The 57,122-nt window shown below is 62.3% G+C and carries 53 protein-coding genes, 1 tRNA gene and 2 pseudogenes (2 of these 56 cut by a window edge); 24 read left to right on the top strand and 32 right to left on the bottom strand.

All coding sequences use genetic code 11. The features are described 5' to 3' along the window. Positions 1-788, bottom strand: the 5' portion of a protein-coding gene (locus LC343_RS04585) for a sugar ABC transporter substrate-binding protein (protein ID WP_223475900.1). 349 nt of this gene lie to the left of the window's left edge; only the first 788 of its 1,137 coding nucleotides appear in the window; the start codon lies at positions 786-788; its stop codon lies beyond the left edge, outside the window. A 90-nt stretch (positions 789-878) separates the two neighbouring features. After that, positions 879-1,613 carry a FadR/GntR family transcriptional regulator gene (locus LC343_RS04580; RefSeq protein WP_223475899.1) on the bottom strand — a complete coding sequence of 245 codons (735 nt, stop codon included), beginning with the start codon at positions 1,611-1,613 and terminating at the stop codon, positions 879-881. Between the two features lie 292 nt (positions 1,614-1,905). On the opposite strand from LC343_RS04580, the gene LC343_RS04575 reads away from it, so the two are divergent. Continuing rightward, complete coding sequence (locus LC343_RS04575) at positions 1,906-3,069, top strand: fumarylacetoacetate hydrolase family protein (protein WP_223475898.1); 1,164 nt, start codon at positions 1,906-1,908, stop codon at positions 3,067-3,069. 71 nt (positions 3,070-3,140) lie between these two features. Here the strand turns inward: LC343_RS04575 and LC343_RS04570 are convergent, their stop codons facing one another. The 8 genes and pseudogenes from LC343_RS04570 to LC343_RS04535 form a co-directional block, all read right to left on the bottom strand. Continuing rightward, positions 3,141-4,142 (bottom strand): ABC transporter permease, encoded by a 1,002-nt coding sequence (locus LC343_RS04570; protein ID WP_223475897.1) that lies wholly within the window; start codon positions 4,140-4,142, stop codon positions 3,141-3,143. An 18-nt stretch (positions 4,143-4,160) separates the two neighbouring features. Continuing rightward, positions 4,161-4,901 carry an ATP-binding cassette domain-containing protein gene (locus LC343_RS04565; protein ID WP_223475896.1) on the bottom strand — a complete coding sequence of 247 codons (741 nt, stop codon included), beginning with the start codon at positions 4,899-4,901 and terminating at the stop codon, positions 4,161-4,163. Between the two features lie 88 nt (positions 4,902-4,989). Further along, a complete protein-coding gene (locus LC343_RS04560; protein ID WP_223475895.1) occupies positions 4,990-5,985 on the bottom strand; it encodes an ABC transporter permease in 996 nt (331 codons plus the stop codon). A gap of 3 nt (positions 5,986-5,988) precedes the next feature. Next, positions 5,989-7,506, bottom strand: a complete 1,518-nt coding sequence (locus LC343_RS04555; protein ID WP_223475894.1) for a sugar ABC transporter ATP-binding protein — start codon at positions 7,504-7,506, stop codon at positions 5,989-5,991. Positions 7,507-7,583: 77 nt separating this feature from the next. After that, positions 7,584-8,531 (bottom strand): sugar-binding protein, encoded by a 948-nt coding sequence (locus LC343_RS04550; RefSeq protein ID WP_223475893.1) that lies wholly within the window; start codon positions 8,529-8,531, stop codon positions 7,584-7,586. Positions 8,532-8,661: 130 nt separating this feature from the next. Then, positions 8,662-9,666 carry a Gfo/Idh/MocA family protein gene (locus tag LC343_RS04545; RefSeq protein ID WP_223475892.1) on the bottom strand — a complete coding sequence of 335 codons (1,005 nt, stop codon included), beginning with the start codon at positions 9,664-9,666 and terminating at the stop codon, positions 8,662-8,664. A gap of 76 nt (positions 9,667-9,742) precedes the next feature. Beyond that, entirely contained in the window at positions 9,743-10,732 is a 990-nt protein-coding gene (locus LC343_RS04540) for a substrate-binding domain-containing protein (protein ID WP_223475891.1), read from the bottom strand. A gap of 35 nt (positions 10,733-10,767) precedes the next feature. Continuing rightward, a pseudogene (locus tag LC343_RS04535) lies at positions 10,768-11,749 on the bottom strand (NAD-dependent epimerase/dehydratase family protein). Positions 11,750-12,019: 270 nt separating this feature from the next. Between LC343_RS04535 and LC343_RS04530 the strand changes: the two are divergent. Further along, positions 12,020-13,063, top strand: coding sequence for a LacI family DNA-binding transcriptional regulator (locus tag LC343_RS04530; RefSeq protein ID WP_223475890.1), 1,044 nt, complete (start codon positions 12,020-12,022; stop codon positions 13,061-13,063). 159 nt (positions 13,064-13,222) lie between these two features. On the opposite strand, the gene LC343_RS04525 is transcribed toward LC343_RS04530, so the two are convergent. From LC343_RS04525 to LC343_RS04495, 7 genes are all read right to left on the bottom strand, one after another. Further along, a complete protein-coding gene (locus LC343_RS04525; protein ID WP_223475889.1) occupies positions 13,223-14,005 on the bottom strand; it encodes a creatininase family protein in 783 nt (260 codons plus the stop codon). 19 nt (positions 14,006-14,024) lie between these two features. Next, entirely contained in the window at positions 14,025-15,539 is a 1,515-nt protein-coding gene (locus tag LC343_RS04520; RefSeq protein ID WP_223475888.1) for a class I adenylate-forming enzyme family protein, read from the bottom strand. Positions 15,540-15,561: 22 nt separating this feature from the next. Then, positions 15,562-16,500 (bottom strand): ABC transporter permease, encoded by a 939-nt coding sequence (locus LC343_RS04515; RefSeq protein WP_223475887.1) that lies wholly within the window; start codon positions 16,498-16,500, stop codon positions 15,562-15,564. Continuing rightward, complete coding sequence (locus LC343_RS04510; protein WP_223475886.1) at positions 16,501-17,595, bottom strand: ABC transporter permease; 1,095 nt, start codon at positions 17,593-17,595, stop codon at positions 16,501-16,503. Further along, positions 17,592-19,139, bottom strand: a complete 1,548-nt coding sequence (locus LC343_RS04505) for an ABC transporter ATP-binding protein (protein ID WP_223475885.1) — start codon at positions 19,137-19,139, stop codon at positions 17,592-17,594. The genes LC343_RS04510 and LC343_RS04505 overlap by 4 nt, the downstream gene beginning before the upstream one ends. 56 nt (positions 19,140-19,195) lie before the next feature. Beyond that, complete coding sequence (locus LC343_RS04500; protein ID WP_223475884.1) at positions 19,196-20,185, bottom strand: BMP family protein; 990 nt, start codon at positions 20,183-20,185, stop codon at positions 19,196-19,198. A gap of 269 nt (positions 20,186-20,454) precedes the next feature. Next, positions 20,455-21,396 (bottom strand): LysR family transcriptional regulator, encoded by a 942-nt coding sequence (locus LC343_RS04495; RefSeq protein ID WP_223475883.1) that lies wholly within the window; start codon positions 21,394-21,396, stop codon positions 20,455-20,457. A 146-nt stretch (positions 21,397-21,542) separates the two neighbouring features. Here LC343_RS04495 and LC343_RS04490 point away from each other — a divergent pair. Then, positions 21,543-21,881: pseudogene (locus LC343_RS04490) on the top strand (integrase core domain-containing protein); the annotation flags it as partial. Between the two features lie 96 nt (positions 21,882-21,977). Here LC343_RS04490 and LC343_RS04485 read toward each other — a convergent pair. From LC343_RS04485 to LC343_RS04475, 3 genes are all read right to left on the bottom strand, one after another. Beyond that, positions 21,978-22,697, bottom strand: coding sequence for a hypothetical protein (locus tag LC343_RS04485; RefSeq protein WP_223475882.1), 720 nt, complete (start codon positions 22,695-22,697; stop codon positions 21,978-21,980). Positions 22,698-22,735: 38 nt separating this feature from the next. Next, complete coding sequence (locus tag LC343_RS04480; protein ID WP_223475881.1) at positions 22,736-22,939, bottom strand: hypothetical protein; 204 nt, start codon at positions 22,937-22,939, stop codon at positions 22,736-22,738. 140 nt (positions 22,940-23,079) lie between these two features. Continuing rightward, a tRNA-Met gene (locus tag LC343_RS04475) sits at positions 23,080-23,156 on the bottom strand. Between the two features lie 150 nt (positions 23,157-23,306). On the opposite strand from LC343_RS04475, the gene LC343_RS04470 reads away from it, so the two are divergent. Together LC343_RS04470 and LC343_RS04465 are read left to right on the top strand one after the other, a co-directional pair. Next, positions 23,307-24,263 (top strand): Gfo/Idh/MocA family protein, encoded by a 957-nt coding sequence (locus LC343_RS04470; protein WP_223475880.1) that lies wholly within the window; start codon positions 23,307-23,309, stop codon positions 24,261-24,263. A 164-nt stretch (positions 24,264-24,427) separates the two neighbouring features. Next, positions 24,428-25,573: a DegT/DnrJ/EryC1/StrS family aminotransferase gene (locus tag LC343_RS04465; protein WP_223475879.1), complete on the top strand. Its 1,146-nt coding sequence runs from the start codon at positions 24,428-24,430 to the stop codon at positions 25,571-25,573. Positions 25,574-25,576: 3 nt separating this feature from the next. On the opposite strand, the gene mnmA is transcribed toward LC343_RS04465, so the two are convergent. Further along, complete coding sequence (mnmA, locus tag LC343_RS04460) at positions 25,577-26,761, bottom strand: tRNA 2-thiouridine(34) synthase MnmA (protein ID WP_223476111.1); 1,185 nt, start codon at positions 26,759-26,761, stop codon at positions 25,577-25,579. Positions 26,762-26,958: 197 nt separating this feature from the next. On the opposite strand from mnmA, the gene sciP reads away from it, so the two are divergent. After that, on the top strand, positions 26,959-27,234 hold the full coding sequence (gene sciP / locus LC343_RS04455; RefSeq protein ID WP_223475878.1) for a CtrA inhibitor SciP: 276 nt from the start codon (positions 26,959-26,961) through the stop codon (positions 27,232-27,234). Positions 27,235-27,267: 33 nt separating this feature from the next. Here sciP and LC343_RS04450 read toward each other — a convergent pair whose 3' ends face one another. Further along, positions 27,268-27,711, bottom strand: a complete 444-nt coding sequence (locus LC343_RS04450; protein ID WP_223475877.1) for a paraquat-inducible protein A — start codon at positions 27,709-27,711, stop codon at positions 27,268-27,270. A gap of 68 nt (positions 27,712-27,779) precedes the next feature. Further along, complete coding sequence (locus LC343_RS04445; protein ID WP_223475876.1) at positions 27,780-28,166, bottom strand: flagellar export protein FliJ; 387 nt, start codon at positions 28,164-28,166, stop codon at positions 27,780-27,782. Between the two features lie 412 nt (positions 28,167-28,578). Here LC343_RS04445 and ctrA point away from each other — a divergent pair, with 412 nt between their 5' ends. Then, positions 28,579-29,280: a response regulator transcription factor CtrA gene (ctrA, locus tag LC343_RS04440; protein WP_223475875.1), complete on the top strand. Its 702-nt coding sequence runs from the start codon at positions 28,579-28,581 to the stop codon at positions 29,278-29,280. An 89-nt stretch (positions 29,281-29,369) separates the two neighbouring features. Here the strand turns inward: ctrA and LC343_RS04435 are convergent, their stop codons facing one another. Together LC343_RS04435 and chpT are read right to left on the bottom strand one after the other, a co-directional pair. Beyond that, complete coding sequence (locus tag LC343_RS04435; protein WP_223475874.1) at positions 29,370-29,738, bottom strand: response regulator; 369 nt, start codon at positions 29,736-29,738, stop codon at positions 29,370-29,372. A gap of 131 nt (positions 29,739-29,869) precedes the next feature. Beyond that, complete coding sequence (chpT, locus tag LC343_RS04430; RefSeq protein ID WP_223475873.1) at positions 29,870-30,511, bottom strand: histidine phosphotransferase ChpT; 642 nt, start codon at positions 30,509-30,511, stop codon at positions 29,870-29,872. 276 nt (positions 30,512-30,787) lie between these two features. Between chpT and LC343_RS04425 the strand changes: the two genes are divergently transcribed. Beyond that, positions 30,788-31,402: a DUF1134 domain-containing protein gene (locus tag LC343_RS04425; RefSeq protein WP_428982498.1), complete on the top strand. Its 615-nt coding sequence runs from the start codon at positions 30,788-30,790 to the stop codon at positions 31,400-31,402. 105 nt (positions 31,403-31,507) lie between these two features. Further along, positions 31,508-32,767 (top strand): coiled-coil domain-containing protein, encoded by a 1,260-nt coding sequence (locus LC343_RS04420; RefSeq protein ID WP_223475872.1) that lies wholly within the window; start codon positions 31,508-31,510, stop codon positions 32,765-32,767. 9 nt (positions 32,768-32,776) lie between these two features. Here the strand turns inward: LC343_RS04420 and LC343_RS04415 are convergent, their stop codons facing one another. Genes LC343_RS04415 through LC343_RS04405 form a run of 3 tightly spaced genes read right to left on the bottom strand, consistent with a single transcriptional unit; the run spans position 32,777 to position 35,182 of the window. Beyond that, the gene (locus LC343_RS04415) at positions 32,777-33,583 is read right to left on the bottom strand and encodes a TrmH family RNA methyltransferase (RefSeq protein ID WP_223475871.1); all 807 of its coding nucleotides are present in this window, start codon (positions 33,581-33,583) and stop codon (positions 32,777-32,779) included. Continuing rightward, positions 33,573-34,409 carry an isocitrate lyase/PEP mutase family protein gene (locus tag LC343_RS04410; protein ID WP_223475870.1) on the bottom strand — a complete coding sequence of 279 codons (837 nt, stop codon included), beginning with the start codon at positions 34,407-34,409 and terminating at the stop codon, positions 33,573-33,575. Before LC343_RS04410 ends, LC343_RS04415 begins: the two co-directional genes overlap by 11 nt. Further along, positions 34,406-35,182 carry a HugZ family pyridoxamine 5'-phosphate oxidase gene (locus LC343_RS04405; RefSeq protein ID WP_223475869.1) on the bottom strand — a complete coding sequence of 259 codons (777 nt, stop codon included), beginning with the start codon at positions 35,180-35,182 and terminating at the stop codon, positions 34,406-34,408. The genes LC343_RS04410 and LC343_RS04405 overlap by 4 nt, the downstream gene beginning before the upstream one ends. A 110-nt stretch (positions 35,183-35,292) precedes the next feature. Between LC343_RS04405 and LC343_RS04400 the strand changes: the two genes are divergently transcribed. The 12 genes from LC343_RS04400 to LC343_RS04345 all read left to right on the top strand — a co-directional run bounded on the left by LC343_RS04400 (position 35,293) and on the right by LC343_RS04345 (position 48,868). Then, positions 35,293-35,907, top strand: coding sequence for a thymidine kinase (locus LC343_RS04400; protein WP_223475868.1), 615 nt, complete (start codon positions 35,293-35,295; stop codon positions 35,905-35,907). Between the two features lie 140 nt (positions 35,908-36,047). Continuing rightward, positions 36,048-36,302: a PepSY domain-containing protein gene (locus tag LC343_RS25110; protein WP_223475867.1), complete on the top strand. Its 255-nt coding sequence runs from the start codon at positions 36,048-36,050 to the stop codon at positions 36,300-36,302. A gap of 7 nt (positions 36,303-36,309) precedes the next feature. Next, a complete protein-coding gene (locus LC343_RS04390; RefSeq protein WP_223475866.1) occupies positions 36,310-36,885 on the top strand; it encodes a cytochrome b/b6 domain-containing protein in 576 nt (191 codons plus the stop codon). Continuing rightward, positions 36,882-37,406, top strand: a complete 525-nt coding sequence (locus LC343_RS04385; RefSeq protein WP_223475865.1) for a helix-turn-helix transcriptional regulator — start codon at positions 36,882-36,884, stop codon at positions 37,404-37,406. The genes LC343_RS04390 and LC343_RS04385 overlap by 4 nt, the downstream gene beginning before the upstream one ends. Before the next feature lie 133 nt (positions 37,407-37,539). Next, complete coding sequence (locus LC343_RS04380) at positions 37,540-38,628, top strand: hypothetical protein (protein ID WP_223475864.1); 1,089 nt, start codon at positions 37,540-37,542, stop codon at positions 38,626-38,628. A gap of 43 nt (positions 38,629-38,671) precedes the next feature. Continuing rightward, on the top strand, positions 38,672-39,814 hold the full coding sequence (locus LC343_RS04375) for a hypothetical protein (RefSeq protein WP_223475863.1): 1,143 nt from the start codon (positions 38,672-38,674) through the stop codon (positions 39,812-39,814). Next, on the top strand, positions 39,807-39,998 hold the full coding sequence (locus LC343_RS04370; protein ID WP_223475862.1) for a hypothetical protein: 192 nt from the start codon (positions 39,807-39,809) through the stop codon (positions 39,996-39,998). Before LC343_RS04375 ends, LC343_RS04370 begins: the two co-directional genes overlap by 8 nt. A gap of 3 nt (positions 39,999-40,001) precedes the next feature. Further along, on the top strand, positions 40,002-41,915 hold the full coding sequence (locus LC343_RS04365; protein WP_223475861.1) for an AAA family ATPase: 1,914 nt from the start codon (positions 40,002-40,004) through the stop codon (positions 41,913-41,915). After that, entirely contained in the window at positions 41,912-43,192 is a 1,281-nt protein-coding gene (locus tag LC343_RS04360) for a DUF6638 family protein (RefSeq protein ID WP_223475860.1), read from the top strand. The genes LC343_RS04365 and LC343_RS04360 overlap by 4 nt, the downstream gene beginning before the upstream one ends. Positions 43,193-43,210: 18 nt before the next feature. After that, positions 43,211-44,323: a DUF2333 family protein gene (locus tag LC343_RS04355; RefSeq protein WP_223475859.1), complete on the top strand. Its 1,113-nt coding sequence runs from the start codon at positions 43,211-43,213 to the stop codon at positions 44,321-44,323. A 93-nt stretch (positions 44,324-44,416) separates the two neighbouring features. After that, positions 44,417-47,041, top strand: a complete 2,625-nt coding sequence (locus LC343_RS25220; protein ID WP_223475858.1) for a CHAT domain-containing tetratricopeptide repeat protein — start codon at positions 44,417-44,419, stop codon at positions 47,039-47,041. Between the two features lie 147 nt (positions 47,042-47,188). Then, on the top strand, positions 47,189-48,868 hold the full coding sequence (locus LC343_RS04345; protein ID WP_223475857.1) for a formate--tetrahydrofolate ligase: 1,680 nt from the start codon (positions 47,189-47,191) through the stop codon (positions 48,866-48,868). Positions 48,869-48,921: 53 nt separating this feature from the next. Here the strand turns inward: LC343_RS04345 and LC343_RS04340 are convergent, their stop codons facing one another. From LC343_RS04340 to LC343_RS04325, 4 genes are all read right to left on the bottom strand, one after another. Next, a complete protein-coding gene (locus tag LC343_RS04340; protein WP_223475856.1) occupies positions 48,922-50,457 on the bottom strand; it encodes a pyruvate kinase in 1,536 nt (511 codons plus the stop codon). A gap of 39 nt (positions 50,458-50,496) precedes the next feature. Next, positions 50,497-50,814 (bottom strand): DUF4342 domain-containing protein, encoded by a 318-nt coding sequence (locus LC343_RS04335; protein ID WP_223475855.1) that lies wholly within the window; start codon positions 50,812-50,814, stop codon positions 50,497-50,499. Positions 50,815-50,931: 117 nt separating this feature from the next. Further along, positions 50,932-51,699 carry an extensin-like domain-containing protein gene (locus LC343_RS04330; protein ID WP_223475854.1) on the bottom strand — a complete coding sequence of 256 codons (768 nt, stop codon included), beginning with the start codon at positions 51,697-51,699 and terminating at the stop codon, positions 50,932-50,934. Between the two features lie 6 nt (positions 51,700-51,705). Then, positions 51,706-52,650, bottom strand: coding sequence for a L,D-transpeptidase family protein (locus LC343_RS04325; protein ID WP_223475853.1), 945 nt, complete (start codon positions 52,648-52,650; stop codon positions 51,706-51,708). Positions 52,651-53,028: 378 nt separating this feature from the next. Between LC343_RS04325 and LC343_RS04320 the strand changes: the two genes are divergently transcribed. The 3 genes from LC343_RS04320 to LC343_RS04310 all read left to right on the top strand — a co-directional run. Continuing rightward, the gene (locus tag LC343_RS04320; protein WP_223475852.1) at positions 53,029-55,251 is read left to right on the top strand and encodes an anthranilate synthase; all 2,223 of its coding nucleotides are present in this window, start codon (positions 53,029-53,031) and stop codon (positions 55,249-55,251) included. Positions 55,252-55,273: 22 nt separating this feature from the next. Beyond that, positions 55,274-56,173 carry a cation diffusion facilitator family transporter gene (locus LC343_RS04315; RefSeq protein ID WP_223475851.1) on the top strand — a complete coding sequence of 300 codons (900 nt, stop codon included), beginning with the start codon at positions 55,274-55,276 and terminating at the stop codon, positions 56,171-56,173. A 225-nt stretch (positions 56,174-56,398) separates the two neighbouring features. Then, positions 56,399-57,122, top strand: partial view of a PAS domain-containing sensor histidine kinase gene (locus LC343_RS04310; protein WP_223475850.1) — the 5' portion only. The gene runs 332 nt beyond the window's last position; the window shows 724 of its 1,056 coding nt (coding positions 1-724); it begins with the start codon at positions 56,399-56,401; its stop codon lies beyond the right edge, outside the window.

Raw genomic sequence — 57,122 nt, 5'->3', positions numbered from 1 at the left:
AGCGCCTGAATGACGCCGTTCGAGCCGCCCTGGCCGACCACCGCGTCGAACTGGCCGTGAACAGCGATGGCGTCCGCGACGACCTTCTGGGTCGTGCCATCATCCCAATTGCCGACCACCGATACCATCTCCCAGTCGCCGCCATCGGCCTCGAAGACCTCGTTGATGCCGATGGAGCGGTCACGGTCGACCGAGTTGCCCGGGAGGCCACGAACTTCGAGGATTTTTCCCGACGTCACGCCCTTGGCCTTCAGCTCCTCGAGCGCGAATTCCGCCCACATGCGGCCCATTTTGAGCTGGTCTTCGTTGACCTGCATCACCTTGTCGGTGTCGAGCACATTGTCGAAGGGAACGAGCACCACGTCGCTGCGGTCCGCCAGGCGGATCACGCGATCGAAGCCGTCAGGCGAAACCGCGATGGTGACGATGGCGTCGAAGCCCTGGTTGATGAAATCCTCGATGGCGCCGAGCTGAGCCGGCGCATCGGTGCCGGTCGAGACGACCTTGAGTTCGGAAATCTTGTCCTTGATCGCCGGATCCTCGGCATAGGCCTTGGCGGTCTTGATCATCTGGATGCGCCACGTATTGCCCACGAAGCCGTTGACGATGGCGACGCGATACGGCCCTTCCTTGGCCTCCCACTGGAAGAATTTCGTATCCGCGTCCCACGGGGCGAAGCATTCCGGATTGACGCCAGGGCCCGAAACCGTCTCCGGTCCGGCCATCGCGAGCTGCGCCGACATGGCGAGCGCCGCAAGGGCGGTCGTGCATTTCAGTAAATGTCTCATGGTATTTCCTCCCATTGATCGCGCCGATTCTGGATCTTCGTGACGGGTTGGCGCGGCCCGTCTCCACAGTGTTACGGCCCAGCGAGGGCCTCAGGCCATCTCCTCCATGTCCTCGCTGAAGTTCTTGAAGCCCACCATCAGGTGGTTTCTCAGCCTGTATTCGAATGCGAGCCGGTCCCGGGCGGCCATCGCGTCGATGACGCCTTCATGCTCGTCATAAGTTTCCGTCATGAAGGTGCGGCGCGTTTTGCCCTTCTGCATGATGCGCAGAATGATCGGCTTCATCACCGAATAGACGTCGAGGATCGCGTTGTTTCCGAGAATGGAGATCAGCCGGACATGGAAGCCATAGTCCACTTCCGACGCTTCCTGGATGTCGCGGATATCGGCCAGGTTCGCATTTATCTCGCGCAGTTCCGTGAGATCCTTGTCCTGCAGTTCCTCGAAGATGCGGTCGGCGGAGCGCACCTCGATCAGATCGCGGAACGCCTGAACGTCGGTGAAGGACTTGCGCGACACTTCCATCGTGTTGAACGAAAACAGTTCGAAGGCGCGCGCCATCCTGTTGTCGGTAATCGTTGCGCCGATCTTGGGGCGCACCTCCACCAGGCCATAGGCCTTCAGGATGCGCATTGCCTCGCGAACCGTGTTGCGGCTGGCGTCAAAGCGCGCGCAAAGTTCGCGTTCGGTGGGAAGGCTATCGCCGACTTTCAGCCCTTCCTCCGAGATCAATGTACGCAATTGCCTGACGACAATATCGACGGCCGAACCGGTCTCCGGCGAGGCGCTCGGCGCCAGGTCGATATCGTTCCGGTTGTCAGCCATTCTCACCCGTCTCGTGAATTCAATCTGGAATTCGCTGTATTTGTTGGACCAAGACTCGTAAGTCGATCTTGGCCTTGAGTCAACAAAACTGGTGGCACGATAGCGGCAAAAAACGCTACATATTCGGGGATAATCGGCATTTCTTGGTGCTTTTCCGGTGTCGGAATGCCATCGGCCCGTACGCCGAACAGTTGACGGTAGGTGATAATGCCGCCTATTTGTCCAACCAGATTGCCGCCGGGCGGTTTTCAGGCCCGCGATTTGCGCGACGGACAGAGAGGGAGGAGTGATTATGAGTTTTTTTCCTGACGAGCGAGACAAGGACGGTCTCTTCCTGGGCAGGGTCTGGTCGCCGGAGGCGGGGGGACCCGTCCTCGTCACCATTCGCGACGGCGACGTTGTTGACATCACCTCCCGGGAGACGCTGCTGGTCTCGGATGTCCTCGACATGGACGACCCCGCCGGCGTGGTCGCCGGCGCGTCAGGCAACCGGATCGGTTCGCTTGACGAGATCGCGGCAAACAGGCCGGGCGACATGTCGCGCGCCCATTTTCTCGCGCCGTGCGACCTGCAGGCGGTCAAGGCCTGCGGCGTCACCTTCGCCTCCTCCATGGTCGAAAGAGTGATCGAGGAGAAGGCGGCAGGCGACCCCTCGAAGGCGCAGGAGATACGCTTGCGTGTCGGCGCCGCGATCGGCGGCAGCCTGCGTAACGTGAAAGCGGGCTCGCCGGAGGCTGACGCCGTCAAGGCGGCTTTGAAGGCGGAAGGGCTGTGGAGCCAGTATCTCGAGGTGGGCATCGGGCCTGACGCGGAAGTGTTCTCCAAGGCGCAAGTGCTGTCTTCTGTCGGGCCGGGGGCCGATGTCGGCCTGCATCCGGTGTCGAAATGGAATAACCCCGAACCGGAAATCGTTCTTGCCGTGTCATCGCAGGGGCGCATCGTGGGGGCGACGCTTGGCAACGACGTCAATTTGCGTGATGTCGAGGGGCGCTCGGCGCTGCTTCTTTCCAAGGCCAAGGACAACAATGCGAGTTGCGCCATCGGGCCGATGATCCGGCTGTTCGACGACGGGTTCACGCTTGACGACGTGCGGGCCGCGGAACTCGACATGACGGTCGTGGGCGAAGACGGTTTCGAGATGAAGGGCCATTCGTCGATGCGTGAGATCAGCCGCGATCCCGAAGATCTCGTCCGCCAGACCATCGGCCGCCACCACCAGTATCCGGACGGATTGGTGCTCTTCCTGGGCACGCTGTTCGCGCCGGTGCAGGATCGGGACGCTCCGGGCGAGGGCTTTACGCACAAGCTTGGCGACGTGGTCACGATCAGGTCGCCGGGGCTTGGACAACTGGTCAACACGGTCCGCTTGTCGACCGAATGCCCGGAATGGAATTTCGGAACCCGGGCTCTCATGCGCAACCTCGCCGATCGTGGCCTGCTGGGCGCGCCCGATTGAGCGACATCCCTTGGAGGCAGATTACCCCCGCGCCCAGATGCGCCCTTGGTTCGATCATTCCGGCCAGCTGACTACTCGGAGCTTCGCGCCTGGCGGATGCGATCGAAGGCAACCGCGATCACGATGAAGGAACCGACGAACGTGCCCTGCCAGAACGTGCTGATGCCGAGCAGGATCAGGCTGTTGCGGATCACCTCGATCAGCAGCGCACCGATCACCGCGCCGAAGGCCGTGCCGGTGCCGCCGGCAAGGTTGGCGCCGCCGATGACGGCCGCGGCGATCACCGTCAGTTCCATTGCCTGTCCGAGATTGGTGGTCACGCCGCCAAGCCAGCCCACTTCCAGTATCCCGGTGATGCCGGCCATCAGTGCCGAGAACATGTAGACGCTGACTTTGAGCCGGTTGACCGCGATACCGGTCAGCCGCGCGGCCTGTTCATTGCCTCCGAGCGCGAAGAGATGCTGTCCCCAGCGCAGCCACCGGAAGGCGAAAGCGGTGATCGCCGCGAGGATCAGGAGAATGATCAACGGATGCGGCAGACCGAGCGTTGAACCGCCGCCCAGCCACAGCAACAGATCATGGTCGGGCCCGAACTGGTAGATCATCTTGTTGTTCGACAGGACCATGGCGAGGCTGCGGGCGACCGAGAGCATTCCGAGAGTCACCACGAATGGCGGCATCTTCGCATAGGCGATGAGGATGCCGTTCACGGCGCCCACGAGCAGCGACACGCCGAGCGCCGCCAACGCCCCGATCCAGAATGGCCAGCCAGCGGACATCACCACGCCGATGGTCATGGCCGAGATGACCACGGTCGAACCGACGGAGAGGTCGATGCCTCCCGAAGCGATCACCGCCGTCATGCCGAGCGCGACGATGCCCACAAAGGCGAAGTTGCGGGTCACGTTGAACAGGTTGCGCTCGGTGGCGAATGTGTCGGTCATCAACGTCAATGCGAGACAGGCAAGCACGGCCGCGACGAACACCCAGAAGGTCTGCTGGCCGGTGATGCGCGAGAGCGCTCCACGGTGCTCGGAGCGGTTGATGACATCGGAAATGGTCACGTTGGTCATGTCATGGCTCCTTGCGCGTCACGCGGTTTCTATCGCGCCGGTAATCAGGCCGGTGACCTCTTCGGGCGAGGATTTGGATGCCGGTTTGCTGGCGACGAGTTCGCCGCGGCGCAGCACGGCAACCTTGTCGGCAACCTCGAAGACGTCTGGCATGCGGTGGCTGATCAGTACGACCGCAATGCCGTGCTCGCTGAGTTGGCGGATCAGGTTCAAAACTTCGGCCACCTGCCGCACCGAGATGGCGGCGGTCGGTTCGTCCATCAGGATGATGCGGGCGTCGGTGAGAAGCGAGCGGGCGATCGCAACGGCCTGGCGCTGCCCACCGGACATTCTGCGCACCACGTCGCGCGGCCGCGTCTCCGATTTCAGGCGGGCGAACAGTTCGCCCGCGCGGCTCCGCATCTTGCCGTAGTCGACGATCTGGATCGGCCCGAAGCGACGTACCGGCTCCCGACCGAGGAAGACGTTGGAGGCCGCCGACAGGTTGTTGCAGATCGCGAGGTCCTGATAGACGACTTCGATACCGGCCTTCTGGGCATCGAGCGGCTTGTGAAAATGGGCTTTCGATCCGTTGATCAGGATGTCTCCCGATGACGGGGCGAAGTTGCCCGCGATCACCTTGACCATCGTCGATTTGCCGGCGCCGTTGTCCCCCATGAGCCCAACGACCTCTCCCGGCTCGATCGTCAGGGAAACGTTGTTGAGCGCACGGATTGCGCCGAAATGTTTGGATATGTTCCTGAGTTCGAGCGCGCTCATCGGCTGTTCCTCCAAATGTCCGCGGCGTTCCACCCGCATTCCCCGCCCTTGGCGGCGCTGATTGTCTGTGCGGTTTCTGTTCGCGTCATCAGCTCTCCACCCTCTCTGACTGCAGCCTTTCGAAGGCCTGTGCCGCCCGCTTTTTCGCGCGGTAGGCGGCGAGTTGCTGGTCGGCGAGCACGCCAAGGAGAATGACGGTTCCCATCACTGCAAAGTTCAGCGACGAGGGGATGCCGAGCAGGTTGACGAGGTTCTGCAATTCCTGGAGCAGCACCGCACCAAGCACCACGCCGACGATCGAGCCTTCGCCGCCTCGCAGCGAGAAGCCGCCGAGCACCGCGGCCGCAATCGCGTAGAGCTCGTAGAAATTGCCGTGCGACGACGGTTGCACCGACTTGGTGAACATCGCGAAATAGATCGCCGCGACCGCCGCGAGGACGGAACAGATCACATAGGCGGAGGTGATCACGAAGCCTGAGCGGATACCGGAAAACCGCGCCGCCTCGTCATTCTTGCCGACGGCATAGAGGTGCCGGCCGAAGACCGACTGATGCAGCACGAACCACATGACGACCGCGATGATGATCATCGCGATGAAGGAATGCGGGATACCGTAGCTGCGCCCGATGGTAAGCCATTCCAGCTGCGGATAGGACGCGCCGAAGGGAAATCCCGCCGTGGCTTCGGCGGTGTAGCCGCGCGCGATGCCGCGATAAATGAGCAACCCGCACAGTGTCACGACAAAGGGTTGCATCTTGAACCGAGTGATCAGGATCCCGTGCGCCAGCCCGATCAGGGCTCCGAGCGCGATCGTGATCGCGACTGCTGCGGGCCATGGCACCGCGTATCCTCCGACCATCTCAACGAAGAGGACGCCCAGAAGCGCGATGACCGAACCGACCGACAGGTCGATCCCGCCCGTCATGATGACGAAGCCCTGTCCGATCGCGAATATGCCGAACAATCCGACGAGGTTCGCCGTGTTTCCGAGGTTGATCGGCGACAGGAAGAGCGGATTGCGAAGATAGACCACCGCGCCGACGACGATGATCAGGATTGCAAGGCCGAGATCCTTTTTCTGCATGATTCAGGCCTCCTCCAACGCCTTGCCCACGGCAAGCGTCAGGATATTGTGTTCGGAAAAGTCGGAACGCTTCAATTCGCCGCTGATACCGCCATCCCGCATCACCACGATCCGGTCGGACACGCCGATCACCTCCTCCATGTCGCTCGAAATCATAACGACGCCGACACCCCGGTCGGCGAGCGCCCGCATCAATTTGTAGATCTCCGACTTTGAACCGACATCGATCCCGCGAGTCGGTTCGTCGAAAATGATCACTTTCGGGTCCATCGAAAGCCATTTCGCGAGAACGACTTTCTGCTGGTTGCCGCCCGACATGGCCTGGGCAGCATTTCTCACGTCGGGCGTCTTGATCGACAAGCGGCTTCGCTGTTCCTCGGAGACTTCGATCTGCCGCGACCTGGACACCCGGCCATTGCGCAGGCAGGAGCGCAGATTGGCCATCGTGACGTTCTCACAGATCGGAAATTCCAGGATCAGTCCTGTACGCTTGCGGTCTTCAGGGACGAGATACAGTCCCGCGCTGATCGCATCAGCCGGGCTGCCGGCGTCGAGAGGCGCGCCATTCACGCGGACCTCGCCCGATAACTTCCCGCCGGCGCCGAAAATCGCTTCGGCAAGCTCCGTGCGGCCCGCGCCGATCAGTCCCGCGACGCCGAGGATCTCGCCACGGCGCAACTCGAAATTCGCGGCGTTTGCCGGTTTGGCCTGCGTTCTGACGTCGCGCACCGACAACAGCGCTTCGCCCGGCGGGGCCTGCGGCGGCGTGTAGAGCGACTTGAGATCGCGGCCGATCATCAGCCTTATCATCGCGTCATTGCTGATCTCGTCGCGTGCGAGACGACCGGCGATCCGTCCGTCGCGCAGCACGACGATCCGGTCCACGCATTCCTCCACCTCGCTGAGACGGTGCGAGATGAACACGACAGCAATGCCCTGCGCCTTGAGGTCGGCGATCACTTTCAGAAGATTGTTGGTCTCGGAGATGGTCAGGCTCGATGTCGGCTCGTCCATGATGACAAGCCGCGCATCCATGGAGAGCGCCTTGGCGATCTCGAGCAGTTGCTGCTCGGCGAGCGACAGCGCCGCGACCGGCATATCGGGCCCGAACTGGGCGCCGACGCGGTCAAGCAGCGGTTGCACGGCGTCGCGCATTGCCTTGCGGTCGATCAGGCGCCACCGGCCGCGCGTCTTCTCGCGGCCGAGAAACACGTTGGCGGCCACATCGAGGTTGTCCAGAGTGTTCAGTTCCTGGTGAACGAAAGCGATGCCCGCGGCCTGGGATTCGGCAACCGTCAGACCCCGGTAGAGCTTGCCATCGATGGAAATCGACCCGTCGGTGGGCGTGATAACGCCGCCGAGGATCTTCATCATGGTTGATTTACCGGCCCCGTTCTCGCCGATCAGGCCAACGACTTCCCCCGCCGAAATGTTCAGCGAAACATCTTTCAGCGCCACAACACCGGGATAGACCTTCGTTATGCCCTGAAGGCGAAGGCCGAGTTCCTGAGGCCCGCTCATGTTCAGAATATTCCCAGTACAGTCGGAAAATTGCGAGCGGGCAATCAGGGATCACCCACTCGCGAGCCCGGGAGGGCTTAGCCGTTGATGCGCTCTTTCAGCTCGGCTTCGAAGGCATCGACATTGCTCTGGTCGATGATCTTCGTCGGAACGATGATCAGGCCATCGGCCGGAACACCCGACTTGTCGCCCTCAAGGTAGTCGGCCATCAGGTGCATGCCCTGGTAGCCCCACTGGTAGGGATCCTGCACGACGGTGCCGGCAAAGCTGCCCTCGCGAACGGCGCCCAGCGTGATCGGGTCCTCGTCGAAAGCGATGACCGTGATCTCTCCCAGCTTGCCGTTTGCCTGAAGCGACTCGTAGATTTTGGGCGGGTTGTAGGAATAGAACCCGACCATGCAGTCAATGTCCGGATTCGCGGCCAGAACGTCGTCCACATTGGCGCGGGCACGGGCGAAATCGACGTCGTCGCCGCGGACGTCGACGAGTTCGATGCCCTTGCCTTCGACGGCCTGCCGGAAACCGGCGATGCGCTCGATGGCGTTATCCGCGCCAAGGAAACCGACGAAGCCCATGCATTTGCCGCCGTCCGGCATTGCCTTGATGGCAATTTCGCCCGCCTGGATACCGGCGGCCGTGTTCGACGAGCCGAGATAGGCGATACGGTCGCTCTGCGGAGCGTCGCTGTCCGTGGTGAACAGCGGAACCTGCGCGGCGATACGGTTGAACGCGTCGATCGAGTTCTTCGGATCGGCGGACGAGATCATGATCGCGTCGGTGCCTGCGGCCACAAGGTCGTCCATCAGCGCATTCTGCAATGCGGCTGTACCCTGGGCGGGATAGCGGAATTGCAGTTCGTAATCCGGCAGTTCCGCCTGCGCCGCGTTGACGCCGGCCTCGGCCAGTTTCCAGAAATCCGATGCGGCGTTGACGACGAATGCGAGCTGCTTCTTTTCCTGCGCGGCGGCGCCGCTCGCAAGCAGCGCGCCTACGCTCGCTGCGATCAGTGTTTTCGTGAAATTCATATCATCCTCCCTTTATTCGGAGCCGTTCGATTGGAGCGGCTGCACAATTTATAATTGATAATATAAATAATGATATTAATCAAGCGTCCCTGTCATTTGCCGCGGGCAAAACTGCTCCCGTGAGCCGGGGTCACAGGCTGACCCAGCCTCCGGTTCGCTCGCTTTCGAACATGGCGTCGAGTACCCGCATCGATGCGATCGCGTCGTCGACGCCGTAGGGGGCGGGGGTGCCGGTCAGTATCGACTGGGCAAACGCTTCCGCCTGCTCGGCATACTGGTCGCATGAGGGCAGGGTTTCGCGACGGGCCGCGCTGGCGTCGAGGCTGGCTCCGTCATCGATGACGATCGTCGTCTTCTCGCCTTGCGGCGCATTGAATGGAATAAGAATCTCCGCGCGGGCCTTCGTGCCGAAAACCTGGAATGTCTGGAAGGGAACCAGTTGCGTGGAGGCCTGGAAGGTTAGTAGCCGTCCGTCTCCGAAATCGCAGATCGCGCCGACAAGGCGATCCGTACGGAAGTTGGGATCGCGATCGATCAGCGAAACGACGCGACGCGGCTCCGCGTCGAAAACAAAGCGGGCGCCCGTGATCGGATAGCATCCGATATCCAGCATGGCGCCGCCGCCGTTTTCCGGCTTGTTGCGTATATCGCCGGGATCGTCGTTGAAATAGCTGAACGCGGCCTGCGTGGCGCGCACGTCTCCGAGTTCTCCGGACCGCGCCATCTCGCGCAGGCGGAGCCATTGCGGGTGATGGCGGATCATGAAACCCTCCGCGATCAGAACGCCGTCCGGCGCGTCGCGAAGCCTGAGCGCATCTTCGGCATTCAGACCGACCGGCTTCTCGCAAAGCACGTGCTTGCCTGCCCGCGCGGCCTTCAGCGTCCATTCGACATGCAGATCATTGGGAAGCGGGTTGTAGATCGCGTCGATGTCCGGATCCGCCAGCATGTCTTCATAGGAGCCATAGCTTTTCGGAATGCCGAGCCTTTCCGCTGCCTGGGCGGCGCGTTCCGGGCTGCGCGAAGCGATCCCCAGCACGTTGGACGACACCGATTTCCGCATGGCAGGAATGACTTTCTCGGTGCCGATGCTGGCCGTCGACAATATGCCCCAGTTGATCTTTCGCGCGGTCATCTTTGTGTGTGTCCCTCTGTATGCAGGAAAATGCCGGGCCTGTTTCCAGGCCCGGCAATGGTGTGGCGGTTATCGCCTAGTTGTCAGCGCAGAAGCCTGCGTCTTCCAGGTTGCAGACGTCGAGGCCCGTGTAGAGCGGATCGTCGACCTGCTCGCCATTGATCAGCTGGATCATGACGTCCGGTCCGCGGAGGCCCATTTCGAAGGGACGTTGACCGACCTGCGAATGGCTGCGTCCGTCGCGGAATGCCTGCGTCTGCGGCGGCAGCGTGTCGCCGGCGATGATGATCAGTTCTTTCGATTTCAGCTTGTCCATGACCTGGTCCGTCACCTGGGCGTAGGCCTGCGGCGCGAACTGCGCCCAGCCGCCGATCAGGATGAATGCATCGAGATCAGGGTTGGCGGTGAAGGTGTCGGCGATCTGCTGGTTGGCGAGGTCGGCCTGGTCATTGGTGAAGACCGGGCATCCTTCGATTTCGGTCCAGCCGTTCTGGCCGTCCAGCCGATCGATCCCTTTTTCGCCGCCCGCGGTGTCGCGGAAGCCCTGCGCGCGGGCATTGATGTTGTCGGCCGCGACGTTGCCGAGCTGCAGGCAGACGGAGCCGCCATCCGGCTTCAGCATGGCTGCCTGCTCGGCCATCTTGACGCCCATCAGGTAGTTGTCGGTGCCGAGATAGGTGGCGCGCAGGTCGCGGTCCTGCTCGAGGAAGTCCGCGTCGATGGTCATCACCGGCACATCCGGTGCGATCTGGCGAATGCGGTTGGCCATTGCCGGCGCATTGGACGGCGAGATGGCAATCGCCGCGACGCCACGGGTCAGAAGATCGTCGACGATCTGCACTTCGCCGGCTTCGTCGGTGCTGGATGCCGGACCGGTGTAAATGCACTCATACTCGGAATCCGGATTGTTCTTCATCCATTCCTGGCAGCCGAGATTGATCTGCTCGAAGAAGGGGTTATCGAGGCCCTTCACGACGATCGCGAGTGTCTTCTTGTCCTGGGCATGGGACGCACCCGTGACCAGAATCATGGCCGAAGCCAGTGCATAGAGAAGTTTGTGTTTCATGGTTTTCCTCCCACAATCTGCTGGTCCGGCGCACCTTACCCCGGGTACCAGATCTTCCGAGGCTCGTCGGGCGCGCGCTGATAGGCCCCACGCGCGCTCGATGAGGTCCTCGAAATCCACTTTCGGGCGCCATCCGAGCAGGTGGCGCGCCTTGGAATTGTCCAGCCAGTTGCTGTGAAACGGCGTCGGAACGCTTAACGCTTCCATGTTCCGCGTTTTCGCGAGGTAGGCGGCGACCGCGCCGTAATCGACGGGCTCGTCCATCGCGATGTTGAACAGCGACTGCCGGGCGGACGGATTGCCGATCGCGGCGGTGATCGCCGAAACGAGGTCGTTCACATGCACGAAATTGCGTTTCAGCGGCGCGCCCGATGCGGACAGCATCAACGGCACGGCCCCTTTGCGGAAGCCGTCCGCCGCGCGCGTTTCGCCGATCAGATCAGCCCATGGCGGGCCGCCGAACTGGTCTTCGCCAAGCGACAGCGCGAAGCGGAAATCATCCTTTTCCATGATCCATGGCGCGCGCAGCACGCAGCCATTGAGGTCATATTGCACCTGGTACTGCTCGACCATCACCTCTTCGAGGACCTTGGTCAGCGCGTAGCAGCCCTCATAGGCTCTTCGCGGCGAGGTCTCGGTAATCGGCGCATCGTATTCGTGGAAGATATGCCCGACAGCGCAGTCGCCGCTGATCAGGATGAATTGTTCCAGTGTCGAGGAGGCGCGGGCGCCTTCCAGCAGGAGGAACATGCCCTTGATCGCGACGTCGATGGCGAGATCGGGCGATTCCTTCACCGCGGCCATGTGGAGCACATGCGTCACGCCCTGCATGGACCTGCTGACCGTATCGGGGTCCGCAAAGGAGCCCTGAACGATCTCGATGCGGTCCGAAGGTTCGATCGAGCGGTTGTGGCAAATCACCCGGAGGCTCCAGCCGGCGAAGGTCTCGTCCGAAAGAACGCGATCCAGGAAATTACGCCCTACCTTGCCGGTGGCGCCGGTGATCAGCAGCCTCATTAATGATCCTCCCAAGGCGATCAATAATATTTACTAATAATAATTAGTCAAGTATGAATGGCTGGGCCGGGGCGGGCACAACCCGGCACGGCGCCATCCGCATCGGGACTGGCGTTGCCGGAGACGGAATCGCTCAAACGCGCGGGTTTGACGCGCCAAAAAAAGAAACAGATGGAGGTCCGGGAGTGCTTCGAGTTTGCTTTTTTTCGAGCCGGTTGCTAGCGACCAGCGCAATGAATTTCACTGTCGCCGCTGCAGAGGCACTTCAAATTGAAATCTGAAAAAGATCGTCACGGGGCGTCGGGCCGGCCCACGATGATGGATGTCGCCGCGATGGCCGGCGTTTCGCAGGCCACTGTATCGCTCGTCCTCAACGGGAGTCCTGGCGCGAAACTGACCGAAGCCACGCGGCGCCGCGTTCGCGACGCGGCACAGAAACTCGGCTACAAATTCGTCCGAAGGGGCACGGTTGCCGCACCCGGCGGTCATTCCACCATCCTTTTCATCGCGGACGAGGTTTCGACCGACCCCTGGATGACGCTGGCATTCGAGGGCGCACGCGACAAGGCGCTCGAATACGGGATCAACGTCTACCTGACCGTGAGCCATGGCGATGTCGATGCCGAAACGGCGATCGTCAATCAAATGAGCCAGATCCCCGCGATGGGCGTCATCTACGGCACGATTCTGACGCGTCTCGTGGAACTGCCGCCCGCTGTCGAAAAAAGCCGTGCCGTGCTGCTGAACTGCTACGATTCCAAACGGAGTCTTCCTTCGGTCCTGCCCGGAGACCTGCTCGGCGGCCGGGTCGCGACCGAAAGGCTTCTGGTTGCGGGCCGCAAGCGTATCGGCCTGATCAATGGCCAGCAGGGCATCGACGCGTCACGCGATCGTCTCAAGGGCTACAAACAGGCCCTGGCAAGCAACGACATTCCATTCGATGCTTCACTCGTTCGCTGGGGCAACTGGGAGCCGTCCACCGGCTATGACTGCACCCTTGAGCTCATGGAACTGGACAACCCGCCGGACGCGATCTTCTGCGCCAACGACATGATGGCGCTTGGTTGCATCGAAGCCCTCAACGAAAAGGGATACAAGGTTCCCGATGACATTGCCGTCATCGGATTCGACGACCGCCCGATCGCGCAATTCACGCATCCGCCGCTCACCACTCTCGTGCTGCCGCATTACGAGATGGGCGAGATCGCCGTCGAGATGCTCGTCGATCTCGCGGGCGGGCTCGATGCGGGCCCCAACCAGATCAAGGTCGAATGCGAACTGGTCGAACGCCAATCGGTGACAAAAGCCGACTGAGGCTGTTTGGTACGCGCACGGATGCTTGAGTGCGCTCACGCTCGGTATGGTCAAGCCGTATTGACTGCATTTGTTTCGGAAAGCCTGACGCCGAGCGACTCCGCGGCCTAACTGATCGACACCCGAAAACCGGACTTTCGCGGATCATCGACGAACCGGTCAGGAATTCGTCGCCCCAACTTCGAATGTCGAGATCTCCGTCAGGATGCTGGCAAGGCGCTCGATCAGCGGTTCGAGCCGTTGAGCGCCCCGTTCGGCAGTCGCACCGGTTGCGTCTCCCCATGTGCCCGTTTTCTGGAAATCGTCCGTTTTCCATCCAATCGTGGCCCCCGTCATCTCCAATGCCAGGGTTTCGGACTGGAAATCGGGAAATGCGCAATCGAGCTTTTCCGTCCGCACGCGGTCGGGTGAAACCGCCAGCATCAGGCTCGTTTCCCATTCGCCGGCATGGATGCCGTAAGCCGGCTCGCGAGGATCGAGTGCCGGTAAGGGATCGGGCATGGCGCCCGAGGCAAAGACCTGAAATGTCATCAGGCCTGTCTCGATACGAATGTCGCGCGCAAGAACCTCGAGCAGCGCCCGGTTGCCGCCATGGCAGTTCCACAGGACAAGCCGGCGGAAACCGTTGTTGCTGGCGCTGCGAGCGATGTCCGAGATGACAGCCATGAAGGTCTGGGCCGACAGATACCATGTGCCGGGAAATCCGACATGTTCGTTGGACTTCGAGATCGGCAGCATCGGCAGACGCCAGACCTTCGTCTCCGGAGCAAGTCGCGCCAGGGCCATTTCCAGGAAATTCTCGGAAAAGACGAGATCGCAGTCGGTGGAAAGATGCGGGCCATGCTGTTCGATCGAACCGATCGGCAGCACCAGGGCGCCGTCCTTGGCCAAGTCGAGCGCCTCGACCTCCGGCCATGTCAGTTGTGCGATATTGCGCTGCATTCTCTCGCTCCCGTCTGTTTTAGTTGCTGGCTGCGGCCTGATCGCGCAGCGTCGCCTTGGCGATCTTGCCGGTCGGGGTCATGGGGAACTCGTCGATCTGGCGAATTTCCAGTGTCGAAAGATCATAGGGCGTCTTGTCGGCGACACCCGCCAGGGTTTGTGCCGCATCGATCTTTCCCGGACCGGTCACGAATGCAATCGGGCGATGGCCTCCGTCGCCATCGTCCAGTCCGACGACCGCCGCGTCGCGAATGCCCTCGATCAGCATCATGGCTTCCTCGATATCGCGGGGAAACCAGGTTTCGCCGCCCACGTGCAACAGTTCGGACGCCCGTCCGCGCATGGTCAGGTAGCCATCCGCCGACATCTGGCCGACATCGCCGGAATGCAGCCAGCCGCCGCTCAGCGTTTCCGCCGTCTTGTCCGGCTTGCCCCAGTAGCCCGTCATGAACCCGCCGCGCAGACAGACCTGTCCCGGTTGCCCGATCGGCAGTTCCTCGTCATTGGCGCCAAGAATGCGCACTTCCTTGTCGGGCAGCGGACGTCCGACCGCGCCGAAATGCGCGTCGTCGGGAAGAACCGGATCGGCCAGGGCAAAGAAGCCGCCGATCTCGCTTTGCCCGTAGCTCTCGACGAGCGGCAATTTGAGCTCGTCACGCCAGGCGCGTTTGAGCGTCGGCGGCACCGGACCGCCGCCGGAGGTCGACATTCGCAGGGTGGCGGGAGCGCCGCCATGAACGCGGGACTGTTCGAGCAAATCCGCAAGGACCGGAGGATTGCCGACGAAAATCGTTGCCCCGGTTTTCCGGACCGCCGCATAGCCGGTCTCCGGCGTCCAGTCCTTCATGACGATGCAGGTGGCACTGTTGCGCAGCGGCGGGAGGACGTTTGCGACGAGTTGGTAGGAAGACGACAGCGCCGAGGGGCCGAACGAGATGTCATCGCGCGAATAGCGCAACCGTTCTCCGATCACGGCGCTGGCGGTCTGTGTCGGTTCGTGGGCAAGACACGCGCCCTTTGGCTGTCCAGTCGTGCCGGATGTGTATGACAGATGCGCTATCGCGGACTCGTCGCCGGGATCGGGCGGCGGCGGCAGTTTGGCATCCAGCAGTTCGGGAAAACTCAAGGCGCCGTCCTGCTTGCCGTCCATGCAGATCAAATGCCTGACAGCGCCCGATGTTTCGGCTGCGGCCTTTACCTCGGCAATCTTGTCATGGGTGTAGACGACAAGCGTCGGTGTGTGGTCGGCGAAGTAGTAATCCAGTTCGTCGGCGAACTTGACGTTCACGAGCGCAGAGATCGCGCCGATCCGCCATGCCGCGAACATCGAAATCAGATAATCCATGCCGTTGTGGGCAAAGATCGTAATGCGGTCGCCCTTGCGCGCGCCGAGGTCGTGAAACGCACCGGCCGCGGCCTCAACCTGCTCGACGGCTTGCGCGTAGGTCAGCGATTTTTCTCGCTCGACCCAGTGGAAAGCCGTGTGCTCGGGGCGGCGCATCGCGCCGTCGGTCAGCAACTGGTGAAGCAGCATCGTTTGTCTCCTTGGGGGTGCGTCAACGGTCGGCGTGATAGGGCACCATCAACGATGCCGGGTTCCGGGATCGGCCGAACACGCCGGAAACGGCGAGAACGGTCAGCAGGTATGGAAGCGCGACCAGAAGCTGGGACGGAATGCCCAGATCAAGCAGTTGCAGCGACAAGGGCAGCGCGTCCATTGCCGCGAAACCGAATGCCGCGAGGATGGCGAGATAAGGGTTCCACCGCGCGAGGATCACGATACCAAGCGCGATAAATCCGCGGCCCTGTACGATCGTGTCGCGAAAGAGGCCGATCTGGACAAGAACGAAATAGGCTCCTGCAAGACCGCCGCCTAGGCCGAAGGCAAGCACGCCGAGAACGCGCATCCGCACGACATTGACACCTGCCGCGGCAGCGGCCTTCGGGTTTTCCCCAACTGCGCGCAGGTTCAGCCCGAAGCGTGTGCGGTACAGCAAGATCCCCGAACCGACCGCAATCGCAAGCGTCAGATAGAACATGATGGACTGCTCAAAGAATGATGGGCCGATCAGCGGGATGCGGCTCAGTCCCGGAACCGAAATTTCCGGCAGCATCGGAGCGGTCTCGATCCGCGGGATGTCGCCCATGAGGGTGCGAAAGGCGTAGCTCGCCGCCCCCATGGCGAGAACGTTGAAAATGATGCCGACCACGACCTGGCTGGCTTTGATCACGACATACATCCAGGCCAGAAATGCATTGACGGCGACGCCGATGATGGCGGCCGCGGCCACGCCGGCCCACGGATTGCCGGTCCAGATGGCGATGAGATAACTCGCCAGCGCCCCGAACAGGATCGTGCCTTCGATGCCGACATTCAAAACGCCGGCGCGCTCGCTGTACAACTCGCCGATGGCGGCCAGAAGCAGCGGGCCGGTAAGGCGCAGCGAAGCGGCGAGCCAGGTCGTAATGAAGCTGATTTCAAGCAGCGATTCCATTCAGGTCTCCGTTGCCGCGGGATTTCCGAAGACAAGCCGGTGTGTCCGCAGCACTTCGCTCGCCAGCAGCAGAAGGACGATCGTGGCCTGCACAATCACGACGATCGAAGACGGCAGGCCCGACTGGCGTTGCATGGCGTCCCCGCCCACTGACAAGCCGCCGTAGAGCACCGACGCCACGACGGCGCCCGGCGCGGTCAACCGGCCAAGCAGCGCGGTGACGATGCCAAGGAAGCCGGTTCCGTCGGAAAGCCCGTCGAGGAGACGGTGATGCACGCCAAAAATGGTGATCGCGCCGGCCAGACCCGCCATTCCTCCGGCGATTAAGGCGGCCTGTCTTTGCCGCTGCGCCACATCGATGCCGCCGTAACGCGCCGACCTGGGATTGAGGCCGCTCGAGATCATCTCGTAGCCGGCGCGCGTCTTCGTCATCAGGATGTGGACGAATATGCCCGCCGCGAGCGCCACCAGGATGCCGGCATGCAGCCGTGTGCCGTCAACGATATAGGGAAGCCAGAGGTCGCGCGGCAGGCGGTCTGTCTGCGGCATGTCGCCGACGACGCGCCATGGCCCGACAACCAGATACTGCACCAGGTAGATCGCCAGGAAATTCATCATCAGGGCGATCAGCACCTCGTTGCCGCCGTAGCGCACTTTGAGTTCGCCGACGATAGCCGCCCAGAACGCGCCAAGAACGCCGCCCCACGCAAGCGCGAGCGATGTGACCAGGGCAGGCGGGAGCCCCGCCAGCGTCCCGCCGTCAAGCGCCTGCAGCCCGATCATCGTTCCGCCCATGGCACCGATCAGAAGGCAGCCCTCGAAGCCGAGGAAGATGAAGCCGCAGCGCCAGGCGACGATTGTCCCGAAGCTCACCAGCATCAGCGGCGTGGCCGCGACGAGCGTGAATCCGAAGCCGCGCAGATTGAAAAATGCCTTGCCGATCAACGCTGCGTAGCCATCGAGCGGGCTGGCGTCGAATGGCAGGAATAGCAGCCCGCCGACCGCCATGCCGACAAGCACCGCGGCCACGGAAAAGACGATGACTGTCCAGCCTCCAATGAGAGGCGTCTCGCGTTTTTCAAGGCGGATGGTCATGAGATCACCTGTGGGTCGCGCGCCTGTTCCAGGGCTCGGCCGGCCATCATCGCGCCGAGGAGCTGCGTGTCGGCCTCGGCTCGTGGCACGACGCCCATGATCCGTCCTTCGAACATGACCGCGATGCGATCGGACAGCGCCATGATTTCCTCCAGTTCCGTGGAAGCGAGAAGGATGGCCGCGCCGGCATTGCGAAGGGCCATGATTTCCGCCCAGATCAGTTCGATCGCGCCAACGTCGAGGCCGCGCGTCGGCTGTTCGATCAGCAGAAGCTGCGGATTGCGCGACACCTCACGACCCAGCACGAGCTTTTGCAGGTTGCCGCCGGACAGGTTCCCCGAGATGAAATCCGCGTCCGGCGCCTTGATGTCGAAGCGCTCGATGACCTTGTCCGCGTCGTTACGGACCGTATGGCGGTCGATGAAACCGGTCGGCGAATATGATTTGCCGGAGCCGAGGATCACATTGTCCTCGATCGAAAGCGTGACCTGCGCGCCGACCCCGCGGCGGTCTGGCGGGATATATCCGAGGCCGGCGTTACGGCGGTCCAGGCAAGACAGGTCCGTAATGTCCCGGTCGTCCAGAAGTATGTTGCCGTCGAATATCGTTCCAAGACCGAACAGGGCCTCGATCAATTCCGTCTGGCCGTTGCCGTCGACACCGGCAAAGCCGAGGATTTCGCCGCGCCGGATCGAGAAGCTGGCCGGTTCGGCCGGTTTGGAACCGTCCCTGCGGGCGACCACCAGTCCGGCGACCTCCAGCAGCGGGCCGTCACGATCCCTGGTTTCGCGATCGAGGTGCATGTCCAGATCGCGCCCGACCATAAGCCGCACCAGCGACTTCTCGTCGGTTTCCGCGGTGTTGACGGTGGCGATCATCCGGCCGCCCCGCATGACGGAGACGCGGTCCGAAATCGCCATGACCTCATGCATCTTGTGCGTGACGATGATGATGGCGTGGCCGGACTGCTTCAGTCTTTCCAGCACCTCGAAAAGCGCATCGGTTTCCTGAGGCGTCAGCACGGCCGTCGGTTCGTCGAGAATAAGCAGCTTTGCGTGGCGGAACAGGAGCTTCAGGATCTCCACGCGCTGGCGCTGGCCCACCGACATGTCTTCGATCCGGGCATCCGGATCCACATGCAGGCCGTAATCCGCCGAGATCTCGCGCACGAGCCGGCGCGCCGCGCTGGTCCGTTCCGCCCCCTCGGGCAGCGTTGTCGTGCCCATCACAATGTTTTCGACCACCGTGAAGGAATCGATCAGCATGAATTCCTGGTGAATCATGCCAATGCCGTATTCGATCGCATCGGCGGGATCGCGCAACGATATGGGCAGTCCGTCGAGCTCGATCTGTCCTTCCGTCGGCTCGTAGAGGCCGTAGAGGATGTTCATGAGCGTCGATTTGCCGGCGCCGTTTTCGCCGAGCAGCGCGTGCACCTCGCCCTGACGCAGGTCGAAATCGACGCGGTCATTGGCAAGCACCGATGCGCCGAAACGCTTGGTGATGGAAGCCATGCGCAGGAATGTGGACGGTTCGGATGTCATCTTGTCGTGGTCCGGCGGACCGGGAGCATGCCCCCGGTCGCCTTGGGAGCGCTTTTCTATTCGGCGGAAACCTCGATTTCGCCACTGTCGATCTTGGCCCAGGTATCCTGGAAGACTGCCCAGTCCTCGGCGGAGACGATGTCCGGATTGTAGGCGGCGTCGCCATAGACGGTCACCCAGGCGAAGCCGAGGTCCGGCTCCCACATCCTGCCGCCCTCGAAGCTGCCGTCAGCCACCATTTTCGCGACGGCCTCGACCAGTCCGGCATTGTTTGCCGCGAAGCTGGTGGCGATCGCCTCCGGTGCGAGTTCCTTCTGGTCGGAGAACATTCCGATAGCCTTAGCGCCGCCCGAGGCCGCACCCTCGATCGCGCCGATTCCGGTAATGTCGGCGGTGTGCCAGATCACGTCGGCGCCATTGCCGATCATGGTCGAGGCGGCCTCTCGGCCCTTTGCGGCGTCATTGTAGTCGCCGGTGATGATGGAATATCCCTTCAGGCCTTCCTTCGTGGCCTCGGCTGCCTTTACGAAATTGGTCGCCATGATCTGCGTCGTCGGGTTGTCGCCGCCGCCGACCATGCCGACAGCATTCCCGTCCGACATGAGGGCCGCAAGGACACCCGCGCCATAGGCGGCGTCCTGGTAGCGAAATTCGACATAAAGCGCGTTTTCCGGAATCTCCGTGTTGCCGGGTGCGCTGGTCGTCGCGAAAAACGCCTGGTCCGGATATTCGACCGAGATTTCCGCAAAGAGGCTGCCGAACTGGAAGCCGTGCCCGATTATCAGGTCCATGCCGTCATCGGCATAGCCCTGGACCACGGCGGGAATATCGGCCTGGTTGACATTTTCCGAGAATGCGATTGTGAAGTCTCCCGAGGCTTCCAGTGCCTTGAGCCCCTTGTAGGCGCCTTCGTTCCAGCCGCCGTCGGCAACGGAGCCGGGCAGGACAAGCGCTACGCTGGTTTCGGCGCTGGCGCCTGCCGCCGAGCCGAAACCGAGGATGGTTGCCGCGGCCAGTCCGCTGGCGAATTTCCGAATACGTGTCATGTTTGACGTTCCTTCTCGACTTGTTCGGGACCCTGACAGTCCCGTTGTCCTGATGGGTATCGCTGTTTGGCCGGATCGCACTTTCCCTAATCGGCATCCGCCTGTGCGGGCCGTTGAAAGCATTTTGCGATTGTCTGTCGAACTGCGATGGCCGGACTATAGAAAGGGACTTTGCCTTCCAAAATGCCGGGCGGCGAATTCAGTTCATATCAATGATGATATGATGCAACCTTTATCCATAACGCATAAATAATGTGCACAAAAACGCGTCAAACTTGAAGATTGCCTATTTTAGCGGCGCGAATGATCGTGTCACGCAGCCAGATTGCGCTGGGATTTTGATTGGTCACGTCATGCCACAGCAGCCGGAACTCCATGCGGGGAAAGAAGCCGGGCGCGTCTACGATCGAGAGAGGAAGGATGTTTGCGTAGACATCGGCGAAACGACGGCAAGTGGTGAAGACAAGGTCTGAATCGAGCAGCACGTTTGGGATCAGGCTGTATTCGGGAATGAACCAGCTAATCCGGCGGGGTGTTTTCAACGACTTCAGCGATCCGTCGATTGGCCCCTTTTCGAAATTGGAGACGGGAAAGGGCGCGATGTGTTCGAGCGCGAGATAGTCTTCCGCCGTCTGCGGTGGCCGGGCGACCACGGGATGATCCGAGCGCGCCAGCAACACGATCTCGTCCGTGCCGATCGGCGCGTAGCGAAGGTTTTCGTATGTGTCGCGGGTGAACTCCGTCACGCAATCCACGACGACATCGAGCTCCCTTTCCTCCAGTGCCGACAGGACGTCGACAGAATCGTCGATCGGCCTGACACGCGCCTTCAGGCCGGGGCCCGCATGTGAAATTGCCGCGACGACCGGCGGAACGAGGCTGACCATGTTGGAGTCGGCGAAACCCAGCGAGAATTCCGTCTCCGAGGTTTGCGGATCGAATTCCGGCTCCGGCTCGATGAGATCCGACAGGCGATCCAGAATGGCCTGGAGTTCGTCGCGAATGATCCGACCGCGATCGGTGATGACCATGCGCTCGCCGCTGCGCACCAGAAGCCCGTCACTGAAGCGTTCCCGCATTTCCGCGAGCAACCGGCTGACCGCTGGCTGAGAGGTTTCGAAATGGTGCGCCGTTTCCGTAACACTCTTGACCTTCAGCAGATGAAGAAAAACCCGGTACTGCCTTGTGGTGATGCTCTGAAGTCTGGACATCGCCGGATCATTTAGACCGCCGGAAACACCGTCAAGCCGGAAGGTATGTCGAACGGCATCATAAAACAGCGTTGAAGAAACAAACCTGTCCGATGAAGCTTATTCGTTCATGGCGGCCGAAGGACGATCGACACAGTTGAGCGCTCGGCCCGAAGTTCGTTGCTCATCGCGTGCGCGACTGGATCACGGCCGCCGGCGCCAGGACGGCTTACATCGAGCCAAGCTCACCCTGAGAGAACGGATACTGCGAAAGCTTCAACGCCCGGTTCCGTGACGAACTGCTTGACGGCGAGATCTTCTACAACCTGCGCGAGGCGCAAATCCTGATCGAGCAATGGCGGAAGCACTACAACACCGGGAGACCACACAATGCCTTACGCTACCGCCCGCCAGCCCCGGAAAGCATTACCCCGATGGGCCAAAGGCCGGCCACGCACGAACAATCACATTGGACCCATCAAAATGGGGTTTCTCAGCGAAATTGACGAGGTTAAATGCCTCCAGATGCTAGCTGATCCGGGGCAAGGTTGGGCCGGGACAGAAATCCAAAAATCGGACTGCGAGCATTGCTGGGACGGGCGTTAGCGCCCCTCCTTGTCCCCAATTTTCGTTTCGTCTGCGATGAAGATGGGGAAGCCCTTGTCGCCGTAATGCTTCTGGATGGCGGGGCCTATCCCAAACGTCACCTTCTCAGCGTTGGCTTGAAGTGGACCTAGCGCAGAGCGAACCTCTTTAATGATGCTCTCAAGCTCCAATTCATATGGCGCAAGAGCCGCGATCTCGCTTTCAGTCAATTCGGACATTACGACCCCATCCCGGACGCCGGAATGACGTTTGATCAGTTTCTTTATCTCTCCGCGCTTCTCAAAGTAGGTGTCAATCGCTGCAATAAGTGTGGCGTGCTGCATAAAAACTTCAGTCGCAGCAGTCACCAAATCCGCTTCCTTTGCCGCAATCAGAGGGACAAGTTCCGAGGCGTCTACTTCGTATGACTTGCTGCTGGGAACAATAGGTATGACCCTTCGCCAAAACGGAAGGTGAGATAGACCCCTTTCATTGGCGTCCGACAAGGACTGATTTATGGCGTTCTTGATTGCCACGACGTCGGAGAGAACCAGCGAAGCTTTCACCATCAGTCGGAGAGCATAAGACTTCTGCTCCTCGTCTCGCGCTTCGCGATCCCGCTTCAATGTCTCCGCAGAGCTTTGTTTGGCGAGCAGCCACGAAATGAAACCGCCGACCAACGCGCCCAACAGCGCCCCGCCGAAGCCGCTTGTCAGATTTACAATCTCTGGGTTCATGTCCACTACATATCACAACGCAAAAGCCATAGCCGCGATTATTCTGGCGGTGTCAGCTTCCGCTTCCTCGGTTCATTCCGCCAGTCGACGCCCGGCTCCTGACCCTCATCCTGCTTCTTCGCCTCCCGCATGTGATGTCTGGCAAGCGCCCTGAAGAACTGCTCGATCTTCTCCTCGCCGCCGCTTTCGCCGCTATGCGTGAATGTCACTTCGACCTCGGCGGACTTCCGTTTATCGTGCATGTCCATCCTCCCGCCGCATGACGCAGCGGGGCACGGTAGCAGAAGAATGCGCGCTTAGGTGGCAATGACGATCAGATTGCTCGTCAAATCGACAGGAAAGCCTAGGAAAATCAATGACTAAGAAGTTTGAATGCAATTTTTGGTAGCGGAGGAGGGACTTGAACCCCCGACACGCGGATTATGATTCCGCTGCTCTAACCGACTGAGCTACTCCGCCACGCGGCGGCCTGTGGCCGCGAAGGTCGCGCGGATATAAGGTCCGGGCCTCCGGCCTGTCAAGCGTGGATGCGGCGAAAGGTAACTTGTTTCGCAGCGCCAAAAACGCTTTAACGCGCCCGCTATCCCTCTATCCCGTCCGGAACCGACCATGACCACTTCCAATGCCCCGAGAATCGCGGTGATCGGCTGCGGCTACTGGGGCGCGAACCATGTCCGCACGCTCGGCGAAATGGGGCTCCTGCACGCGGTATCCGACGTCAATATCGAGCGCGCGGAAATGCTGGCGCAGCCTTTCGGCGCGCGGGCCTGCCTGCCGGACGATGTCTTCGCGGACGCCGATATCGATGCGGTGGTGCTGGCGCTGCCGGCGCATGTGCATGCGCAGTTCGCCCTGCGCGCCATCGCAGACGGCAAGCATGTCTTCGTCGAGAAGCCGCTGGCGCTGTCTTCCGCCGACGGCGCGCATGTTGTCGACGAGGCGGCCACGGCGGGTCTCGTTTTGATGACCGGGCATATCCTGTGCTTTCACAACGCGTTCACGGCGCTGCGCGACCGGGTCGCGGCCGGCGATCTCGGCGAAGTGCGATACCTGCAGAGCCACCGGCTGGGATTCGGCAAGTTCCACGCCCGTTTCGACGCGCTGTGGGACCTCGCGCCGCACGACCTCTCGATGATCATGACGCTGGCCGGCGGGGAGCCGGAAAGCGTGCGCGGCATTAATCGCGGCGTCTCGATCGGAACCACCGATCTCGCGCATGTGCATATGGATTTCGCAGCCGGGACGGGCGCGCATATCCATGTTTCCCGCCACAGCCCCTATCGCGAGCGCCGGTTCACGGTGATCGGCTCAGAGGGTATGGCGGTCTGGGACGACCTCGCCGACTGGCCGGAAAAGCTCGCGCTTTATCGCCACAGGATCGATCCGAAAGGGACGAACTGGGATTTCGAACTGAGCGATCCCGACTACGTTCCGCTCGAAGCCAACATGGCGCTGACCGACGAACTCGCCCATTTCGCGGAGTGTATCCGCACCGGCGAGACGCCGCGTACCGACGGGCGCCAGGGCGTGGCGGTGCTGCGCATCCTCGAACAGGCGGGCGCCTGACGCATCGTGCCGTTCACCGCTCGTTACAAGGCGGCAACGGGATTGATGAGCCGGGGAATACTAGGCTCTTGCCGCCGCAGGGTTTTGCGCGATACGCAGCAACGGGGTAAAGAGGGTATGACGCTTCCGTGATTCCGGGAGCGCCACGCATTGCGGGGAATTTTATGCAGTTCATAGATCTCGGCGCGCAGCGCGCCCGTATCGAGGACCGGATCCAGGCGGTGATCGGAAATGTCGTGTCGAGCGGCGCCTATATTCTCGGCCCGCAGGTGGGCGAATTCGAGCGCCAGCTCGCGGACTATGTCGGCGTCAAGCATGTCATTGGCTGCGCCAGCGGAACCGATGCGCTGCAGATCCCGCTGATGGCCAGGGGCATCGGGCCGGGCGACGCGGTATTCGTGCCGAGCTTCACCTTCGCGGCCACGGCCGAAGTGGTTGCGCTGGTGGGCGCGGAGCCGGTCTTCGTCGATATCGACCCCGACACCTACAACATGGATCCCGCTTCGCTCGCCGAGGCGATCGAAATGATCGAGAAAGAGGGCAGGCTTGCCGCCAAGGCGGTCATCCCGGTCGATCTTTTCGGGCTGTCGGCCGATTACGACGCGATTGGCGCGGTGGCAAAAAAGCATGGCCTCATGGTCATTTCCGATGCGGCGCAGGCAATCGGCGGCGAAGCCGGCGGCCGGCGTTGCGGCAGTTTCGGCGATGTGGCGTCCACGAGCTTCTATCCGGCCAAGCCGCTCGGCTGCTATGGCGACGGCGGCGCGGTGATGACCGACGACGACGATCTGGCCGAAATCATGCGGTCGGTGGCCTTTCACGGCAAGGGCTCCAGCCAGTACGACAATGTGCGCATCGGCCTGACCTCGCGCCTCGATACGATCCAGGCGGCGATCCTGATCGAGAAGCTCGCGATCCTCGAAGACGAGATGGTCGCGCGGCACCGGATCGCGGAACGCTACCGCGAAGGGCTCGGCAATTACGTCAAGGCGGCCGGAAATATCGCCGGCACGCGGTCGGCCTGGGCGCAGTATTCCATCGAAGCGCCTGAGCGGGATCGCCTCCAGGCGCATCTCAAGTCGCAGGGCATCCCGTCCGTGATCTACTATGTGAAGCCGTTGCACAAGCAGGTGGCCTATCAGCATTTCCCGGTCGCGCCCGGCGGGCTGCCCGTGACTGACACGAAGCCGGCTTCCATCCTCTGCCTGCCGATGCATGCCTATCTGAGCGAGGAAGACCAGGATCGCGTGATCGGCGAGATCCGCAATTTCGTGCTCGAAAGCCCGGCCCGCCAGGCGGCAGCCGAATAGGCGTCAGCCGGCCTCGGCCATCAGTGTATCCAGCCTTTCAAGCATGCGCTCGGCCTCGGGCGCACGTTCGGTGCGATCGATGAAGCCGCCGCCGAGAACGCGCGCGCCTTCGCCCGTACCGTCATAGAGCACGCAGGCCTGACCCGGCGCGACGCCGGTCTCGCCCGCGTGGAGCTCCACCCATGTCCGGCCTGCCTCGTGGTGCAGCCGGGCAGGGGAAGGGGGGCGGGTCGACCGGACGCGGGCCATCACCTCGATCCCTTCGCGTGCGACCGTGTCGAGCGGCGCATCGCCAAGCCAGTTGGTCTCGCGCAAATGCACGATGCGCGTATCCAGCGCCTCGCGCGGTCCGACGATCACCCGGCGGGTGCGCGCATCCAGCTTGACCACGTAGAGCGGCTCGCCCGTGGCGACGCCCAGTCCCTTGCGCTGGCCGATGGTGAAACGCAGGATTCCCTCGTGCCGGCCGAGCACCCTGCCATCGACATGGACGATATCGCCGGCCATGGCCGAATTGGGCCGAAGCTTGGTGATGATGTCCGCGTAGTTGCCGTTCGGCACGAAGCAGATGTCCTGGCTGTCCGGCTTGTCGGCGACGATCAGGCCCATTTCGGCGGCGAGCCGGCGGGTTTCGTCCTTGGTCAGTTCGCCGAGCGGAAAGCGCAGGAAATCGACCTGGTCGGGCGTCGTGGCGAAGAGGAAATAGCTCTGGTCGCGGTCGGCGTCGGCCGGGCGGTAGAGGGCGCGGTGCGCACCGTTCGCGCGCGAGCGTATATAATGTCCGGTCGCCAGAACGTCGGCGTCGAGATCGCGCGCCGTCTTGAGCAGGTCGGCGAACTTGACTGTCTGATTGCAGGCCACGCAGGGGATCGGCGTCTCGCCGGCGAGATAGGAATCGGCGAAATTGTCGATCACCGCCTCGCGGAACCGGCTCTCGTAATCCAGCACGTAATGTGGGATGCCGAGCGTCTCGCAGACCCGGCGCGCGTCGTCGATGTCCTGGCCCGCGCAGCAGGAGCCGGTCTTTCGCGCCGCTTCGCCGTGATCGTAGAGCTGCAGGGTGATGCCGATCACCTCATAGCCTTCCGCATGCAGCATGCCCGCGACGACAGATGAGTCGACACCGCCCGACATGGCAACGACCACGCGGGTATCTTCCGGCTTCTTTTCGATATCGAGCGAATTCATGGTGCCCATTCACGGTTTCGGGGCTGCATATAACGGCCTCGGGCGCATTCTTCCAGCCGCCGGCCTGTCCGCCCTGCGGAATATCCCGGTTTGCGCGGCGCAGACGTTACCAAATGCCTACCTTCTCTTTAGGTGTTTTTTAAAGCTGTGGCCGTAATGTGGCATCGTTAATGGTCCTTGAGTGTGTAGTGAGTGCAATGACCGACCAGATTCGACCACGCGTCAAATATGTGATCGGGCCCGATGGCAGCCCTTTGACGATCAACGACCTGCCGCCCGCTTCGACGCGGCGTTGGGTCATCCGCCGTAAGGCCGAAGTCGTTGCAGCGGTTCGCGGCGGCCTGCTCAGCCTCGAGGAGGCGTGTCAGCGTTACACGCTGACCGTGGAGGAGTACCTGTCCTGGCAGGCGTCCATCGACGAACACGGCCTTGCCGGGCTTCGGACCACACGTATCCAGCAATATCGCCACTGACGCGGTCCGCCGCGCGGGGCACTTTCCCTCCGATCAGCGAATAAGTGCTGTGGCTATTGCCGCCGTGGCGACCGATGTCGCGTAGAACCAGAGACCCGGCTGGGTGAAGGCGTCGGCGAGACCCGAGGTCTTGGCGGCGACGATCACCAGCGCGACGACCAGCACATCCATCATCGACCATTTCGAGACGATGCCGAGCAGGCGGTGCATGCGTGCGTGAAGCGCGGGATTGCTTTCGCCGCCGGCCAGGATCGCCTGGACGGCGAGGATCTTGCCGGCAGGAAACACGATCGAGAAAAGCGCCACGACCGCGCCGAGCAGCGGATCCCCTGTGGTCCAGAGCTGGCCGACCATCTCGATCAGTGACGGTGTGCGGGTAAAAAAGATGAGATGCTCGAACCGCAACAGCGGCTGGGTCACGCCGAGGGCGAGCGAGAATGCCGATACGGCGATCAGGAGTGCAATCAGGATGCGCATGGCGCGCACCTAATTGACATTGCACCGGCAAGACAAGTCGAATGCCGCGCCGGGCGGCGATCGGCTGTCTAGCCGATCATCGCCTTGCGGGGTTCTTCGGTCTGCGGAGTGTCGTCGTCGTTGCGCGCCTCGCGCACCTCCATGCGCTCCGCCTTCTGAAGTTCGGCTTCCGCCTCGAGCAGTTCCGCCTCGGCGGCTTCCTTCTGCTGCTTCAGGTCGCGGATCGACGTCGACAGATTGTCCCGGCGGGTGCGCGCGGCCTTGGCGAAGGTTGGATAGGCGAAATGCTCCTGATCGGTGATGCCGGACTTCTTCTCTTCCGCGACGATCTGGGCGTCGAGTTCGTTCGCCATGCGCTCGAACTCGCCGATCATTGTTTCAAGCTGCATCACCTGGCGGTGCTTTTCGGCCACCTTGAACTGACGGAGGCGGATCATGTTGTTCCGAGGTTTCATACGCAATACTCCAAAAACCGAAAACGCTACGGCCGAATCTGTTTCGCGGACGTTAAATCGAAACGACTCAATCCGCCGAAAACGGCGTCTGGTAACACTTCGTTTACGTCCTCCGTTAATGATAGGCCGTAACCTTTAAGGCAGGGTAAACCTGAACCGCCATCCGGGGCGAAAGTTTTGGTGAGTCATTTGAATCAGTTAGCTTGGTTTCTTCGTGTGAAGAATCCGGAAAATTGAGTCGAAAAATCAAGTGATTTCAGAAGCCTGAAGGAATGGATTAATAAGGAATGAAGTCTTGCCCAACCGGAATATGTTTTGTTAACCATTCTATGTCAGCTTTTTCGCGGGCACTTGTGATTCTGCCCCGGAATCGAACGGACGGGATCGCCGGGCGCAGGAAAAGGGGATAAAAATGCGAGTTTTGCTTATCGAGGATGATAGCGCGATCGCCCAGAGCATCGAGCTGATGCTGAAGTCGGAGAGCTTCAACGTCTACTCCACCGATCTCGGGGAAGAAGGCGTGGATCTCGGAAAGCTGTATGATTACGACATCATCCTTCTCGACCTCAACCTACCCGACATGTCGGGCTATGAAGTGCTGCGAACGCTGCGCCTCTCAAAAATCAAGACGCCGATCCTGATCCTCTCCGGCATGGCCGGCATTGAGGACAAGGTTCGCGGCCTCGGCTTCGGCGCCGACGATTACATGACCAAGCCCTTCCACAAGGATGAGCTGGTTGCGCGAATTCACGCGATCGTCCGCCGCTCGAAGGGGCACGCACAGTCGGTCATCACCACCGGCGATCTTGTGGTCAACCTGGATGCCAAGACCGTCGAAGTCGGCGGCCAGCGCGTGCACCTGACCGGCAAGGAATACCAGATGCTGGAGCTGCTCTCGCTGCGCAAGGGCACCACGCTGACCAAGGAAATGTTCCTCAACCACCTTTATGGCGGCATGGACGAGCCGGAGCTGAAGATCATCGACGTCTTCATCTGCAAGCTGCGCAAGAAGCTCGACGCAGCATCCGGCGGGATCAATTACATCGAGACAGTCTGGGGGCGCGGCTATGTCCTGCGCGAACCGGATCAGGTTTCGATGGCCGAAAGCGCCTGACGCGTTTTTCGACACATGGTCTGAAATTGAAAAAGCCCGGTCTTTCGACCGGGCTTTTTCGTCCCGTCTTGGGAGCAGCCAGGTCCAGTTCAGGCTGCGCTTTCGAACTCGTGCAGACAACGGGTCAGCTGCGGGCGATCGAACGGCTTCAACAGATAGTCGTCCGCGCCGGCGCGCTTGGCCTTTGTCATCAGCGCCAAGTTCATCTCGGTCATCATCACGATGATTCTCGGTTGCCGCGTTTCGTGCATCGTGCGGACATGGCGGACGAAATCGGCCACTTCCATATCCTGCAAGTTTCCATCGACCATCACGACGTCCGGCAATTCGGCGGCGAAGACGCCTAGACCGTCGCTGCCGCTTTCGGCTTCGCTCACGACACTTTCGGTCGATGCGAGAATCCGTTTTGCGACCTTGCGGACGACATTCGAACCATCAACGATCAAACAACGCGACATGCCACGATTCCTCTTCCACATTCCCGTCAATCCGGGCATCTCCCCGCACCATACCGGAGAGGCCTGAAGGAAGCTCAAAATCGTCGTGGCAAATTTATTTCGTGTCGTTAACCGGTCGGAAACGTCGTCAATTAAGAGGCTGTGAAGACGATCCGTTCTTCGTTCTCGTCGACTTCGATGCTCATATCCGCCTCTTTGGCCAGAAGCAGCGTGTAGTAAGCCTGCACCGAATGGGCATCGACCGGCTCATCCGGCGGTGCGCCGTATTTGGCTGCCGTGTACAGTTCGTCGAATTTCGCGCTGACGCGCAGGAGCTTGCCGGCGACGGTCAGGCGGAAGACCGGCGATTCCTCGAGGTTGGCGAGCGTGACGTCGAGCGTACCGCCGCGCGGGATCGATCCGTTTGCGACGAGGATGAGGTTAAGCAGCAACTTCACCTTGTTTTTCGGCAGATAGGCGCGATCGCCCGTCCAGGAAAATTCCGGCTTTTCGCCGCGCATATATTCCCGCGCCACCGCCTCGGCATCGCCGGTATCGATCTGGACGCCGGCCGACCCGGCCGCGCCGAAGGCGATGCGGGCGAATTGCAGCCGCGACGACGCGTTGCGCGCGCTCGTCTTGATCAGGTCCATCGCGGCTTCGTCCGCGCCGCCTTCCTCGAGCAATTCCAGGCCGTTGTTGATGGCGCCGACCGGCGAGATGATGTCATGGCAGACCTTGCTGCAGAGCAGCGAGGCGAGGTCGGAAGGCGTCAGCGTGAAGATGGACGTCATTGGGGGGCTCCGGGATGCGGCGAACGAATCGATTGATAATACCCCGAAATGCCTATCACCGCCCGTTCCGGACAGGCAAGAATGCCGCATTTTCCGCCGTTTCCGACAGGTGCGGCCGGTGCGGTGAAAAAAGGCCTTAACAGTGCGTAAACCCTGGCAGCGTATTGCTGGATGTGCCGCAGGAGAGTCCGGGTCACGGACCGCACGGCGAAACAGGTAAAGGCGGAAGACAAGGACAGCGGCGTTGCAACGCAAACAGCGTTGGAAGGAACCGTCATGACCCCTTATTCCGAGACGACCCCGAACGTCCGCAGCGCGCGCCTTGCGCACCTGCTTGCGGTCCTGATGGCGTTCGCGCTCGTATTCGTGGCCGCGATGACGCCGCTGAAGGCGCGCGCGCAGGCCAGCGACACCTACACGGCCGAGGAAGTTGTCGATGCCGGGCACAATTTCTTCGGTGCGACCTCCGGTGGCATCGCCTCCGTCATCGAACAGATCTTCTCCAGGTACGGATTGCCGAATGGCTACGTCCTTGGCCAGGAAGGGGGCGGCGCATTCGTCGGCGGCCTGACTTATGGTGAAGGCACGCTCTACACCAAGAACGCCGGAGACCACACAGTCTTCTGGCAGGGGCCTTCGGTCGGCTGGGACTTCGGTGCCGACGGCAACCGCACGATGATGCTGGTCTATGACCTTCAGAGCGTCTCCGGACTTTACGGCCGCTATGGCGGCGTGGCCGGCTCGGCCTATCTCGTGGCCGGTGTCGGCTTCAACGTCCTGAGGCGCGGCAATGTGCTGCTCGTACCGGTGCGTACCGGGGTCGGTGCGCGTCTCGGCGTGTCCATCGGCTATCTGAAAGTGACGCCGATGCCGACATGGAACCCGTTCTGATCGATTGACCACGGGTCAATTCCGGTGGGCCTGATGGCCCGCCGGGGCTGGATTATTGGAAGTTTCCGTGGCAGATGCTAGCTTTCCGCGCAAGGAAAACGGATTTTGTTCCAGTCGGCCCTCATATTCGCGCTTGGTTTTCTTGCCGCCGCGCTTCTGGCCCTTATGGTCGCGCCGGCCATATGGCGGCGCGCTGTCTATTTGACGCGCAAGCGGATCGAAGCGGCTTTGCCGCTGACCGTCAATGAGCTGAATGCGGAAAAGGATGCCCTGCGCGCCGAGCACGCGATGGCCATGCGGCGCATGGAACTGCGGCTCAAGGACACTCGCGAGCATGGAACCAGCGAGAAAGTGCTGGTCGAAGAGCAGAGCGGTCGTATCAAGGCGCTGGAGTCGTCGCTGGCCGATGCAATGGCCCGCAGCGCCGCACGCGAACGCGAGACGGCCGAACTGACCGAAAAACTGCATGAGCGCGTGACCGAATTGTCCGAGCTTTCGGTGCTTCTGGAATCCGCGCGCACGGAGCTCGATATCCGCACGAGCGAATTGAAGGCGGCGACGCGTCTTCGCGAGGACCGCGCGGCGCAGTTGCGCGAGGTTTCCTCCCAGCTCCAGACTACCCGCGACGATCTTGGCGAGCGCGAGACGCAGATGGAGACCCTCTATGAAACGATCGCCGAACTGAAAGCTTCCGGCAAGAACCTGAAACGCGAGGTGCAGGACTCGAACACCGACGGCCAGGCGGTTGGCGACATGCTGGCGAGCGAAAGCCGTCGGGTCGCCAAGGCCGAGGCCAAGCTCGAACTGAGCAACGCCAAGGTCGCGGCGCTCGAGGAAAAGCTCAAGAAACGCGAAGCGGACATGAAGGAACTGCGCGAGCGGTCCGGCACCGATGACGCGGAGCTGGTGAAACTGCAGGGCCGTGTCGACATGGCCGAAAAGGCCAAGGCGGAGCTTGAGGAAGAGATCGAACGGATGTCGTCTCGCATTGAGGAGATGACAGCGGCATTCGAGGGCAGGGACCCGTCCGAGACGATCGAGGAACTGGAAGCCAAGCTTGCGAAGCAGGTTGCCGCAGCGAACGCGCTTGAACTGGAACGCGATTCCATGAAAGTCGAGCTTGCCGTTGCCAATCTGGGCGCATCGTCCGGCTCCGGCGAGGGCGACGCGATCCTGCGCGAGAAGCTCAACGATCTGGCGGCCGAAGTCGTCGCCATGGCGGCCCGGCTCGAAGGTCCGGATTCGCGCATCCACGTCCTTCTTGATCAGGAAAAGCCTTCCGCTTCGAGCGGCGATATCGTCAGCCTCGCCGAACGCATCAAGGCGCTCCAGCGTAGCGCCAACGGCCAGCGCTCCACCGCCTGACGGGCGGATCTACCGGGAAAAACGGCGATGCAGCGCGACCGCGCCGGCGGTGGCGACATTCAGGCTGTCGAAGCCCGGCGCCATGGCGATGGAAAGCGTTTCCAGCCGCTGCAACCATTCTTCCGCAAGGCCGGGGCCCTCGCTGCCGAGAACCAGCGCCTGGCGTTCCGCCGGTTGCCATTCGGCGATATCGGTCCGGCCCGCCGGCGATAGCGCGGCGATGGAAAAGCCGCCCGTCGACAGCGCTTCGATCCCGGCTTCCATCGATGCGATCCTGTGAAACGGCACCCGCAGGACACCGCCGACGGAGACGCGCACCGCCTTGCGGTAGAGCGGGTCGCAGCATTGTGGATCGAGCAACACCGCATCGACGCCGAAGGCCGCGGCGTTGCGAAAGATCGCGCCCATGTTGTCGTGGTTGGAGATCGCCGACAGCAACAGGAGTGTCTTCCAGTCGGCCGGCATTTCGTTGGGCAGTTCAGCCGTATCGCCGGGAATGTTCGCGATGGCGAGGATGCCGCGATGCATGTGGAAACCGGCAATGGCGTCCAGGACCGGCTGTGTCGCGCAATAGACGGGAACGTCTGCCGGGAGCGTATCCAGCAAACCGGAAAGGCCGGCTAGCCTGTTTTCCAGCACCAGCAGCGAATGCACGGGAAAGCGATTCTGATCGACGAGAACCTGAAGAACGGTCCTGCCTTCGGCGATGAAATGCCCCTGACGACGGATCAGGTCGCGTTCGCGAATGTCGCGGTAGATCGCAATTCTCGGATCGTCGGGATCCTCGATGCGGATTGTGGTCACATCAGCCGACATCGCCGCCGGCTTGCAGCATGAAATCGACGGCCTTGCCCGAGGCGGCTTTCTGGAGGGGCGTGAAGTCACCTTCGTCCAGCATAGCGGTTGTCGCGTCGATCAGGATCTTGTGTGTAGCGCGTGCGAGCGCCGACCCGACACTGATCCGGCGCACGCCCGCCGCCTCGAAATCGGCCCTGGAATATTTGGCGAAGCGGCCCGCGGCGAGCGCGTTGACCGGCTTGGAGACGCTTTTGACGATCTTGGCCAGCGCCTCGATGTTGGGCGGCAGCGGCACGTAGAGGAGATCGGCGCCGGCTTTCTCGAAGGCCTGGATGCGCCGGATCGCTTCCTCGACATCATAGGCGCCGTTCATCACGCCGTCGGCACGCGCGCAGAACACGAATGGTCGGCCCAGCGCCCGCGCGGCGGCGGCGGCCGCGCGGACCCGCTCGACCGCGATATCGAGCGGATAGGCGGGATTGCCCTCAGACATCATCGTGTCTTCGATGGAACACCCCGATAATCCGATTTCGCCGGCGAGCCGGATCGTCTCGGCGACGTCGTCCGGCGTGTCGGCGAAGCCGTTCTCGAAGTCGCCGCTTACCGGGAGGCCCGTCGCCGCGACGATCGTCTCGGCATGGGCGAGAGCCTCGTCGCGGGTGATGCTTCCCATGTCGGGCCGACCGAGCGTGAAGGCGAAGCCGGCGCTGGTCGTCGCGAGCGCCTGGGCTCCGAGCGCGGCCATTACACGGGCCGACCCGGCATCCCAGGGATTGGGGATAACGAAGCATCCCCGTTTGTGCAGCGTCTGGAAACGCTGGTGTCGTACGGACAGTGCCGTCATTGAAACGCTCCGATTTCCTCGCGCGCCTCGGCCGCCATACGGGCAAGCATGCCGCGCAGTTCGGATGCGTTTTCGAGCGGCGCGGGATACCAGACCCGGCAGGTCTTGTCGCCGGCGACAAGGTCCATTCCTTCCGAATCGAGGGCCGCGATGCGCCATGATCCGGCCTCGGCTCTGCCGATGACGCGTGCATAAAGATCGACCGCCTCGCGGTGATCCTCGTTCATGTGGGCGACAGCGCTTTCTTCCATGGCCGAGACGCCATCGACATCGCCCTTCAGCGCGAAGTCCCCGGGTGTCAGTTCGTAAGCCTTGCCGAAACCGCCATTCATGCTCGAACCCTGGATCTCCAGCCGGAAAAAGGCGAAGTCGCCGAAATCGGCATAGAGGGAAGCCTTTGGCTGGCGGGCGAGGTAGCGCCGGCGCACCCGCTTGCCCTCATCGGTATCGCGTTCGATCCTGCGGGCTTTCGTGAACAGCGTGATCCGTGGATGGGCGAGCGGGTCGCCCTTTCCCATCGCGCCGACGAGAAGCGATGTGCGCGGGTCCTCCAGCATCGGCCTGGTATGTCCGGATAGCGAGGAGACGAGAATGATCGGGGTTCCGTCCATATCCGTGGCGAGCGCGACGCGGCTCGCGCCGGGAAATCCTGTCTCGTGATTGTAAACGGCCAGTGCTCCGTGACGAGCGGTCGCGACAAGGTCTCGCGCCAGGCGGACTGCTTCCGCGTCGGTCTCCAGCACGATTTTCTTGGGCTTGTCGTCTGCGTCCATGACTTTCGGTCCTTCATCTGTTGATTGGATGGTCCGGCGCATGGCCGCTTGCGCCGATTGCGGTTATGTCATCGAATTCGGGACAGCGAAAGGCAGTCGGGACGCGGCCGATGGCGAAACTCTATTTTCATTACGCGACGATGAATGCCGGCAAATCGACCATGCTGTTGCAGGCATCCTTCAACTACCGCGAGCGGGGCATGCACACGCTGCTTTTCGTCGCGGGCCATTACCGGAAGGAAGCCGATCTCGGCTACATATCGTCGCGCGTCGGGCTGGAATCGGATGCGGAGATGTTCCGCGACGGCGACGACCTGTTTGAGCGCGTCCGCGAGCATCATGCATCCAAGACGACCCATTGCGTCTTCATCGACGAGGCGCAGTTTCTGCAGGAAGAGCAGGTCTGGCAGCTCGCCAGGGTTTGCGACCGGCTCGGTATTCCGGTGATGTGCTACGGGCTGCGGACGGATTTCCAGGGCAATCTCTTTTCCGGGTCACAGGCGCTTCTGGCGCTGGCCGACGAGATGCGCGAGGTGCGCACGATTTGCCGCTGCGGCCGGAAGGCGACGATGGTCGTGCGGATCGGGCCGGACGGAAAGGTCGCGCGCGACGGCGATCAGGTCGCCATTGGCAAGGACGCCTATGTCTCGCTTTGCCGCCGGCACTGGGAAGAAGAGATGGGCCGCGTGCAGGCGGAAGATCTGGTCGGCTTCGCGAAACAGTAGGCGTCCTGCCGTAAGCGCGGGCTTATTGCCGTCCAATAAGCCTGCGGCCGATTTCAAACACCCCACAAAGCGATGAACTCCCCGACATGCGCTGCCGGATTGGCCGCGGCGCAGCACAACGGAACACAAGGAGTTATCCCGTGCGCAAACTCATTCTCACCACCGCCGCTATCTTCGTCGCCCTGCCTGCCTTCGCGGCGGAACTGTCGATGGGTGCGGAACTCGGCAAGAGCATGGACGAGGTCAAGGCGTCGCTTGCCTCGTTGGGCTACGAAGTCCGCAAGGGCGAGATGGAGGACGGCATGATCGAGGTCTATTTCGTCAAGGACAAGACAATGGGCGAGGTCTATGTCGATGCGGCGACGGGCAAGATCGCCAAGCTGTCGATGAATTGAGCCGGTCATGAGCGCTCATGAACTGGAGGGTGCCGGCGAAGCCGGCATCCGTGCCATCCCGGTCTGGGATCCGCTCGTCCGGCTGATCCACTGGTCGCTTGTCGCCACGATTGTCCTCAACGGCTTCGTGACCGAGGACGAGAGCAAGCTGCATGAATATGTCGGTTACGCCGCGCTCGGCCTCGTGGTGCTGCGGCTTGTCTGGGGGATTGTCGGGCCGCGTCATGCGCGGTTCTCCGCCTTCCCGCCCAATCCCTTCGCCGCGCTGCGCCATATTCGCGACACGATAACGGCGCGCAATGTTCTGCATCTTTCGCACAATCCCCTGGGTGCGCTTATGGTGTATAACATCTGGGCAACGGTCCTTGTCCTCTGCGCCACGGGCATCATGATGGGGACCATACGGTTCTTCGGTCTGGAATGGGTCGAGGAGGCTCACGAGGCGGCGTTCACCTGGCTCATGATCTCGGTGGTCCTGCACCTTGTCGGTGTGGTCGCCGATAGCTGGTTGAGCGGCGTGCCGCTGGTGCGGGCGATGATCGACGGTCGCAAGAGGGTCCCGGTAGACCGGGAAGTGGAATGAACGAGACGACAGGCAAACGGCGGGCTTACGTGCTCGCCGTTCTCATCGTGGCAAACATGATGTGCGCGGTATTCTTCGCGGCGGATGTCATCGCCGATTTCGAGGCGTTGGGAAGCCAGGAGTCCTTTCATCTGATGATCGAGGCCATCGCGGCCGTCGTGCTGGTCTTCGGAACCGGTTTCCTGCTCATGGAGTTGCGTCGGCTCCTGCAGCGCAATGCGTCCATGGAGATCGGCATTCGCGCCGCGCGCGGCGAGATGCAGTCCGTCATCGACCGGTTCTTTTCCGATTGGGGGTTGTCCGACGCCGAGCGGGACGTCGCGCTTCTGCTGCTCAAGGGACTGGACAATGAGGCGATCGCGTCGATCCGCGGGACGGCCACCGGCACGGTGCGGGCGCAGTGCGCGCGCATATACGCCAAGGCGGGCGTCGACGGACGGTCGCAACTGATGAGCGTCTTCATGGAAGAACTCCTCTCGGAGCCGCTTGGAAGCGCTGCGGCGGGACAACGCGCCGCCTGACAGTAATTTGGCGGTTTCACACCGATTTCGCCTTGCAAGCGCCATACTTCAAAACGTAATCCTCACGGTCTATACCGAAAGCGTCCGCAACTTACGCTACGGACGACCCGCCTGGCCGAAGGAGACAGCTTTCATGGCGACCTTGCAGAATTTTGACGCCGAGATCGAGAAAACGAAGCAGGTCGTCGACGACATGCGCTCGAAGATCGAGCAATCGGGAATCGTTCTGGAGAAATTCGCCAAGGCCGACCAGGCCATCGGCGATGCCGATTTCGACATCGAGAACGCACGTATCCAGGACGTGCTCAAGCAACAGCAGGTTATGGAAGGCAATATCGCCGACCTGATCATCGGCCTCGAGGACGCGACCAACGTTTTCGGCTCCGAATTCGAGAGCATGAAATCCTACAGCGGTTTCGAGAAGCTTGTCGGGATGTTCTCCAAGCAGCGCATGCAGCGCATGCGGTCGGAACGCGTGCGCAACATGTCGCTTGCCGGCAATCTGCAGGAACTCCTTGCCAAGTCCGACACGATCGTCGGCATCCTCACCAGCCAGAAGCAGATCCTCGACCAGCGCTACTCGACCTCGGAGGAAAGCCTGCGCACGGTCATCGAGCGGCGCAAGTCCACCATGTTGGAGCTTGAGGCGACACAGAAGCGCATCGAGGAACTCAACCCGATGCTGTTGGACATGGAAAACCGCGTCGCGGCGACCACCAACCAGAAGGACCGCACCGAACTCGAAGGCGAGCGCTCGAAGCTGGCGACCGAGTACAACGAGATGCAGGCCAAGGAGCAGACCCTTCTGGCCGAGAGCCAGACGCTGGAACGCTACACCTCGATGTTCCAGACCTTCGTCGATTCGCTGAACAACCAGATCGCGGCGCAGCAGACGCTGATCAACAAGCTGACGATCGACACCGAACAGCGCATCGTCCTCTACAAATCGCTGGAGGATTCGCTCAAGACCGCCGCCCAGCAGGACGTCGCCCACAAGATCAACACGCTTGGCAGCCAGGTCGACAACGCCGCCGAAACGACCATGGCCGGCATCGGCGCGGCGGCGCAGAAGCACATCGGCGACCTTCTCGAAATGCACGAGAAGAACATGGTCGCCACCGCGGATATCCAGCGGCGCAAGAAGCTCGCCGACGACGCCTTCGCGCGGCGCTTCGATGCGGTGATGAAACAGCACGACGCCGCGGACTATGTGCGCCAGTAGGCGCCGAGCCGAACCGGGGGGCGGCTGAGCGACGATGACGAGGATGCCGGATGATTCACCCGTCGATCGGTATTTCGCGTCGATCCACGCGGCGCTGGAAGGCTTGGACGTCTTCCTGCGCGACGACCGCTCGCCGCTCTACAAACACGGCCTGGTCGCACAGGCCGTCACCGAGTATGTCGAGCGGCTGGAGGCGTCATTCACCTGCTGGCGGCATCATCTGGACTACGCGAAATCGTTTCGCATCTCGCGCGCGGAAAGCGGGTTTCCGGTCTTCCAGAATGTTTTGGAGCTCGAAAACGACCGGATGACCGCCAAGGCGCGGCTGGCGGAGATTCCGGCGCCCGACGCGCTGCGCGAGGAAATGGCGGACTTCATCCTGCGCCACAAGGCGTTCCCGCGCGACCTGCAGCAATCGATGGCCGAACGGCTCTATCTGGAACATGTGCAGGAGGGGCATGTGTTTTCGCCGCTGGTCCTGCCGGAAACCATCAAGGTCTCGGTCAATCCGAAGACGATGCGCCCCTTTTATCTCGTTCATTGGGGCGCCTTCGACGGCGTGTCGAACCTGCCGCTGGTCTATACGGCCATGATCGAGGATTCTTCACCTGACATTGTCAAGATGCTGGTCACCGAAGACGGCAAGCTCGACACGTCGGTGGAGATTCCGCTGCCGGTCGGTGGCCTGCTCAATCCGAAACTGGCGCGCGAATTCGACGCCTTCGCGGAGCGCAATTCGGCCTATTCGCTGTCGCCTTCGACGATCGCCACAAACATGGATCGCGATTTCGACGAGCTGCATCCCAAGCAGCTGCGCCGCATCGTGCTCGGGCCGTTCTATTCGGCAGGCATCACGGAACACAACAAGCGGGTCAACGATGTTCTCGAAAAGGTCGCCAACCCTGCCAATGCCTGGCTGCTGACCTGGACCATCCAGGACATCTATTCAAAGTCGGAAAAGCCTGCCCGCAAGGGGATATGGTCGTCGGAACCGGCGCGCGAGGAATTCCACATCGAGACAGACGATCTCGACGCCGCGCGCATGGGCGTCTCGGCCTATGAGAAGCACGCGCTCATTCCGCACGAAGCCTACCAGGCCCTTTACGCTGCCGGCGAAACCGAGGCCGTTTTCGCGGGCTACCAGACGCATATCATCTCCGGCGGCGAGGTGATCAGCGATGTGTGACAAATGCGAACTCGATCTCCTGATGTATGGCGAGCCCGTGCGCTGCGCGCCGCCGGTCTTCGAGAAAGGGCGTTTCGCGGCAAGTCCGGTCGACAAGGAAGACGACGCAGGCAAGACGAATGCAGTCAAGACGAATGCAGGTTTGCGAAAGGACGACCGGACAGCCCGGCGTGACGAGGAATAGCGGATGGATATCGGGCTGACCCGCATCGACGAGGACGACATCGCGAAACACCGCGCCACGGCGCAGTCTTTCGTCACGCGCATCATCGTGATGGAGGATACCGGCGGAAAGTCCGACACGGCGCTGGCCGGCACCGGGCGACGCTTCGTTTCCACCGTTTCGACCGGCGGCATGAAGCGCACGCGCGAAGTCGAACTGACGCGCCAGATCGCGGCCGTGCGGCCGGACGACCAGATGCTCACCCCGGTGCAGCACAATCTTCTCTACCGAACCCGGCGCGGCATCGCGGTGGCGCTGGCTGTCGCCGATGTTTTCGCCCGCCAGACCGACCTTGAGAGCCTTCAGGCGCGCAACCTGTCCGCGCCGCTGCAGGGCGACGAGGCGGTACGCTTCAAGACGCTGGTCAACGCGGCCGCCTATGTCTCCGCCTTCACGCTCGCCGCCTATCTGCTGCAGATGCTCGATGGCGGCACGGAGCCGGTCAACGATCCGGACGAGCCGGAATTCCTGTTCGACACCGCGCAGGACGCGCTGAAATCGATGGTCGCGGGACTGGCGAAATCGATCGAAGGCGCGGCGGACGAAACCGTCATGCTGCAGCGGGCCAAGGCGTTCGCGCGGGTCGCCGTCGACGGGCTGCTCGGCCGGCGCGGGCGGTTCACCGGGCTTGGCTCTTTCGAGGACAGCCATATCCGCATCGAGGCGGACGATTTCACGCTCGACGGGTTCGATGTCGCGCCGGGCCAGCGCCGCAAGCCGCTGGTGATGCAATTCAAGAAGCCGAACGAGATCATCGGCAACCACATCGCCAAATACCAGGCGACGAAGCTGGCCAAAATGCTGGTCGCCTATGATTTCGACAGACAGCTCAATCCCTTCGTGGAACTCGGCGGCTTCCTGTTCACTTTCATCGGCGATGGCGCGCCGGGCACCGGCAAGACGATCCTGATCCAGATGATCGCCGGGATGATCAACGACTACTGCACGATCGCCGGTTATCCGTTCCACTACGAGAATTTCGGCGTCGACCAGATCTCTTCCTACCAGGGCAAGTCGGGCCAGAACTGCAAGGAGTTCGTCAACACGATCGTCAACCCGAAGGCGATCGGCTTCGGCACGGTCGACGATATCGACCAGGTGGCGGCGAAGCGGTCCGACGACCGGGCATCCGCCGGCCAGCACGAGGTGACCGCCGTCCTGATGGAGAGCTTCGCCGGCGCCACCACCGTCGTGCGCGGCAACTGCTCCTTCGGCATGTTTTCCAACTATCCCGAAAATGTCGATGACGCCTTGCGTCAGCGGGCGGGCGCGCGCTGGCTGGTCGATGGACCGCAGACCGAGGACGACTATGTCGATATCTTCGTGCTGCTGGCGGGCAAGAACCACGCGATCCCGCTTGGCGATCACGATCTCTACGCGGCGCAGGTCATCAAGAAGGCGGTTGCGGCCGCCTATGAAGGCCATGACAGGCCGAAGGAGGACGGGTTGCTCGCGGTCTATGAGCGCTTCCTGGAAGAACGCGGCGAACCGAAAACCATGGCCGATGTCGGCGATTATCTGCATCGCATCAAGATGGCGGAGCCGCGTTTCACCGGCCGTGCGATCAAGAACATCACCGATGCGATCAAGATGCGGGCGATGGATATCGACCTCCCCGACGAGTGGTTCGAAACGCCCGAAGTCTTCCTGCACAAGTCCTACGACGACAAGAAAGCGATGATCGAGGAACTGCGCGGACCGTTCACGATGTCGATGGTGATGCAGGAGATCAATCGCTACGCCGACTCCGAGTTCCGCTACACCGACAAGTCCGACGCGGCCGCCGTCGAGACGATGATCCGCAACGAGCGGCTGCGCGAACGCGCCGCTCGCGAAATCGCCGACCTGAAGTCGAAGGGGCTGTGGAACGGCGCATGAAACGCCTTTACGACAACGAACTGATCTACGGGCGGCTGCTGACGGTGACGCAGCCGCATCTGGTCGAGCGCTACAACAAGGCGCTGAAGGCGTTCGGTCTGCCGGCAACGGTGCTGGAGCGGTTCGACATCGACAAGACCGGCTTCTCGCCGCAGATCGCCGATGAACTCGATGATCCGAACTATCTCGACCCGAACGGCGTCAATCGCCGCTTCATCATCCTCACGCCGGCGCAGTCGACCCTGCCGGTGGTTCACACCTGTTTTTCGAATACCGAAGCGCTCGTCTACGAGTTCTACAATTCCAACTCGCGCGCGATCCAGGCCCTGACGATCAAGGACGTGATCTATGGCGAGATCGAGGACAACGTGTCCACGGTCCGGGACGTCGAGGACCTGCTGTCCATCGAGCAGGTGGAATTCAAGGTGCTGTCGGCCGACGACGTGCTCGGCAAGGCCGCGACCCTGCGGTCGCTGGTCGACCGTCTGAAGACCGAGCCGGAGGCCTGGCGCGACGACGCCATGCTGGAGCGCATGGTCGATCTTGCCAAGGTTGCCGGCGATATCCGCGAGAACAGGCTGGTGCCCGACCAGGTCGTGTTCCGCCACGACGCGTTCTGGACCAGCCATTTCGGCGGTTGCTACATCTTCAACGACGAGAAGATGACCACGGTGATCTGCGATCCCGACGCGCCCGGTTTCCGGCGATCGCGGCCGTGGCAGGTCAGCTATCTGTCGATCCGCGATCAGGCGCGCATCTTCCGGTTTCTCGCCGAGACCGGGCGTCTCGACCCGCCGCGCGCCTCGTGGCTGGAGACCTCGGGCCTGCTCGAACACCGTGCCGAGATGGCGATCCGGGCGCTGTTGCGGAAATCCGATCCCGACGCGGACTACTCCGGAATGGACGCAGTCTGGCTTCAGACCTGGATGCATCGCAATGCCGGACTGATCAATGAGGAGGGGACCTATCCGTTCCTCAACGCGATCAAGCGCGAGATCGCCCAGACGGGCCGGGTCGATATCGGGCGCATTCCCGATCGGTTCCGCTTTTTGCTGGCGCGGGCACGTCCGGAGCACAAGGACGCCTGGCTGGTGAACCGGCTGATCACAGAATTCGTCCCCGACGATTTCGTTTCGCGTTATGTTTTCAACAAGCAGGGCTTCTACGCTGACTACACGGGCTATGACGACGCTTTCCGCCAGCACGTTGTGGAGACCCTGAAGAACACCTATTTGACCGACAAGGCCGCTTTCAGGAAGCGGCTCTACGGTCTCTGACCTTCCTGAGGGGTAGCCATGCTCGATCCGATCATCGCCTTTTTCACCCGCCTTTTCGAAATGATCGGTCGCGGGATCGGGCATTTCGTGGCGTGGCTGCTATGGCCCTTCATCGCGTTCAGGAACTGGCTGCGCGGGCGCGGCTGGTTCGTGAAGATCCCGGTTTTCCTGATCCTGATCGCCATCGTGGTCGGTTATGGACACTTCATCTGGATTGCCGAGCGCTGGGTGAACTGGAATCCGGACTATGTCGCCCGGTACGATCTCGCCAATGCGACCGTGACGCCGGGCGAGCCGATGCCCGAAGGCTCGTCGACGCAATGCGCGCCTTCGGCGATCGTCCAGGTGACGCGCGACCTGATCGACTTCAACGTCAACGAGAATTACTGGGTGCCGCAGCATCCGTTGTCGAAGGCGGGACTCTTCGGCATCGAGTGGAAGAACACGCCGTTCCTCGACAACAAGGCTGCGTTCCAGTTGGGCGTGAACCAGGTCGTCCGGCGCACGACCGTCGAACTTGTCGACCGCCTGGGCCGCGTTCGCGGTACGTCGCAGATCAACCAGAACCTGCAGGATGCCCGCCAGGCGATGGCCTATATCGACGACGCCTGGTGGCTGACCTTCACACCGCCCTTCGTGCAGCCGACGACAGCGGAACGTCAGCGCGAAGCGATGCGGGCGCTCGACGGGTTCAACACCGAACTTTCGAATTGCGAAGGCCAGTTCGACGGACGCACCGACAATCTGATGCAGTTTCTCGACCGGATCACCGGCGATATCGGTTCGACTTCGGATATCCTGCGCCAGCAAATGGAGGCGAGCAATCTCGGCTGGTTCGACCCGCGCGCCGACGACCGGTTCTGGTTCACTTACGGGCAGCTTTATGCCTATTACGGGGTCCTGGAGGCCACCCAGGCCGATTTCAGGGGCGTCTATGACGACCGCCGTTTGAGCGCTGTCTGGGATCGCACCGAGGACCAGTTGCACGCCTCGCTCGACATGCATCCCTTCATCATCTCGAACGGCAATGAATCGAGCTGGATCATGCCGTCGCATCTGGCGACGATGGGCTTCTACCTGTTGCGCGTGCGCTCCAACCTGGTCGAGATGCGCGACATTCTCGACCGGTAGGGTCGGGTGGGTTTCGGTCGTGCCGCCCGGTGGCTTTTGCTCTTTGCCGGGCTGGCCCTCTGGGGTACGCCGGCATTCGGGCAGGAGCCGGCCGTGCCGGCTGGTTCCGATGATCGCCTGACCGAGGCCGAGTTTCGCGAAGTCGCGGATTCGCTGCTCGCGATGCAGGTCGGTTTTGGCGACCATCGCCAGGTCGAGCTTACGGCTCGGCAACTCCATACGATGGTCGTGGAGAGCTTCGGGCGCGATTCCGCGCAGGCGCTGGAAGTCGAATGGCTGATTGCCGATGCGACGATCCGCCAGAGCCGGTTCGAAGAGGCACTTCAAATGGCGCGGAGCATTGCGCCGCGTGCCAACCGGCAGCTTGATCCCGACGACCTCCTGCTTTGGCGGATCTTCAACCTGCTCGTTCAGGCGACGGTTCAGTCCGGACATGCGGAAGAGGCACAGTCGCTCGGCGCCGACATGCTGGTGGAGGCCGAGAAAAGGTTCGGCATGGACCATTTCGCAGCGCTGGCCATCCGGCTTCAAATGGCGCGGGCTGCGCAATTCCTAGGGCAGTTCGAGACATCGCGGACCCACTTCACGCGGATTATAGAGGCGACGGCCCGGTCGCCCGGCAATTGGCAGCGGCAGATCCATGCGACGGCGCTCAGCGAATTTGGCGTTCTCCTGAACGATTCGGGAAAACCCGAAGAGGCGCTCGGCCCACTGAATGACGCGATCGCCGTCTATCTCGATCTTTATAGCGTGTTGAAGCATCCGGATATGGCGCCCGACGTCCTCACGGCGGTGGCGACGAAGGCACGAGCGCTTTGGTACCTGGAACGCCTCGACCTGCTCGAAGACCTCGTCGCTCCGTATCTGTCCCGTATCGAGGACGTCTATGGGCGGGACAGTTCGCATTGGGCCGATTTTGCGAAATTCATGGCGCTTGCCGATTTCGGCAATGGAGGAGATCCGGTTCGCGCCGAGAGGGGCATCGCGTTGCTGCGCGAAGTCGAGGCGATTTATGCCGTCGATCGCAGTCCGCAGGAGCGGTTTTTGCTGGAGGCACGGGACCTTCTCGGTATGTTCCTCGCAAAAACCGGCAGGCTGGAGGAATCGCTGGACGTATTCGGGCGGACGCTTGAAAACGATGCGCTTCCACGCGGCGATTTCTATCTTTACGCGCTGGCGCTTGCGGCGCGCGACGGCGTCTGGGACAGCGCGCGCGCCGGCGAAGGTGTGCTGGACTATTTGCAGGTCGCCCATTTGAAAGGCGCCGCGCGGGCGCAGGCTTTGCTCAACCGCCGCCTTGCCGCGGGAACCGGAGAGGCGGCGTCTGTGCTGCGAGACGTCTCGGATGCGGAGACCGCGATTTCGCTCGTCCGCAAGACCCTGGCTGCCGCCCTGTCGGTGCCTGCGAATGAACGCGATCGTCTTGCCGAAACAGCGTTGCGGGAACGCCTCAAGCAGCTGGAGGAAAGCCGGAACGCGATCAGGCAGCGCATGGATGCGGAGTATCCCTCGCTTGCCGCCGTAACTGGCAATTCATCGCTTTCCAAGGCGGAAATCCAGTCCCTGCTGGGTGAGGATGAGGCGCTTGTCATCCTGGAAACCGGATCGCAGGTCGGCATTCCCATGGCGCTGGTTCTCACGCGGGATTCCGGCTTCTGGTACTCGATCGACACGCCCCCTTCGAATATCGCGGCTGCCGTCGAAGCCATTCGTTCATCGGTGAACCTGGAACTCAACGTCCGAGCGGCTCGCTCGCGCCAGAAAGACAAGGTTGACCCGGCGGCCTTTCCCTTAGACGCCGCGCACTGGCTCTATCGGACGTTGCTCGGCCCGGCCGAGCAGGACCTCGCCGGCAAGAGCCATGTCTATTTCGATCTGCGCGGACCGGTGACGGCGATCCCGCCAGGTCTTCTCGTCGCTTCCATGCCCGCCGACGACACTGCGCAGCCCGAATGGCTGGTGCGGCGTTTCGCGATCACGGTCCTGCCATCGACGTCCGCGCTGCGGACGGCCGGCCTGGGCAGTGTGCGGCAACCGGCGCTGCCGGTGCTTGCCTTTGCCGATCCGGTCTTCGCCGGTACCGGCAATACGGCGCCATCCGCGCTGCGTGGTGCGCTGCGGCCGCTGCCGGAGACCGCCGACGAGGCGGCCGCCGTTGTTTCCGCCCTCGACGCGTCGGACGGCATCCGGCTCGGTGCCGATGCGAGCGAGGCGGCACTCAAGGCAATGGATCTGGAGGATTATCGCGTCCTCTATTTCGCCACCCACGGGCTCGTCGCGGGCGATATCGCCGGGACCGACCGCGCGCCGCTCGCGGAGCCGGCGCTGGCGCTGACGGCGGGCGGGGGCGAGGACGGATTTCTGACCGCATCCGAGATTGCGCAATTGCGGCTCGCGGCGGATTGGGTCGTTCTTTCCGCCTGCAACACCGCGCTTGGCGCGAAACCGGGTGCGGAGCCATTGTCCGGCCTTGCGCAGGCCTTCCTCTATGCCGGCGCGCGTGCGCTGATGGTCAGTCATTGGCCGGTGGAGAGTCACTCGGCCGTGCAACTGATGACCGACCTGTTCAGGTTGCGCGCCGAAGCGCCGCCAATGCGCGCCGCAGAGGCGCATCGCCAGGCCATTCTCTCGATGCTCGATGCGCCGGAAAATCCGGCTTGGACGCATCCGGCCTATTGGGCGCCTTTCATTCTGGTCGGCGTGCCCGACAGGCGCTGAAAAAGCCGCCAGTGGTCTTGCGTCATGCCGCGTGTCGCAAACCGCGCAATGAACGGCTGAATTGCGATTGCGTAGCCTTACCCGTCTGCGTGTATACACGCGCTGCGGCAGTGTTGCCCCTGCCGGGAGGACCAATCGGAGAGCACCATGGCCGAATTCAAGACCGACATCGAAATCGCCCGCGCCGCTGACAAGAAACCGATCCAGGAGATCGGGGCGAAGCTGGACATCCCGTCAGAACACCTGCTTCCCTACGGCCATGACAAGGCGAAGGTCTCCGCCGACTTCATCGCCTCCGTGAAGGATCGCGAAGACGGAAAGCTGATCCTCGTTACGGCCATCAACCCGACGCCCGCGGGCGAGGGCAAGACGACCACCACCGTCGGTCTTGGCGATGGCCTCAACCGCATCGGCAAGAAGACGGCGATCTGCATCCGCGAAGCCTCGCTCGGTCCGAATTTCGGCATGAAGGGCGGCGCGGCCGGCGGCGGCTACGCCCAGGTCGTGCCCATGGAGGACATGAACCTGCACTTCACGGGTGACTTCCACGCCATCACGTCGGCCCACAACCTGCTGTCGGCGATGATCGACAACCACATCTACTGGGGCAACGAACTGGCAATCGACGAGCGCCGCGTGAGCTGGCGCCGCGTGATGGACATGAACGACCGCGCTCTGCGCGATACGGTCGTTTCGCTTGGCGGCGTCGCCAACGGCTTTCCGCGCCAGACCGGGTTCGACATCACGGTCGCCTCGGAAGTCATGGCGATCCTGTGCCTCGCCAAGGACCTGGCCGACCTGCAGAAGCGTCTCGGCGATATCGTCGTCGCCTATCGCCGCGACCGCACGCCGATCTATTGCCGGGACATCGGGGCCGACGGCGCGATGACCGTGCTGCTGAAGGACGCGATGCAGCCGAACCTCGTGCAGACGCTGGAAAACAATCCGGCCTTCGTCCATGGCGGCCCCTTCGCGAATATCGCGCATGGCTGTAACTCGGTGATCGCGACCACGACGGCGCTGAAACTGGCCGATTACGTGGTGACCGAAGCCGGCTTCGGCGCAGATCTCGGTGCCGAGAAGTTCTTCGACATCAAGTGCCGCAAGGCCGGCCTGAAACCGGCAGCCGCCGTGATCGTCGCGACGGTGCGCGCGATGAAGATGAACGGCGGCGTCGCGAAGGCCGATCTCGGCGAGGAGAATGTCGAGGCTGTCCAGAAAGGTTGCCCCAATCTCGGTCGCCACATCGCCAACACCAAGGGCTTCGGCGTTCCCGTCGTCGTCGCGATCAACCATTTCGTCTCCGACACCGAAGCGGAAATCCAGGCGGTGAAGGATTACGTTGCCCAGCAGGGCGCGGAAGCGATCCTGTGCAAGCACTGGGCGAAGGGATCCGAAGGCATCGAGGAACTGGCGAACAAGGTCGTGTCGCTCGCCGAAAGCGGCGCGGCGAACTTCTCGCCGCTCTATCCCGACGAGATGGGCTTGTTCCAGAAGATCGAGACCGTCGCCAAGCGTATCTACCATGCCGATCAGGTCATCGCGGACAAGAAGGTGCGCGACCAGCTGAAGACATGGGAAGCCGAGGGCTATGGCCATCTGCCCGTCTGCATGGCCAAGACGCAATACTCGTTCTCGACCGACCCGAACCTGCGCGGCGCGCCGACCGGACATTCCGTGCCGGTGCGCGAGGTGCGGCTGTCGGCGGGCGCCGGCTTCATTGTCGCGATCTGCGGTGAGATCATGACCATGCCCGGCCTGCCGCGCAAACCGGCCGCCGAGGTGATCCGGCTCAACGACGAGGGCAATGTCGAAGGCCTGTTCTGATCGCGTTTCGGATCGGAGTTACGTTTAGGGGCGCCTGTTCGGGCGCCCCTTTTTCATGTGTCGTTCAGCGGCTGCGGTCCATGCCATGAGGTCAGCGCCGAGAGCCGCGCGGTCTTTTTGAACTGGTGTCGGCCCATGCGGCGCAGGATGCCGGCGAGAAAACGGATCGTCTCGGCGGCATAGGGACCCTTGTTCAGCATCACGCATTCGGCGCGCTGGCCCATCGCCGCGTCCGTGACTTCGGCACGCGAGGGGGCTCCGGTCTTGATCAACGTCTCGAGCACCTGCGTCGCCCAGACCGAGGGCACGTGCGCCGCTTCGCACAGCCAGAGGATTTCCTCCTGGACCTCCGACAGGCGTTCGGTGCCGATTTCCATCGCAAGGTCGCCGCGCGCGATCATCACCGCGACCGGCTGGCTGGCGCCGGCCTGCACGATCAGCCGCGGCAGGTTGCGCACGGCCAGCCCCGTCTCGACCTTGAGAAGCAGCGGCTGCGGCGGGCGGTTGCCGCGATGCCTGTTCAGTTCCGCGACGAGCAGGCGGATGTCCTCCGGGCGCTGGACGAAGGAACAGCCGACCACATCGGCATGGTCGGCCACAAACGCGATATCGCCGATATCCTTTTTCGAAAGCAGCGGAAGATCGAGATCGAGGCTCGGAAAGTTCACGCCTTTTTCCAGTTTCAGCTTTTCGCCCTTGTCGCGTGCGACGGTCACTTCGAGCAGGACGCCGTCGTCGACGGTTTCAATGACCTTCGCGCCGATCTTGCCGTCGTCGATCCAGATCAGCGTGCCGGGCTGGATGCGCGAAACGATGTTCGGAAAACTGATCGTGATTGCGGGCAGATCGTTGTGCGATGTGGCGGGTGCGGTCAGCAGGTGAAAACGGTCGCCACGGAAGACACGCTTGCGCCCTGCCATGTCGATTGTCTCGATCCGGCATTTCGGGCCCGCAATATCCATGATCACCGGGCAGGTTCGTCCGGCCTTTTGCGCGGTTTCACGGATATTGGCGATCATCCGCCCCCATTCGCGCGGGCCGTCATGGGCGCAATTGATGCGAAAGCAGCTCGCGCCGGCCTCGATCAGCTCGGTGACAAGGCCCGGGTCGTCGGCTCCCTCTTCGGGCACCGTCACCATGATGCGGGTGTGGCGTCCGCCGGGGTAGTCACCGAAAAACAGGTTCTGGTCGCGGGTGATGTGGTCCAGTCCGGCGGACAGTTCCTCCGGCGTGGGCCATTGCGCGGGTCGTCCCGTCAAGCCGTCGAGCGTGGCGGCGACGGAGGCGAGCGTCTGCCGGGGATGGGATTCGGAGCGTCCGAGCGAAGAGAGCCCGAGGGCGGACAAATCGGCCTGGAGCTCGACGAGGTCGCGTTGTCGGGCGGCGAGATAGAAAGCGAGGTTTTCCGCAGCCGCGCGAAAGGACTCGCGCCCGATTTCCGGCGCCCAGTCGGCGAGGATCGCCGCGCAGTCGGCCTCGATCTCCTGCTTGCGCTGGTAGAGCAGGTCGCGGCACGCCTCGATGCGCGCCAGTTGAGATGAAGCGTCGACCGCCACGCCTCCCGCCTTGTCGTGTTCCGTTTTTTCCATCTTGCTCGCTCCGAGCGCCGCGGCCCGAATGGCAGGCGATCAGGATTCGGACGGCTTGTCGTCCGCTTCGTCCTCGTCGATCTCGCGCACCACCTCGACCGTAACATGCGTCACCATTGCGGCAATCACGCCAAGAACGGCAAGCCACGGCGCGGCCAGCGCCATCACGCCGCCGGCGACGACGCCGATCGTGAGGGGCGTTTCGAGAACGATATCGCCATCCGACGCCTTGAGGCGAAGCTGACGGACATTGCCTTCCTGGACGATCGCCTTGATCTTTTCGATCAGCTGGTCGCCGGCAATCTCGATTTCCTCGGTGAAGGTTTTCTTCGTGCCCTTGTCGTCCTGCGTATCCATTGGATCACACCCTCGCTTGATATGGAGAAGAGTATGCCGGGCAGCTAACACCGCGATTGTGAAAGTGCGTTGACGCCCGTCAAACGCGTCGGATGGGCAGAACTCGAAAACGCGGGATTACTGACAGAGCCGATAGCCACTTCGCCTTTGGGCGAGATCCATATGCAGATGGTCGTCATGGAACGCGTCCGACCCCGGGCCGAGGACTGTGGTGAAGTGCAGGCATGCGCCCGCGCGCACGGCCTTCTGGAATGCTTCCTCGGGCGATCCTTTTCGCTGTTGCGGCTGGATCGGCATCGGATCGTGGCCATCGAACTCGAACTGGCGCACATCGACGGCGTTGCCGCGCGCATGTTCGGAGATCTTCGCGCCCGGCTGGCTGTTGCGGGTCCGGCAGACATAGGTCGAGGCCTGGCGGATACCCGTCAGCCGAACATCGTCGCCCAGAACCTTGGCTGCGGGGATGACCACCTCGTCGATCCACCGTGCGGTGGCAAGGACGGTGCGGCAGCGCATCTGCGTAGTCGGCGCGACCGAGATGCCGCGCACGATCTCGTCGACCGAGTAGCTCGCCGGGAGCCCGCAAATACCAGGCCCGTCCACCGCGTCCTGCCGTTTGAAGACGGTTCCAAGGGCTTTCAATTGCGCTTCGCAGGCGGCCAGTGCCGCTTCGTCCGGCGCGGGTGGCGGCGGATCGACGGGCTCCGACGGTTCGGGCGCGGTCTGTTCTTTTGCGGTATCCTTCTTATCGACCGCCTTCTCGCGGGAAGGGGCATCTTCGGCCGCCGTCTGTTCCGGTTTTTCCACTGGCAGGGGCACGACGCCGGGCACGTCGCTTGCCGCGAGAACGAACGGAATGAGCAGCGTTATCCAGACAATGCGCATGGAGGATCAGTCGACAAATTCCACAGGTGTTCCGTTCGCGACGAGCATTGCCAGTTCGTTGGCATCCCAGTTCGTCAGACGCAAGCAGCCATGCGAGGCCGTCTTGCCGATCAGTGCGGGATCCGGCGTTCCGTGGATTCCATATGTCGGTTCCGACAGGTCGATCCAGGTGCTGCCGACGGGACCGTTTGGCCCGGGCGGAATCGTCAGCTGCTCATTGTTGTCGCCCTGCTGGAAGTTCTCGTCAGGCCGGTAGGAGTAGGTCGGATCGGTGGCGACGCCGAGCACTTCGTGCGTTCCGGCGGGGGAAGGCGTGTCGCTGCTGCCGATCGTCACCGGATAGGAGAGCATCAGCCGCCCGGTCGAATCGTAGACCTGCAGGCGTTCGCGCGACTTGTTGGCGACGATCCGCGCGACTTCCGTTTCCGCGTTGGCGCCGGGATTGGCCGCCAGGATGGTCGTGCCGGGCTGGGCAAAATCGATGCCGGGATTGAGCGTCTCCAGGAACTCGATATCCATGTGGAAACGCTCGGCGAGCAGTTCCGCCGCGGATTCGTAGCCAAGCCAGTCCAGCTTGGCCAATTCCCTGTAATCCTCGGGTAGGGGCGGCACGATTCCCGAAACATCTTCGACGGTTATCTGGTAGGGACTGACGGCCTCTCCACCGTGGGCCTGTAGCGCCTGCCAGACGTCCTGATCCATGACGCCGTCGACCGGAAGCCCGTTGATCTCCTCGAAGGCGCGGATGGCCCTGTCGACGTTTTCGCCCGCATAGCCGTCGATGACGCCGGGCGATACGCCGCCGCGATCAAGCAGAATCTGTATCTTGGCGGTGATCGCGGATTGCCCGTCCGGAAGGGCTTCGCCGGTAAACTGCGCGGCGTTGATCGTTTCGGCGGATATGGCCTCGGCGCCCGGATCGGGCGCTTCGTTGGCGGATACCGAATTCATCGGCTCCGGATCGAACAGGTGGGATTTTCCCTGATCCTGAGCGGTTGCGGGGTATACGCCCAAAACGGTGCTCGCAAGGAGAACAGAAAGAAAAGGCGCGGTGGAACGGGCTGTGGGCTGATCTGTCATGCAGCGATAACGTGGCAGTGGCCGAAAGGCTCCCCTTGCGACGAAAACCCGCGCAAAATATGCATTGCGCAGACAAGCGCACCGGACTAGTTTGCGGCCATGACGAACTGCAGCGCAACGAAGAATCTCTGGTGGTGGCTCCGCTCCTAGGCGGTGCTGGTCCACGGCTGCGTGTCAGAAATCGGAACCGCCAAGTGCAGAATGCGCTGGCGGTTTTTTGCTGTCTGGCGCGGATAAGAGGACAGGACAATGACAGGAATTGAACGGTCGGACCGCGACAAGGCCAAAGCCGAACCCGATCTGACTTATGTCACGCGGGGTGGCGTGACGGTGAGGCGATATCGCCGCGACGCCGATTACCGGACCGCGATCTCCGACTACACGGACATGCTGGACACCCAGCCGGGTGTGATCCTGTCCTCCAATTACGAGTATCCGGGGCGCTATACCCGTTGGGACACGGCCATCGTCAATCCGCCGGTTCTGATCTCCTCGCACCAGCGCGAGATGACGATCGAGGCGCTGAGCGAGCGTGGCAAGCCATTGCTGGCGATGATCGAGAAGGCGCTCACAGGGGCCGAGCACATCGCCGAACTGACGCCGTCGGATGGTGTTCTGAAGGTCCGGATCGCCGAACCGGCGGCCGTGGTCATGGAAGAGGACCGCACGCGGGCGGCGAGCGTGTTTTCGGCGTTGCGCGCCATCGTCGATCACTTCCACAGCCCGGACGAGAACGATCTCGCGCTCTACGGCGCCTTCGGCTACGACATCGCCTTCCAGTTCGATCCGATCCAGCAGAAGCTCGATCGCGATACCGCGCAGCGCGACCTTGCGCTTTTCTTTCCCGACGAAATCCTTGTCGTCGACAACCACTCCGCGAAAGCGTGGATCGACCGGTACGAGTTTTCCGACGGCGAGATTTCGACCGAAGGCCTCGACGAAACCGTCGCGCCGCAGCCCTTCGCCAAGTCGGAGACCATCCCCCCGCGCGGCGATCACGAACCGGGCGAATATGCGCGGCTGGTCGAGAAGGCCAAGGAGAGCTTCGCACGCGGCGACCTGTTCGAGGTCGTGCCCGGCCAGATTTTCCACGAGCGTTGCGAGTCCGCGCCGTCGGCGATCGCGCGGCGGCTGAAGGAAACCAATCCGGCGCCCTATTCCTTCTTCATGAATCTCGCGCGCAACGAGTTCCTGATCGGCGCGTCGCCCGAAATGTTCGTTCGCGTGACCGGCCGACGCATCGAGACCTGCCCGATTTCCGGCACCATCCAGCGCGGCGAGGATGCGATCTCCGATTCCGAGCAGATCCTCAAGCTGCTCAATTCCAAGAAGGACGAGTCGGAACTGACCATGTGTTCCGACGTCGATCGCAACGACAAGTCGCGGGTCTGCGAGCCCGGAACGGTGCGGGTGATCGGGCGGCGCCAGATCGAGATGTATTCCCGGCTGATCCACACGGTCGATCATGTCGAGGGACGGTTGCGCGACGGGATGGATGCCTTTGACGGCTTCCTGACCCATGCGTGGGCGGTGACCGTGACGGGCGCGCCGAAACTGTGGGCGATGCGCTTCATCGAGAACAACGAGAAGAGCCCGCGCGCCTGGTATGGCGGGGCGATCGGCATCGTGAAGTTCGATGGCGACATGAACACCGGCCTGACGCTGCGGACCATCCATGTGCGCGATGGTGTCGCCTCGGTGCGGGCAGGCGCGACGCTGCTGTTCGATTCCGTGCCCGAAGACGAGGAGGCCGAGACCGAACTGAAGGCCTCGGCGATGCTGGCGGCGATACGCGACGCCAAGAAGGGCAACGCCGCATCGACCAAGCGCGAGGCGGCGAAGGTCGGCGTCGGCGTGAAGATCCTGCTGGTCGATCACGAGGACAGTTTCGTCCACACGCTGGCGAACTACTTCCGGCAGACCGGCGCGGAGGTGCGCACGGTGCGTTCGCCCGTTCCCGAAAAGGCCTTCGACGACTACAAGCCCGATCTCGTGGTGCTGTCGCCCGGACCGGGCATGCCGTCGGATTTCGACTGCAAGGCGACGATCCGAAAGGCGCGCGATCGCGACCTGCCGATCTTCGGCGTTTGTCTCGGCTTGCAGGCGCTGACCGAGGCCTATGGCGGCAATCTCAGGCAGATGAACCTGCCGATGCACGGAAAGCCGTCGCGCATTCGGGTCAACCATCCCGGCAAGGTCTTCTCTGGCCTGCCAAGCAATGTCACGGTCGGCCGCTACCATTCGATCTTCGCCGATCCGTCGCGGCTGCCGGACGAATTCGTCGTCACGGCGGAAACGGATGACGGCGTGGTGATGGGCATCGAGCACCGAACCGAACCGGTCGCGGCGGTGCAGTTCCATCCGGAATCGATCATGACGCTCGGCCAGAATGCCGGCATGCGGATGATCGAGAACGTGGTGGCGCATCTGGTCGACACGAAGGACAAACGAAAACGGGACGCGGCTGCCTGACGGCGGCGGGCGCGTAGGGCCGATGATACAGTTCGATCCGGCCGTGAAGCGGCTGGCGGCGTGGTCCATCGCCGTCGCCGTCGGCGTGATGGGCCTGAAGCTCGTCGCCTGGTATCTCACCGGGTCGGTGGCGCTTCTGTCCGACGGGCTGGAATCGACCGTCAACGTCATCGCCGCCGTGATCGCCTTCGTGGCGGTGTCCTATGCGCAGCGCCCTGCCGACGCCGACCACCAGTTCGGCCATCACAAGGCGGAGTATTTCTCGGCCGTGGTCGAAGGCGTGCTGATCGCCATCGCCGCGTTGCTGATCATCCAGCAGGCGATCCCGGCGCTTCGCGAACCGCAGCTGCCGGAAACGCCGGGGCTCGGCCTCGGCGTCAACATGCTGGCCTCGGCGATCAATGCCGGCTGGGCCACTCTCCTGATCCGCAGGGGCCGGGAGAAGCGGTCGCCGGCGCTGGTTGCCGACGGCCGTCACATCCTGTCGGACGTGGTCACCTCGGTCGGCGTGTTCGCCGGGCTCGTCCTTGCGCTTCTCACCGGCTATGCGATCCTCGACCCGTTGCTCGCGATTGCCGTGGCGATCAACATCATGTGGCAGGGCTGGAAGGTGATCGCCTCCTCGGTCGATGCGCTGATGGATCGCGCGGTGGAGCCCGCCGACGAGGCGCGCATCAAGGAAATCATCGCGGCGAACGCCGAAGGCTCGATCGACGTGCACGATTTGCGCACCCGCGTCGCCGGCCCGGCGACCTTTATCGATTTCCACCTCGTCGTGCCGGAAACGATGAGCGTGGGCGACGCGCATGACATCTGCGACCGGCTGGAGGATGCGATCCGCGATTTCGTGCCGGGCGCTTCCATCGCCATCCATGTCGAGCCGCAGGGCGAAAAGGCGCACGGGATCAGGGTTCGGCTGTAATGCGCAGACCCCGGCCTTGAGCCCGGGCGCGTCTCGCCGCCCGACCGTCAGCGTCATGTCGCGGCATTCCGTGAGGGTTTCATCGACCGGGTGCCGGCTTCGCTTTCGCCGGCGGGGCGGGTATCCTCTTTGCGCGGGAAGTTCCGCCGGCTGGTCCGAACGGGAAAGCTACACACCGGTCGGGAACTGTGCTTTGACGGGGCCTGCTTGCCAGGGGAAAGAGCAATGGACGAAAGCCACGTAGCGTCGCAAACATGGAGGGTCACGCCCGATCCGTTATGTATCCTGGATCGCCAGGGCTGCTTCGCTGCGGTGAACCCGGCCTGGAAGGCGACGCTCGGCTGGACGGAAGCCGAGATGATCGGGGTTCCCTATCTGACCTTCCTGCACCCGGACGACGTCGATCGCTCCATGACGGCCTTCGAGAAGGTGAAGTCGGGCAAGCCCGTATTCCGCTTCGAGAACCGCTATCGTGCCAGGGACGGTTCTTTCCGCTGGTTTTCCTGGGTGGCGGTTCCGGAAGGCGATTTCTTCTATTGTACGGTGCGCGACAAGACCGAGGAAAAGGAACGCGAGCGGATCATCGCCGAGCAGCGCGAAGAGGCGAGCCTCAGGGAACAGTTTCTCGCCGTCCTCGGACATGATCTGCGCAATCCGCTGGGTTCGCTGATCGCGGGGGTGCGGCTGCTGTCGCGCGAGGAGCAGAGCGAGCGGGCGCGCGAGACGCTGCGGCTCATGCAGACCAGCACCGCGCGCATGTCGGAACTGATCGCCAACATGATGGATTTCGCGCGGGTGCGCCTCGGCGACGGGATCGGGCTCGACCGCAGATCGCACAACGATCTCGGCAAGCGGATATCGGAGGTCGTCCACGAGATACAGGTCGCGTTCGAGGACGCCCGGATAGAGGTCGAGACCGACATCGACGGTGAAATCTACTGCGACGCCC

It is taken from the genome of Oricola indica (assembly GCF_019966595.1).
Taxonomy (GTDB): Bacteria; Pseudomonadota; Alphaproteobacteria; order Rhizobiales; family Rhizobiaceae; genus Oricola; species Oricola indica.
This window is presented reverse-complemented; position numbering and strand designations above follow the sequence as displayed.

Coding starts and splice junctions, on each gene's coding strand:
- LC343_RS04580 (WP_223475899.1), bottom strand. CDS start 1,613: ATGGCTGACAACCGGAACGATATCGACCTGGCGCCGAGCGCCTCGCCG.
- LC343_RS04575 (WP_223475898.1), top strand. CDS start 1,906: ATGAGTTTTTTTCCTGACGAGCGAGACAAGGACGGTCTCTTCCTGGGC.
- LC343_RS04570 (WP_223475897.1), bottom strand. CDS start 4,142: ATGACCAACGTGACCATTTCCGATGTCATCAACCGCTCCGAGCACCGT.
- LC343_RS04565 (WP_223475896.1), bottom strand. CDS start 4,901: ATGAGCGCGCTCGAACTCAGGAACATATCCAAACATTTCGGCGCAATC.
- LC343_RS04560 (WP_223475895.1), bottom strand. CDS start 5,985: ATGCAGAAAAAGGATCTCGGCCTTGCAATCCTGATCATCGTCGTCGGC.
- LC343_RS04555 (WP_223475894.1), bottom strand. CDS start 7,506: ATGAGCGGGCCTCAGGAACTCGGCCTTCGCCTTCAGGGCATAACGAAG.
- LC343_RS04550 (WP_223475893.1), bottom strand. CDS start 8,531: ATGAATTTCACGAAAACACTGATCGCAGCGAGCGTAGGCGCGCTGCTT.
- LC343_RS04545 (WP_223475892.1), bottom strand. CDS start 9,666: ATGACCGCGCGAAAGATCAACTGGGGCATATTGTCGACGGCCAGCATC.
- LC343_RS04540 (WP_223475891.1), bottom strand. CDS start 10,732: ATGAAACACAAACTTCTCTATGCACTGGCTTCGGCCATGATTCTGGTC.
- LC343_RS04525 (WP_223475889.1), bottom strand. CDS start 14,005: ATGCAGCGCAATATCGCACAACTGACATGGCCGGAGGTCGAGGCGCTC.
- LC343_RS04520 (WP_223475888.1), bottom strand. CDS start 15,539: ATGCTGCTTCACCAGTTGCTGACCGACGGCGCGATGCGCCGCCCCGAG.
- LC343_RS04515 (WP_223475887.1), bottom strand. CDS start 16,500: ATGGAATCGCTGCTTGAAATCAGCTTCATTACGACCTGGCTCGCCGCT.
- LC343_RS04510 (WP_223475886.1), bottom strand. CDS start 17,595: ATGACCATCCGCCTTGAAAAACGCGAGACGCCTCTCATTGGAGGCTGG.
- LC343_RS04505 (WP_223475885.1), bottom strand. CDS start 19,139: ATGACATCCGAACCGTCCACATTCCTGCGCATGGCTTCCATCACCAAG.
- LC343_RS04500 (WP_223475884.1), bottom strand. CDS start 20,185: ATGACACGTATTCGGAAATTCGCCAGCGGACTGGCCGCGGCAACCATC.
- LC343_RS04495 (WP_223475883.1), bottom strand. CDS start 21,396: ATGTCCAGACTTCAGAGCATCACCACAAGGCAGTACCGGGTTTTTCTT.
- LC343_RS04485 (WP_223475882.1), bottom strand. CDS start 22,697: ATGAACCCAGAGATTGTAAATCTGACAAGCGGCTTCGGCGGGGCGCTG.
- LC343_RS04480 (WP_223475881.1), bottom strand. CDS start 22,939: ATGCACGATAAACGGAAGTCCGCCGAGGTCGAAGTGACATTCACGCAT.
- LC343_RS04470 (WP_223475880.1), top strand. CDS start 23,307: ATGACCACTTCCAATGCCCCGAGAATCGCGGTGATCGGCTGCGGCTAC.
- LC343_RS04465 (WP_223475879.1), top strand. CDS start 24,428: ATGCAGTTCATAGATCTCGGCGCGCAGCGCGCCCGTATCGAGGACCGG.
- mnmA (WP_223476111.1), bottom strand. CDS start 26,761: ATGAATTCGCTCGATATCGAAAAGAAGCCGGAAGATACCCGCGTGGTC.
- sciP (WP_223475878.1), top strand. CDS start 26,959: ATGACCGACCAGATTCGACCACGCGTCAAATATGTGATCGGGCCCGAT.
- LC343_RS04450 (WP_223475877.1), bottom strand. CDS start 27,711: ATGCGCATCCTGATTGCACTCCTGATCGCCGTATCGGCATTCTCGCTC.
- LC343_RS04445 (WP_223475876.1), bottom strand. CDS start 28,166: ATGAAACCTCGGAACAACATGATCCGCCTCCGTCAGTTCAAGGTGGCC.
- ctrA (WP_223475875.1), top strand. CDS start 28,579: ATGCGAGTTTTGCTTATCGAGGATGATAGCGCGATCGCCCAGAGCATC.
- LC343_RS04435 (WP_223475874.1), bottom strand. CDS start 29,738: ATGTCGCGTTGTTTGATCGTTGATGGTTCGAATGTCGTCCGCAAGGTC.
- chpT (WP_223475873.1), bottom strand. CDS start 30,511: ATGACGTCCATCTTCACGCTGACGCCTTCCGACCTCGCCTCGCTGCTC.
- LC343_RS04425 (WP_428982498.1), top strand. CDS start 30,788: ATGACCCCTTATTCCGAGACGACCCCGAACGTCCGCAGCGCGCGCCTT.
- LC343_RS04415 (WP_223475871.1), bottom strand. CDS start 33,583: ATGTCGGCTGATGTGACCACAATCCGCATCGAGGATCCCGACGATCCG.
- LC343_RS04410 (WP_223475870.1), bottom strand. CDS start 34,409: ATGACGGCACTGTCCGTACGACACCAGCGTTTCCAGACGCTGCACAAA.
- LC343_RS04405 (WP_223475869.1), bottom strand. CDS start 35,182: ATGGACGCAGACGACAAGCCCAAGAAAATCGTGCTGGAGACCGACGCG.
- LC343_RS04400 (WP_223475868.1), top strand. CDS start 35,293: ATGGCGAAACTCTATTTTCATTACGCGACGATGAATGCCGGCAAATCG.
- LC343_RS04390 (WP_223475866.1), top strand. CDS start 36,310: ATGAGCGCTCATGAACTGGAGGGTGCCGGCGAAGCCGGCATCCGTGCC.
- LC343_RS04385 (WP_223475865.1), top strand. CDS start 36,882: ATGAACGAGACGACAGGCAAACGGCGGGCTTACGTGCTCGCCGTTCTC.
- LC343_RS04380 (WP_223475864.1), top strand. CDS start 37,540: ATGGCGACCTTGCAGAATTTTGACGCCGAGATCGAGAAAACGAAGCAG.
- LC343_RS04375 (WP_223475863.1), top strand. CDS start 38,672: ATGCCGGATGATTCACCCGTCGATCGGTATTTCGCGTCGATCCACGCG.
- LC343_RS04370 (WP_223475862.1), top strand. CDS start 39,807: ATGTGTGACAAATGCGAACTCGATCTCCTGATGTATGGCGAGCCCGTG.
- LC343_RS04365 (WP_223475861.1), top strand. CDS start 40,002: ATGGATATCGGGCTGACCCGCATCGACGAGGACGACATCGCGAAACAC.
- LC343_RS04360 (WP_223475860.1), top strand. CDS start 41,912: ATGAAACGCCTTTACGACAACGAACTGATCTACGGGCGGCTGCTGACG.
- LC343_RS04355 (WP_223475859.1), top strand. CDS start 43,211: ATGCTCGATCCGATCATCGCCTTTTTCACCCGCCTTTTCGAAATGATC.
- LC343_RS04345 (WP_223475857.1), top strand. CDS start 47,189: ATGGCCGAATTCAAGACCGACATCGAAATCGCCCGCGCCGCTGACAAG.
- LC343_RS04340 (WP_223475856.1), bottom strand. CDS start 50,457: ATGGAAAAAACGGAACACGACAAGGCGGGAGGCGTGGCGGTCGACGCT.
- LC343_RS04335 (WP_223475855.1), bottom strand. CDS start 50,814: ATGGATACGCAGGACGACAAGGGCACGAAGAAAACCTTCACCGAGGAA.
- LC343_RS04330 (WP_223475854.1), bottom strand. CDS start 51,699: ATGCGCATTGTCTGGATAACGCTGCTCATTCCGTTCGTTCTCGCGGCA.
- LC343_RS04325 (WP_223475853.1), bottom strand. CDS start 52,650: ATGAATTCGGTATCCGCCAACGAAGCGCCCGATCCGGGCGCCGAGGCC.
- LC343_RS04320 (WP_223475852.1), top strand. CDS start 53,029: ATGACAGGAATTGAACGGTCGGACCGCGACAAGGCCAAAGCCGAACCC.
- LC343_RS04315 (WP_223475851.1), top strand. CDS start 55,274: ATGATACAGTTCGATCCGGCCGTGAAGCGGCTGGCGGCGTGGTCCATC.